The organism is [Flexibacter] sp. ATCC 35208, from assembly GCF_001975825.1.
In the GTDB taxonomy this organism is placed as follows: Bacteria; Bacteroidota; Bacteroidia; order Chitinophagales; family Chitinophagaceae; genus Chitinophaga.
Window position 1 is genome coordinate 1 of record NZ_MTKN01000060.1, and the last position, 51,164, is coordinate 51,164.

The following is a 51,164-nucleotide window of genomic DNA, read 5'->3' on the forward strand; positions in this document are numbered from 1 at the left end:
GACTTTTGGGTCAGCCCCTTTTAGGTGGGATGATGACTAGCAAATTCAATACAAAAAAGCCTTCTGAAGGCTTACTGATCAATGAAAGTTTTTTAGCGGGCCGAACATGGGATCGCATTGAGATACTGCTTTTTATAGCACCAGCCTGATACATACCCCAATAATAAATAGTTGTTAATCAAACAATAAGACTAACTTACATAAGCTGCAGGTTATTCTACCAGCAGATAAATCAAACATTATGTCAAATGTTGTGGAAGTAATTGTGGTGGATAGAAATTTGACCACTATGTCAAAAAGCATACAAGCGGCGGGATTAGATGAAAAGTTGTCTCAAAAAGGACCTTTTACAATTTTTGCGCCTACTAATATTGCGTTTGGCAAACTACAAGCAATTAAGATGAATGACTTGTTAAAGACAGAAAACAAAGAAAGTTTAATTACCTTTTTGAATCACCATGTGATAGATGGGATCACCAACTATAAGGATCTGAAAGATAATCAGAAACTAGTCACTACAAATGGCAGGGAATTAACAGTGAAGTTTGTTTCCGGAAAGGTTACAATTAATAATGCTGTCTTGCAGGGTAGGGATAGTATTGGATCTAACGGCATAGTTCATTCATTGGATACAGTTATTCAATTTGACTAGAGAGCATATTGTGACAAAAGCCATTGGTAAAATACCAGTGGCTTTTTCCATTTAAGGATGACCATAGTAGATAAATGAATGAAGAATGTTTAGTTGAGCAATTGGCACCTGTCATAATGATGAGCCAAAACCGCCAGGAAGAAAAGGACCGGATGAGAAATGAAAATGATTACCTGATCAATATGAAATCTGAAATCGTAATTCGAAGCCTGGATCAGAAGATGGACTTATTATTGAGGGAACAAATTAAAACCCTTTACGACATGCAGGTAGAACAAATTGCGCTGCTTCAGAAATTAACTGCAAATGTAGAAAAGGAATGATACTGCGCTGAGTACTTCATCAACGCAGAAATAGCAAAGGGGGCATCTCAAAACTTCGAGACGCCCCCTTTTTATTCGGGTACCATATGGAGAGAATTCCCGTACCTGCAATTCTCATGACCTTCCTGTTACTTAGGATACTTCGCCTTTATGTTTTACTAAACGTTAACTTAATTAGCAGACCATGAGGGACAATTTTCGCACCTTCCGCAATTTACCAAATCCTGATCCGCTTATTCTCCTCCAGGTACATCTGCTGTCCTGGTTGCACATTAAACGCTGAGTAAAAAGCCGGAATATTCATCAGTGGGCCATTTACACGCCAAATGGGTGGAGAATGGGGATCGTTATTGACCCAGTAACGCAGGTATTCGTCTTTCATTTTCACCCGCCAGATCCTGGCTATTGAAAAGAAAAATCGCTGATCTGGTGTAAAGCCGCCGATCCTTGTTGTATCCTGGCCTTGTTTGGTCATTTTAAACGCATCATATGCTACGGCAATCCCACTTAGGTCTGCTGTATTTTCGCCTACTGTAAGCGCACCTTTTACATGAATGCTGTCTAATACGGTGAATTGGCTGTACAGGTCAATCACCTGTTGTGTCCTGGCTTTAAACTTCTCATAGTCCTGAGGTGTCCACCAGCTTTTTACATTACCGTCTTTATCAAACTGGGCACCCTGGTCGTCGAACGTATGCGTCATTTCATGGCCGATCACCATGCCAATACCACCATAGTTAAGTGCGTCATCCGCGTTGTTATCAAAGTAAGGCGGTTGCAGAATGCCGGCGGGGAACACAATTTCGTTGGCGTAAGGATTGTTATAAGCAGTAACAGTGGAAGGTGTAGTGAACCACTCGGTCTTGTCAACTGGCTTACCCAGTTTGGCCAGGTTATATTGGAAGTTGTTCGCGGCTGCCGATACCACATTTTCAAAATATTTATTCCTCACCACGGTTACATTTTTATATTCGCGCCACTTATCGGGGTATCCGATCTTTTTGGTGATGGCAAATAATTTCTCCTTGGCTTTTTGTTTGGTGCTGTCACTCATCCAGTCCAGCGAGTCTACCCTATTGGAGAATGCTTTCTGCAGGTTATTCACAAGCTCCAGCATCCGTGTTTTGGCAGACTCCGGGAAATATAGCTTCGTATATAATTGTCCCAATGCCTGGCCCAGGTAGGCGTCTACAACGCTGGACATGGTCTCGCCGCGTGTTTTTTGCATAGCCTGCCCCGTAAGGGCTTTATTATATTCAAAGGATGAATTTACAAAGGGTTTGCTGAGGTAGTCAGCATAATTACTAATATAATTCGCTCTCAGGTATATTTTCCAATCCTCGAGCGGGATCGATTTGAGGAGGGTGTTCAACTTATCATAATAACCTGGCTGGGCTACATCCAGCGAATCCATGGAAGCACCCAGATGTTGGAAGTAACTCTTCCATCCTATATTAGGTTGTTGCTTATTTAAATCAGCCAGCGCTACCTTATGGAAATTGTCTTTTATATTCCGCAGTTCAATATTGGTTTTATGTGATGTTGCCAGTTGCTTTTGGATATTGTAAACAAGTACTGCATTTTTTTGCGCTAACGCAGTATCGCTTCCCGTCAAATTAAAAAGATCTGAGAGATATTTTTTATATGCTTGTTGTATAGCAACGGTGGCAGTGTCAGTCTTGAAGTAATAATCCCTGTCAGGCATGCCGATACCAGTTTGATAAATATGCCCCATATTCATGCTACTGTTTTCCTGATCGGGTGAAACCTGAAAATCAATAAGAGATGGGTTTGACAATTTGGTTTCTTCCACTATGAATGAAAGCATATCAGCAATACTGGTGATGGCATTGATCCGGGATAACCCGGTTTTGAGAGGTTCAAAGCCACGCTGATCGACGGTATTGGTATCCATTCCGGCTGCAAAGAAATCACCGAGCTTTTGTTCAAGGCTGCCAGCGGGGGCATTACTTTTTGATACGCTATCAAGGATACCCTGTAACCTGAGACGTTGCTGATAGTTCATAAACCGGTATGCTCCCACGCCCGACTGGCTGGGTGGTATTTGTGCGGTATCATACCATTTTAGGTTTACATAATTATAAAAATTATCGCCAGGCCGGATGGTTGAGTCGATGCCTTCAATAGCAATAAAGGGTTTTTCGTTAGTTCGTGGTTGACAGGCAACAAAAGAAACTAAGAAAACGGATAGAAAGAACCAGTTTTGCATATGGATTAGATTGGTTGCGAAATGATGATGGATCTTTTATAAAGATATCGTTTCTATCTTATACATCATACATTCAGATGCCGGGGCTAGATAAAATTGGGGATGATTCCGGCAATTAAATGTCGTTGGATTTTGTATTTCAGAATCAACAGCTACAACTTTAGAACAGTTGCCCACGATAAAAACAATCATAGACCAAATTAAACGCTGGGCTGCTTAAGCACCTCACCCACCATTTACTACATAAAAAAGAACACCCGTGTAAGAATACACAGGTGTTTACTTAAACCTACAACTGTAATTCAGATCATTTCGGACCTAAAAAAGATTTTATTACGATAATACCTGGTGTGAAGCTAATAAACCTTCACTTTTAAAAGTTTTAGTCTTACGTTTTTGCAATTTATCTTTTATCATATCCACAACATAATAAGCCATTGGAACTACAAACACTGTCAGTACAAGACTGGAACTCAACCCACCTATCAATACCCAGCCAAGACCATTTTTCCATTCAGAACCTGCACCATGTGCTATAGCAATAGGAAACATACCGGCTACCATGGCTACAGTTGTCATCAGGATCGGGCGGAGCCTTGTTTTCCCGGCATCGATCAGTGCATCAAATGTCGACTCCCCTTCCTGTTTCCTGTGATTGGCAAAATCTACAATCAGAATAGCATTCTTTGCTACCAAGCCGAATAACATGATGATTCCAAGCATGGTAAACATACTCATAGATGATTTTGCCAGGTTCAGCGCTAAAAAGGCACCAATAAATGACACGGGTATGGAAAACAACACCACAAATGGATATACAAAGCTATCATACAATGCTACCATTACCAGGTACATCAATACCAGCGCAGCCATCATGGCTATCCCTAACGCACCCATTGATTCCTCTTGCCTTTCTGCATCCCCGCTCCATTTCAGATCAACACCCGGAGGCAGCGGATGCTCCATTAAGGATTGCTTTATTATATCGGTCACAATACCAGATGTCACTCCTAATACATTACTTTTCACAGTCACTGCCGTTCTGCGATCTTTCCTTTCCAATACACTCGGCCCACTTCCCTGCACTACATCTGCAAACTGAGACAACCGGATCTGCTGATTGGCTGTGTTTACAAATACAAGGTTTTTCACATCAGATACATTCTGTCTGTCAAAATCATCAAACTTGATATTGATATCATACTCATTTGTACCTACCCGGAACTTCGCATCTGTATTTCCGGCATATGCATTCTTCAAGGTACTTCCTACTGTATTTATATCCAATCCCAGCTGGGACATTTTATCCCTGTCAATATTTACTTCTACCTGAGGATTACCGTCTTCCACGCTTAACGAAATATCGTTGGTCCCAGGCATTTCTTCTATCCTGCGTTTCAGCTCACCTGCCGTCTTCATCAACAGATCATAGTTTTCCGAACTCAATACGATCTGGATAGGATCTCCCATATTTACCATCCCCACCACGCTGGAGCGAATTTTAACACCCGGAAATTTCCTTTCAATTTCATGGCTTTTCTGAATCATATATTGCTCAGTCGTCAACGAGCGAACAGCTTTATCCACCAGTTTAACTGTCAATTCAGACTTATATTCACTGCCTACTGCTGCCACAGATTGAAGCCCTGAAGTACTGGGCCCTGCTACATTTGAAAAAACGGATACTACTTCAGGTAATGATAACAGATAATTCTCTATACGCTTTGTAGTCAGATTATTTTGAATGACCGTTGTATTTTTATCATATTCAAGTTTTAGCTGAATTTTCCCCTGGTCCCCACTCGCAACTAACTCACTTCCCAGTATACCCATATTCATAACAACAGCAGTGGCTACAAACAAAAAAATTACTATAGCTGTCATTATCAACTTATGATGCAACACCCATTTTAAAGCATTGGTATACCAGTTTGTCAATTGGTGAATAAGCTCCTCAAACCCGATCAGGATCTTATGCAACCAGTTTTTTTCATTCAGTGTAGTTATTTTTCCAAACCTGGATGCCAACCAGGGAGTGAGCGTATAACAAACGAAGAGGCTGAATAATGTGGCAATAACAATGGTAAGGGAATACTGCCTTAGCATAGGTGCGATTGTTGTATTGACTAAAGCGATAGGACCAAATACAACCACATCTACCATTGTAATAGCTAAGGCAGAAAATCCAATTTCCATCCTTCCATCCAGTGCAGCCTGCCTTTTAGGCTTCCCCATATGCAGGTGACGGTGTATATTCTCCAGCACAACGATGGAATCATCTACCAGTATACCTATTACCAATGAAAGGGCCAGTAATGTCATCAGGTTCAGCGAATATCCCAACAGATACATCAATGTGAATGTTGAAATAAGAGATGAAGGAATAGCCACCAATACAATTAGTGAATCGCGCAGACTATGCAGGAAAAGAAGCATAATTGTGGCCACCAGTATAATTGCAATCAAAAGGTCATGTTCTACCGCTTCAGCAGACTCCATAGTAAAATCTGCAGTATCATCAGCAATGGTAAATTTTACATTTTGTGAAGCATATTTTTTCTGTAACAGGTTTAATTTGGCTTTCACCTGCTTACTAATTTCAACGGCATTGGCTCCATTCTGCTTTTTGATCAATATACCAATCCCATTGACACCATTATAACGACTCACAGCCACAGCGTCCTTTACTACATCGCTGACAGTAGCAATATCCTTCAGTTTGATTACACTGCCTGTCACAGGCTGTGCAACCACTAATTCTGAAATTTCAGCAACAGATGTAAACTTGCCGGTTACCCGAACCGTCATTTGTTGCTGCCGTGTCTTGACTTTTCCCGTAGGAAATTCTGCATTGCCACGATTCACAGCATCTACTACCTGCGCAATAGATAATCCATAATAGTCCAGTTTTTCCTTATTAACATTAATCTGAATTTCCCGCTCCTGTCCACCTAAAAGTGTAATTTCTCCGACCCCGCCGATCTGTTGAAACTGTGGTTTTATTTCATTTTTTACAATGTCGTAAAATCGGGCATTATCCATCGCAGAGGTGGCCGTTAGCTGCATGATCGGTTGATCACTGGGAGTGATCTTAGAGATGGAAGGGGTTTTTACATCATCGGGCAGGTCAGACATAATATTATTGATTTTACGCTGCAATTCCTGTTGCTTATTATCAATATCAGTGCCCATCGTAAATTCAGCCTGGATAACCGAATTACCCTCCATAGATTGAGATGTCATATTTTTCAATCTGTCTACCCCACTTAATACATCTTCGATTTTCTTCGTTACTGTCTGCTCTACGTTTGTTGGTGTCGCGCCCGGATATGACGTAGATACTACCAGTGTAGGCTGGGATATATCCGGCATTAGCTCGTAATTCAACATGGTATAACAAAACAATCCACTTCCTATCAGAATGGTAAAGATCACAATGATCATGGAAGGTCTGTCTATCGCTATTTTTGTTAATGACATAATTACTTGTTTAATGATTATTAGGGATCGTCACTTTTGCCCCTTCAAAAAGGTTTACCAGTCCGCCTGTCGCAATGATCTCTCCTTCTTTCAGTCCACTTTTTGCCTGTACTTCCGTCTCATTGCCCGCCCCATTTTCAATAACCCGAATATGGGCCACACCGTTTTCAATTACAAATACTTCCGGTTCTTTAGATGATCCGATGAGTGCAGATCGCGGAACAGCAATAACAGGAGCATGCCCCGTTTCAGAAAGTTGAATACGACCATACATACCTGCTTTCAGTAAATGATCACTATTATTAACAAGGATCTTTAAAGTATAATTATGAGATGCATCCGCCTTTGCACCTACCATATCAACAACACCAATAAACTTTTTATCAGGATACACATCTGTACCGACAGTAATATCCTGGCCTTTTTTGAAAGAAGTAATGTTACCCTCCGGTACATTTATTTCCAGTTTAAGCTGATCGATATTCGTCAACTCCGCTATCTGGCTACCCGCAGCTACTACAGCTCCCAATTCAAAATTTTTAGCGGTAATGATACCGCTGAATGGGGCTTTGATCGTACACATACTGATTTGTTTTTCCAGTTGTGCTACCTCCGCTTTACTGGTCATGATCTGTGTGCGTGCATTATCCATTTGCAATTTAGTAACCCCACTGGCAGCACCTTCATACCGTTGTAGTGTAGATACCGCGTTATCATAACTTGCTTTTGCAGAGGCCAGCTGGGCTTTTAAAAGATCAGTATCTAACTGTGCCAATAAATACCCGGCCGAAACAGCATCGCCTTCTTTAATATTGATAGTAACAACTTTCCCGGCAGTTTCAGAGGAAATACTTACCTCCCTTACAGGTGTAAATGCTCCCAGAAAAGTAGTATTCTGAACCATCGATGCCATTCTGATGGTGTCTGCCTGGATGGCGACTCTTTGTTCCGGATCTTTCCTGTATATTTTTTCTTTGACTTCTTCCTGATTACCTTTCAATTTGACGATGACAATGACTACAAGGGTTACTATGATCCCCCCGGTAATAGCATATCGGATAATAGCTTTCATGTTTTAATAGTATTTATTGATTCAGTAAGGTGCCTTGTGCTTTTTTAAGCTCCAGTTCTGCCTGTTTGATGTTGATGATGGCTTTTATATAATTGTTTTGCGCGGTATATAATTCACTTTGGGAATTGATGACATCAGTAATTTTTGCAATCCCATTCTGATATTGCAGTTTAATATCATCCAGTACTTTTTGTGCAAGGTTCAGGTTTCTTTTCTTGGCCTGTAAAGTGAGGATATTCGTTTTTAAATCAGCATTCGCGTTAGCCACATTTTTCAGGCTTTGCTGTTTAATTTGTTCGGCTTGTATATCATATTGTTTAATGGCGATAGACTTATTCTTTATCTGGTACTTTTTACTAAAACCATCAAAGATGGGTATACTCAAGGCAACCTTGAAAGAAGAAGATGAGTACCATTTATCATTCAGGTTGTTAAAAGGATTGGCATTTGAGTAAAAGGCGGATATGCCATAGTTTCCACTTAGCGTGAGAGATGGCAGGTATCCTGCTTTAATATTCTTACGTTGAATTTCAGCCAGATGTCTATTTTCAAGCACCTGCAGATAGTCTGTTTTTTTCATAATATCCAGTCCGGGCGGCTCCGGTGAAATAAGAGGCTGATTGTCCTCATACTCACTCACGGTTAACTTTGTATCCAGCGGAACATTCATGAATAGTTTCAGCACGTTGTATTCCTTATCAAGGTTATTGGAAGCAGTTTCAAGGTCAGCCTTTGTATTGTCTCTTGATACAAACAGGCGGTCGACATCAGTTTCAGTCGCCAATCCTGATTTATATTGATCGCTGGTCGATTGTAAGAGTTCTTCAGTATTAGAGAGGTTTTTGGTTGTCAGTTCAATTTGCTTCAGGATGGTTTGGATATTATAATAAGTAGCTGAAACGTTATATACCAGGTCTTCTTTGGAGCTTTGAATTTGTAGTTGGTTGATGTTCAGGGAAACTTTTGCAGCCTTAAGGGCGATCAGGGAGGAAGCGTTAAAAATAGTCTGGCTAATATCCAGGGACCCTGATTTTGTTTGCGGTACGCTAAACTGTGCTGCCTGGTAGGTACCTGGGGTGCCACCGAAAAGATCGGCAGGAATCATTTGCACCGGTACTTTAAACTGGTATTGATAATATCCACTGGCACTTATGTTTGGCAACAGGCTGCTATAGGCTTGTCCTACATCAGCTTTTGTTTTTTCCAGTCCATATTGGTCGGATTGTATTTGCAAGCTATTTTTTAATGCAGTATCCAGGCATTGGTTCAATGTAAAAATTTGCTGCGCAGGGGATACTGAAGATACTATTAGACCGGCCGACAATAACAACAACCGAAGCGTTCTCCTGTTTTTATTTATCATTTTTGCTAAATTAAATACCTAAAAAAAGCGTCTATGTAGACGCATCGATACGACGTTTTTATTTAGCATTTTTGCTAAATAAAAGATAAAAAAATAAGTGCCCGGGCACCTATCTTTAACTAATTTCTAAAAAGCACCTTTAGCACCAGCTGCTTTCGTTCTTTAATGAAGATTTGATATTTATGTTCGTCCATTATCATCATTTCCTTAAGCAACGGCTTAGAAATGATTGGATATGCGCATAGTGAAATAACATTGGCCATGAACTGCTGAGCTGACATATCCGGTATATTTCCCATTTTTATTTCTTCTTTCAGCTCCTTTTCAATATTTACTAATAAGAATTTAACTTCTTCTGATGCGGGCTTTAGTACATTATGTGCGCCACTATTCACCTCTGTAATGAGAAACATTTCGAGATAAGGATACTTTAAGTTGTTGTCTATAAAGAATTCAACAAACTGCCCTATCTTCTCTCTAAATGACATATTGCTTCTAAAAAACAGCTCCCGCATGCGCATATCTATAACAGACAGTGCTTCTTTGAAGACCACCTGAAGTAATTGCTCCCTTTTTTTAAAATAATAATAAAGAAGGCCCCTATTTACGCCAGCAGCATCAGCAATAGTCTGTGTTTTAGCATGAATATTGCCCTCCACGAAAAAAATCCGCATAGCGGTTTCTATAATCAGTCTCTCTGTTTGTGCATCTTTTACCGGCATCAATATTTTTTAATACATGACAAAGATAAGATAGATTTTTAATGCTCCAACTTTTTTTTAGCAAAAATGATAAATATAATCTATCAGGACACTTACTGTCAAATCGTTCTTGATAAGACCACTTGAAGGATTTCAAGTTTTCTGCAGGCTCCCCGGGACAAGTTTCCAGCCAGCGCTCGGAAACAAGGAAGGTCCATCATTCCTGATGAACCTTCCTTACAATTAGTACTTCACAACCTTTTTACTCAAAACTTTGTCACCAATCGTAACATTGACAATATAAAGCCCGGCAGGCAATGCAGACAGATTAAACTGCTGACCGCTGTAAATCTTCCGGGCCGGACTCACCAATGTTCCGGATGCATTGTAAATACGCATATAAAGCTTTTCTTCTTTTGTAGCAGCCAATTTTATCGTTATCATGCTTGTAGCAGGGTTTGGATCTACAGAAAGTGAGGACGTAGTTTCTGCGGCAACAGCAGCCGCACCGGCGGTGAATGCCCACTGACCATTTATCTGTCCGATATTTGACCATTGATGTACCAGTCCTCCGCCTGAAACACCATTTACCTGCAACACCTTTCCGCTGTGTTTAGCAATAATCTTATAGTAACCGTCTCCGGTAGCAACGATGATAAAATTCTGATGACTTTCAACCGGATCATGATATGGGTGCTGAATTACATTGGCACCATTTAAAAGAGAAGCGGCATTTACATCCAGCGATTTGCTGCTGTGTTTAGCGAGGATCTTATAATTACCATCGCCCAGATGTGTAAAGATAAACTGCTGGTTGGCGTTACCATTATACTCAGAGTGAATGACACTGGCACCATCGGCAGTAGATGCTCCGTTTACATCCATCTGTAAACCACTGGCCCTGTTCTGTATAAAATACGTACCTGAGAGATTGGTAACGCCATTCGTCAACACACGTATAGAGGTCGTTTTATCATGGAGTGCAGACCAGGTAATACAGTTATTATTTGCAGTCAGCGTTTCTGTCTGACCAGTAAAGTTATCATCTGCATACAGAATTACTTTATATCCTTCGGCTACTACCAATGATGAAATCGCATCATCAGGTATACCTTTTGCATTCATCTGCGCCAGGGTATAGTTGCCTACAGGGAGACTGACAGCAGTTCCGCTGTAATTACAATCTACATAAGTGATCACCGGATCTGTACTACTAAATGGCAAAGCGGTGAACTCCCAGCTTCCCGGACTCACTTTAAACTGTACAGATACATCATTCTGCTGAAAGAACGTAACACCACTCACGCCACCTAAGAAAGTACCATTTTTCCATACGGTTACACCTCCTACCTTAATCTCAGAAATAAGGGTGGACAATACATCTTTTGGAACACTTACAATGGCAGTGGTGCCTGAAGGAGATGTGAGGCTTTGTGTAAAACCAGTGCTGCCAAGAGAGAAGCTGGCGATGATATTTCCTTTCACACTGGGTACTACGCCAGCAAATTGCGTAACGCCTCCCGGCTGTGGAGCAAATGTAAACTCAACATAAGCAGGCTGTGTAGGACGGATACCCAGGAGGTAAGCACTCATCACATACAAGGGACCGGCAGACCATGCATGGTTATTACTGGAATATCCAGCATTACTGTTACTTTCTGTAAAATCTTCCCACAGGGTAGATGACCAGCTGTTGATCATCGGTGTAAAACGATTCTTCATGCGTGTAATAGCAGCAGTTGGGTCCAGCTTAAACAGGTTTTCTTCAACGTACATTTCCTGGTATGGACCTGCATCATTTCTGTTTTTCAAAACACTCAGCGCACCGGCTTTCTGCTGATCATTGGCCAGTCCGGTAGATAAAGCCCAGGCATTACTTCTGTCATCAACCAAACGGGATGACACATTGCTGGACATATAGGCACGTGATGCGTTGTTCCAGAAATAATTATTGAAGTTGTTCTTCACCTTTGTCTGCAGTCCCTGGTAATAAGTCGCATCGGCAGTCTGGCCTAAAAGGTTTGCCGTATTAATAGCGGTTTCCAGAACAGAGATATAAAGTGCGTTGAACACCGTATTGGCACTGCCTACAGGTACGGGATCAATGTTAGTACCCCAGTCAATCCAGTTCCATGCATCATTTTGCAACAGGAGCATACCGTCAGCATTAGAGCTGGCTACACAAAACTGGATGTATTTTTTTAATTGCGGATAGATTTCCTGTAACAAAGCTCTGTCTCCGCTATACATGTAGTACTTCCAGATCATGGCAACTGCGGCCAGGTTCTGATCAGGCAGATGAAAGGAGGTACCTGGTGCTGTTGTATAGAGGGAACCATTTCCTTTCTGTGTATTCATCAATTCGCGGAAAGCTTTGCGTGTCAGTTTATTTACACTGGTATCGTATAAATAGAATGAGTAGAGGATTTGTTCAGATACATCTCCCCACCATTGGCCACGTTCACGGTCAGGACAATCATAGTACTGATCACGCATACATACTTTGGACGTGTTTTTAGCCTTTGTCCACAAAGTATTTAACGATGCATCAGAAGAATTAAACTGGCCGGTGATATCTACATTATAACTGGACTCTCTGTATTTCAGACCCAATATCTGTACTGTCCCTGTTACGTTTGAGAACTCGTAGGTAACGGTATGATTACTTGAGTTCTGCCATGCAAAACATTCAAATTCCTGATCACCGGCTTTGGTAATATATTCCTGCCAGTAATGCCTGTTTACAGTAATTTTTATTTTCACGCCTGCAGGGGCATTTACGTGCAAATAGGGACGCAACTGTATATTGGTACCAACAGTTCCGGTAATGGTCGTATTAGCTGTAACAGAGGCTGGTATTGAATTCTGATAATTGCTTAATTCAGCCTCTCTCCAGAATGGGATACCGCGGGGTACGAGTGAATTCCAGGGTGCAACTGGGGGGAGACCTTTCTTTACGGCTGTGGCCCATGAGGCATCGTTAAAACCTGCACTTGTCCAGCCGGCGGGTTCATTTGCGGCATCATAGGAAACAGGGAATGCAATCCATTTGTAATCCTGTCCGTTCAGAATTAATTGAGTGGTAGCTCCAAAAGAAGGATGCACGCTGTACTTCCAGGTATCATCTGACACAACTACGGAACCGGCATCAAATAATAAACCGCCATTGCCGACAGCCCGTTCTGAATAACCATTCTGTCCTCCTTTATACCATACCAATACGGCAATGGTATTCTCACCAGCCTGCAGATAGGGTGCAATATCTACTTCATCATAATAGGTATTCACCAGATCAGGACGAATAGAGAGCCCACCATCTTTTACCACCAGCTGATTATTTACATACAGCCAGTACTTATTTTCTGCGGCAATTTTAGTGAGTGCGGAAGCGGGTTTGGATGCAAGGCTTAGCTTTTTCCTGAAAGCGATCCAGGTGTTTGCCGGACCAGCATTGGGGGACCAGATCCAGTTGGCCGTTCCCTGTGAAGGGGGAATCATGCTGACAATAAAAGAGGTTACCTGGTCATTCCATTCAGTACCAATCCATGTAGAAGATGCAGTGGAACTAAAGGATTTTCCGGTAAAATTATCATCCGCAAAAAAGGTAATCTGATACCCTGAAGGGATGGAAAAAGAGGAGAGGCCATCATCCGGGAAACCGGCCGCATTCATATCTGCAAGCCTGTAATTTCCAACGGGGAATGAGATAGCGGTGCCTCCATAATTAATATCACTGTATAGTACCACTTGGGCATGGGTGGCTAACGTACAGACCAGCAATAACAGCATTATTGTTTTTTGCTTCATAGGTTATTGATTTTGAGGGTTTATTGGTGAAAACGTGAACTACAGATTATAGGATTTCATAAGGGAAATTGACTTAAGCCTTGAAAAGTAAAAATAAAATTCCGATTAACTGTCCTTAGCTGTCTATGATCTTATATGGTATATGATCGATTCAATGATAGCTGATGCTATCCTTGCATTAATTTAAAAGCCTGAAAAGTGAGGTAACAAATGAAATTCAATGAGTTAAGGGAGTATCCCCCTGACCTGAGATTGTCAATATTATGTAAGCCATGAAAAAAACATTTGGTTTCAAACGCAAAAAAGCCTCGGGATTTATCATCTGAAGGCCTTCAATATCACCGGCTGTACCTTTTGCTATTCCCTTTTCGCTTCCAGTACAAATAAAAACCTGTAAGCGAAAGGATCCCGGGGGTCAAACCTATAATCACATACATCCACCGTAAAAGAAGACTGTCAAATTCGCCAACATGCAACCTTTTAAGCATCCAGTAAAAACGGTCAGAAAATGGCTTTTCTTCAATCCGATTAATCAGCTTGAGCTGGTTTGTATTAGCATCAAAATAAAGGTCACTCCCTTTTCCTTTATAAAGGGGATTTACGGTGGATGAAAAAGCTCCACTTACAATAACATCTTTTTCTTTGTCAGCCGAAACCATCATCGCAACAGGCGTAAACCCAACCACTTTCCCGGTATTCTCCAAAATGCTGTCAAGGTTTCCTTTGATCATGACGGTTTTATTTTGATAAGGAACGATTGCCCATTCAGCTGGCAGGAAAAGCGACTTATTCATCCAGAAACCAGTAAAGAACAGGATAAAATTAAACACCAGGCTCCATACACCCACTATCCTATGTAGCGATGAAAAAGTCGATGTGCTTTTCCCAAACTTAAACTTCACCTGGAATGTGACCACCTTAATTATTTGTTTCCTGTAAATGATGAAACCTGTTATGATGCTAATGATAAATAAAATGGAAATAATTGCTGTCATCAACCGTCCGGGTTTATCAATCTGGAAACAATAATGAGCGGAGTATAGCCACCTGAAAAAAGAAGTCTGAAATGAACGGAAATTTCCCTCCCTGATAATTTCACCAGTATAAGGATTGACAAATACACTATACAAATAGTTATCAGTAGTTTTCTGCTGATATAGATACAGCATAAATTCATAGCAGTCTGATGCCCTTTCAGGAAATTGTCTGACCATCATTCTGCGTATATGGGGGTGTTGTAGCAGTACCTTTCTATATAATGAATCTAAAGAAATTCGTTTGCCAGCTGCAGGTACACTAATCTGATGCAGATCCTTGCACCACGATTGCTCAATTTCTTTCTGGAAAACCAACATACTGCCGGACAATCCAAAAAAAAGGTAAAGCAGTCCCAGCATAAGACCGAGCCAGCTATGCACTTTAAATGATAGTTTGGTGAACTGCTTTACCTTCATATTAAATTTTGAACTGATTAAAAATGCATTTTTACAGATAGTATACACTGACGTAAAGCTCCGGGGCTGATAAAGCCACGCCCGCCATAATAATACTTTTTGTTGAATAAGTTATCTGCCGTAAATGCCCAGGTAAAACGGCTATGCTCATAGCTGATCATACTGTTGCATACGGTATACTCATTCGTATAAAATTGTCCGGCAGACTTGCTATCAATAATCAGATCTCGACCTACATAGTAGCCTCCAAATCCAACGGACAAACCACTGACAGGTCCATTTGAAAATCGATAATTTGCAAACCAGTTAGCTGACCATTCCGGACCGGAATTAACAGGTCTTAAGCCCTGCGTATTTGCATCTGCCAGGGTAAGTTTACTATCGTTATTTGCGGAACCGGCATGAAGGTACAATCCGCTGAGAGGTTGCACAGTAAGATCGGCTTCCAGCCCCCTACTATATTGTTTACCATCCTGTATGTAAAGGGTATTGTCATTGGGATTAGTACGGACAACATTCGTCACATTGATATCATAATAACTGAAGGTTGCATTTATTTTTCTGTTCCTGGTAGAAATTTTTATGCCCCCTTCCAGCTGATTACCATATTGTGGCTTAAAATTCATAACAGTACCATTTGTTTGTGATGTTGGTGCTACGTTTTGAAAGCCATTCATGTAATTAATGAATACAGTAAAGGTTTGTGGAATCAACTGATAAGTAATCCCCAATTTAGGCGAAAATGCTGTCTGGTCATATTTCCCGGACACAGTGCCTGCATTCTGATCTAATGTACCTGGATTGTTTAGATGATCAACTCTTGCACTTAGTGTAATGGATAGTGCTTCTATTGGGTTTATAACATCCGATAAATAAGCGGAATAAATATTTTGTTCTGATTTAGTCCGGTAAGGGGTAGAACCACTTAGTAAGTTTAATAAATATGGTTCAGACAACTTCGCAGCACTGCTACCGGGGTTAGTGATGGCCACAGTATCAAAATTCTTTCCCAGACTACTATAATCAGAAAGATAGATATAGTGGTAATAGTCCAACCCTGCAACTAAACGGTTCCGCCAGTTGGCTATCCTAAAATCCCCAATAAAATTCTGCTGGATTTGCTGGCTAATTATATTTTCCGGATTATAGTATAGCATTTTCCGAGCTACGGCTGTATTGTTTTGAACTAACGTATTGGTCTGGTAGGTGCCATCAGAGGAACCATATACACTTACAAAATTTGTTTCAGACCTCCATTGATTTGAGATGGTGTAAATTGCCTTGCCATAGAGATTCAACCCTGTAGTTCTCCAAAGCAGGCTATTATCCGTATATGATCTTTTGTAGTCCAGGTGCAAAGCTCCGGAACTTTGAGCGTTCGTCAATACACCATTCACTAAAGGATTAGAAGGAGTAAGCAATGTACTATTGGTAGATGTTCGTCTCTCAAATTCAGCCTCCAGCTCAAGTTGTAATCTCGGGGTTACTTTATAAGATAAGCTGGGGGTCAGAAAGATATTCCTGTATAATCCGGCATCCTGAAAGCTTTCTTTATAGGTATAGGCACCCATCATACGAAATAGTACATCATGGCTGGAATCCAAGGGTGTGTTTATATCCATTGTCACTCTCTGGAAATTGTTATTACCGCCTGCAATTTCAATATTGGTAAAGGTAGCATCTTCCGGTTTATAGGTAATGCTGTTAACAATCCCACCAAATACAACATTCGCACTACCAAACAAAGTACCAGCTGGTCCTTTTATAACATCTAACTGTTTTATATTGATCGTTTCACTGTTATAGGCCAAAAATGCATTTAACCCATTCCTGAAATTGGACCTTGTTCTAAAGCCTCTGATAGTGATATTAGGAGCGATACCAGCCCAGCTTGGCGTTACGCCAGCCACATTATTAAGTAGCGCGGATTGCGTATAATTATTCCGGTTTGAGATCAATTTTCCGTTTACTGAATTGACCACCTGTGGGTTTTCACAGTCCTTTATAGGAAGTCTTGCAGCCTGAAAGCTCGAAGAATCAATGGCTTTGATGTTTTTCGTACTGATCGTAATTGTGTCTAAATCTTTTTTACCATATTCCTGAGCGATTACGCTGGTAGGAAACAAGGCAATAGAAATCAATATAATTAGCGTAATTTCTTTCTTCATGTTGTTCAATTAATCATTGTTTTCATGTCCACGTAATAATGCACTTATGCACTATTAGAAATTATCAAAAGATATGATCTAATAAAGCATTCCTTAAATAGATGAATGATAATAATATTATGCGCAATAAATCTATACTATATGCGCTGCGTGTTATGATTATTACATTGTAGCATATTTCATCCAATACTGCTCTCCTTAATATCTTCCAACGTATGAAGCAGGATCTTGCATAAACCCATCTTTACATCCCTTACTACAAAATCCATATATCTTGCCATTATAATGTACCGTATCCGTAACTCCCATATTTAATGGCATTCCACAGAATAAGTCTTTCGCATTATCAAATTTGATGTCTTTGTAGGAAGTTACCGGATGCAATACTTTTTCCATTCCCATATCATACATGGAGCGCATTGCATTTACAATAGAAGTATCAGTGTTATAATCACTACCACCTTTAAATATCGGTTGTGGATCATATTCCAGATCAAGCATAATCGCTTTGGTATAATTCTCACCTCTGATCTCATTGATCAACGCAAGACCCATATCCATTCCGGCAGTAATACCTGCACTTGTCCAGTATTTACCGCTTCTGACATATCTTTTTTGTTGCACTTTAGCCCCAAATTCATCAGCCAAAATCTTCTTTCCCCACCAATGTGTTGTAGCATCTTTACCATTTAACAGACCTGTTGCACCCAGAATCCAGGCGCCTGTACATACACTTGTAGTAAATACAGAGGATGAGTCTATCGACTTTATCCAGTTGAGCAATGTTGTGTCTTTGGTTAATTCATAAGTCTCTTTAAAGCCACCTGGAATTACAAGGATATCTAAGTGCTTTACGTCAGCAATCGTAGTATCTATTTGTACCTTCATACCTCTTGCATCTGCTATCAAACCTCTATGCAAACCAACAAAAAAGACATTTGTTCCCATCAGCTCTCCCAATACATTATAAGGTCCCATCGCATCTAAAGTAGAATAGCCATCATATAATAAGATACCTACTGTCCTGACATCTATTTTGGGTTTTGGAAACATTTCCGCCAATTGCTCGTCGTGACTTTTTGTGGACCGGGCAGTTTCTTCTATTTTGTTTTTGCAGGATGCAATAGTCATCACTATTGCAAAAGCTATCATATTTTTTTTCATTGACTATTTTTAAAATGAATGACTGGTTTAAAACCGTGCACTTAATGTAACACCATATGTACTGGGAGATGACATAATAACATTTCTACCAAAACTACTATCAGCGCTACCGTATAAGAGATACCTTTCACTGGTTAAGTTCTGGCCCCAAAAGAACAACCCATAACTATTATAATTTAATCCGATTCTGGTATTTACCAGGGTATAAGTAGGTTGTTTGATAGAATTTTGCATATCAGCATAATATTTACCTATATTTCTGATATCTCCATGAACCACCGCTTTTAATTTTTTCGTTATTCCAAACTCGTATTGTGCACCCAGATAGATGGTATGGCCTGGCGTGTTAGACAAACTATTGCCGGCTACCTGTGTTTTTGTTTCTACCCCAGTGGTATAATCTACTCTGGTCAATTCAAAGTCTTCATATTTAGTTTTATTCAAACCAACACTACCATCTACCTGCAAACCTTTTACAGGTATAGCAGAAACTTCTAATTCCAGACCCATGGACTGTGAATTACCAACATTCTCCAACGCATAAGTAAATGGGGAAACGATGTTACTCATCTGCATATCTTTCCATTTAATGAGGAATGCTGATGCAGCTATACTGACCTTATTTTGTGCAAGGCTAGTCTTATACCCTATTTCAAAATTATCAGAGTATTCAGGATCGAATGTTTGCTTTGCGTTAGTACTTGTTGTAAATCGCTGTGCATTGATGCCTCCTGCACGGAAACCGCGATTATAAGTAGCATATACATTCGCATGATCATTTACGGCATAGCTAAGAGCAAGTTTGGGCGAAAAAGCAGAATAAGTACCTTTGGCTGTGGTATCAGCAACATAGTTTGTTACTTCTCCATTTACCAGTACAGCATCACCAAAACCGTTGAATGTTGACTGCCTGTTTTCATAGTCATAACGCAAACCAGCAGTGGCTTTAAATTTATCTGCCAATTGATAGCTCAGCTCTCCAAAACCAGCCAGTCCATAGTTTTTAGCATCGTTCCTGGAAATGATGTATGAACCTGTGGCCAAACCATACGCTGCAGCATCAGACTCTGATAATTCATAGACATTATCCCCACCATGGCTTTTCTGTGAAAAACCGTAAATGCCTGCTGTATATTGGAACCTTTTATCATTATTGGAGTTAATGCGTACCTCCTGACTATAAACTACCTGTGGTGGTAATAATTCTCCCGGTTTCTTATCATAAAAGGAACTATAATACCCCGGGAAATAAATGTCCTTATATCCCATACGGATATTCTGGTAGGCAGAAATTGAAGTGAGCGTAAAGTTGTTACATGAATATTTAGCCACCAGGGAGTTATTGAATATATTTCTTTGATCTTGTCCAATTCTTCCAAGATTCAATTTATTTGGATCAGCAAATCCGACGGAGTCATTAAATTGCGATACCATATAAGTAGAATTATTACTCCAGTCCCTTTGCCCTTTAATGTTCAGTGTAAGCATCAGGCGACTTGAGGGCAACCATTTTAAAAATAAATTACCATACAGATTTTTCGTACCACCCAATTTTTTCCCGTTTATACTACCATCTGTTGCGCCGGTCCCGGTAGTATCATTTATATAAAATCCATCCTTTGTTTGAAACAATCCGGTAAATCCAAAAAATAATTTGTCTTTCACAATTGGCGTCTTAAAGCCAGCACTATAGCGTTGCAGACCCTGATTTCCTACTCCTGCTTCGACAAAGCCCGATGTTTTATTGGTAGGTTTTTTAGTGATGATATTCACCACGCCTCCCATTGCATTCCGTCCAAATAAGGTTCCCTGAGGGCCTCTCAATACTTCAATTCGTTCTATATCTGTTAAAGCTCAACCATTGGCCAGAATATCAAGGTTATTGACATCATCTATATAGGTAGAAACAGCAGGGTTTTCACTGAAAGCCTGGATACCTCTGATCGATTGAATTTGTTCGTAGGCAACACCCAATTCCTGATAAGCATAATTAGGTACTAAAGCGGCCAGATCACCCAGGCCCCATATACGGTTATCTTCTATCTTTTTTGCAGAAAGGGAAGTAATTGAAGTGGCGACCTTCATAATATCTTCTTCTCTTTTGTTAGCCGTTACGACAGCCTCACTTAATTGACGGTTTTGCTCAGTTAATGTGATATTCAGTTCTATTGCTTTGTTAGCAACCACCTTTGTCCCGATAAGTTTTGTTGCAAAACCCATAGCGCTAATACTTAATTGATATGTTCCAGGTAAGATGTTGGCAATTTTAAAATCCCCTTGCTTATCGGTAATAGTTGATTTGTTTGTATTTAAAATGGTAATAGTGGCTCCTTCAATGATATTACTATTGGCGGATTTCACTGTACCACTGATGGATTGTCCCTGTAGATCCGTGAATAGAAACAATCCAAGTAATATGCATACGATTTCTTTCATTTTTATTTATTGAATGCACAGTTTTTTAGTGTTGATATATTACTATCAACACTATTTATTTTATAGTGCATAGAAAAAATAATTCCCGTATTACAAGTAAAACATATTTACCGGAATAAGCGAATTGATTCAGTAAGTTTTAATAGCGGAGTGTCTAAATAAAAATGGGAGGTTTCAGTAATCTTTTATCGATTAAAGGCTGATATAGGGAAGTCTTATTGGGAACAAAGGGATCTGCTAAAAATTTGTTTTCGTGAGAAATTTCTACAGGTATCATTGGAAAACCAGGCTGAAAAACAAATAGCTCATTCTTGCCAAAAGCATCAGCAAGTGCCTGCTCCTGTTGCTGTTCATTTTGTATCTGCTTCTTTAAATAACAATGCCCATTGCAATGCATCATTGGCTTGTCTTTGTTGATACAAAATTGCGCTGTAATTGCCTTTTGATTAATATAGAAGTTTAAAAGGATAATACTTTTGCTAAAGGTTGTAATAAAAATCGCAACCATTGTTAGAAAAAGGACTATATGTTTAAAGCAATGGTTCATGAACAGTTTTGCTGGCAATTGACGAGCAAAAGTAAACATATTTTATATACTCTGCCGCAAAAAGGTGAAATAGAAAATATTTACAACAAATAAAAAATATCCATGATAAAGGTTATTTTTGCCCCAAAATCAGGAATTGGCAATTTTTAAGCAAATATCAGTATTCTTATTAATGACTGCCCTTATGGCCCAGTCATTAAACAAGGTTCTTATTGTGTTTGATTATTACGCCAACACAGCCACATTTGCCGAAAAATGTGAAAATAAGGCCCGCCCTTCTATGCATTGTAATGGTAAGTGCCAGATGATGAAAAAGCTAAAACAGGAAGAAAACCGGGAAAATAAAGCCCCGGAAAAAAGAAGTGAGAACCGTGATGAGCTTGTTGTCTCGAATTACCCCCTGTTTACGCTGAATATCAATTTACCCGTAATTGTTGCACAGGAATACATTATCAATAATGATAGTACAATTGTTAAAATGCCCCGTTCCTGTTTCCATCCTCCTTCCTGCTAATTGATTTATGCTTCGCTGTTATGCCATGTAAGTAATTTACATGTGCTATGTATTTCCGATCACCCAAAAAATATGTATGAAACATTTGTTAAGTTCTGTATACAACAGGATCAGGGCTAGCTATTTCTACCCGGAAATGAAACAACTGTTCCGGTTGGCTATGGCAGTCGCATTTTTATTCTGCATCTACAATTACGGAAAAATATTGTTTACTGAACAAGGCAGTGTGTGGTCAGCCGTGTTTATGCTGGCCGTAGTGCTCGCATTGGTGATCAGAATTTACTTCCGGATTATGATCATAAAGTATCATGAAAAAGATATTCATATCAGGCTGTTTGAAAACATACAGGACCGTGTCTAACCTTTAATAACTTCTATGCCAGTTATCAATTACCAGTGGGATTAGGAATAGGCGCCGGAGGAAATTATGCCTCCCGTAATCTGATCATTAATAATACAACGAACGGCCAGTTTTACCTGGATAGTTATACGCTTATCAATGCATCGCTATTCTACAATCATGCACGATACAGGTTTGCTATTACAGCTGATAATATTGGTAACAAGGCTTATTATACAGGTGGTTCCGGCACCTTTACTCCCGGAATGCTACGTAGATTTGCAGGTAGCATAGCAGTGCGATTCTAATGGATGAAAGGTATGCTGCTCCTGGTAGCAGCATACCTTTAAATTAATTCTTATGAAGACAGGAGTACCAATAGTATTATTTATCGTTATTATCAACGGGTTGATTTCCTGCCACCTTCAACCAAAGCGATTACCTATCCTTGGCGATGCTGATTATAGGCAGCATCCAATCACTGGTAAAACAGATACCATCTATCCGGTTATTGCAGACTTTAGACTTACGGATCAGGATAGTAATCTGATCACAAACAGTACGTTTGACGACCGGATATATGTTGCCGATTTTATTTTCCTCTCCTGTCCAACCATTTGCCCTAAAATGACAAAGGAAATGCTGAAGGTATACCATGCCTTTGATGATAATAAACATGTGAACTTTATCTCACACACAATAGACCCGGAATATGATACAATTCCACGCCTGAGATCTTATAGCACATCCCTCGGCGTACAGACCGAAAGATGGCATTTTGTTACAGCCCCTGCAGATACTATTTACAAGCTGGCAGCTTCCTATTATGCAACCGTATATCCTGATAGCACTGTGCCTGGAGGCTTTACACACAGTGGAGGCTTTTTATTGATAGACAAGCAAAGGCATATCAGGGGAGTTTATGATGGCACCGATACCACCGAAACCGGAAGATTGATCAGGGACATTCATGTACTGTTAAAAGAACGTATATAAGTATACATATTGAAGAAGCTCGCAGCCATATTACTTATCTTTTCACTATTCATTCAGACAACTGCCAATGTCTGGCTGGTAGGGCTGTTTTATTTGAAACGGGACTATATTGCGACCAACTATTGTATAAACCGGTTTGACAAAATTCCTGTATGTAAAGGTTCCTGCTTTCTTGAAAAGCAATTGGAGAAAGAACAGGAAAGAGAGAAAAGAAATCTGGAACTTAAACAAACCCCAGTTACTCTTTGGGTGCATGTCATTCAGACAACAGGACAGACATGCCCTATTGCTATTATTAAAAATAATTTCCCCGATATCAGCATCGATCTATTAACCGGTATTAAATATCCTATCCTGCGCCCCCCTATCGCCTGATCCTTTCTACATATTTTTTTTGATCACCAATTAGTACCCATGATAGTTATGAGGGAGTCAATCCCGGTTTACTCATTAGGTACTTTTGGCCCGGACTCAAATGATTTCCGTATAGACAGACTTTCTTTTCTGTTACAGCAATATCCTTTCCTGGAGCATCTGTACAGGCCATCTTATTATATGCTAATATGTATATGGGAGGCCGTGGGATGGGTGACTATTGATAATGAAAAAATCAATGCGGAAGGGCCAAAAGTAATATTTGTAAAACCAAACAACATCTGTTGCCTGGATTTAAGTAACCTGGCAACTGGCTTTATTGTGTGCTTTACAGATAATTTTTTTTCATTGAGGTATAATAATAATGTGCTGCACAGATTTGCGTTCATGACACAGCATGCGTCAATAACAACAAGAATCAGTCATGAACAGACAAATAAATGGGATAACCTTTTACAGCAGATTCTGGATGAGTTTGAAAATATGCTCGAAGGAAAAAACGACCTGCTAAGATCTTATCTCAATATCCTGTTACACGAACTCGACCGCACTATATTTAAATTACCTGTTAAGGAAGAAAAGAATATAAAGCATGCAAAAATCATCCGGTTTGAGCAACTGGTAGAAGATAACTATGCACATCACCGGCATCCTTCTTTTTATGCAGATCAGCTACATATTACAACCAATTACCTGAATAAGCTCTGCCATGAGTTTTATCATATCACCAGTGGCAGCCTGATAAGGGCACGGATTGTGAAAGAAGCCAGCAGACTGCTGCACCATACCTCTCAGTCTGTAGCTGAGATTGCATATGAACTGGGATTCGAGAGTGCATCTTACTTCAATACATTTTATAAAAAGGAAACCGGCATGACACCGGAAAATTTTAGAAAATCAAAAACATTCAAATCATGAACAACAATAACCAAAAAACTATAGGATATATCTATTTCATCAATCGCGTAGCACTATTACTTTTTATATGTGTGTTAGTATTCTTTTTTATCAGAGTAATGATTGTAAAAAAGGACAGTCACGAATTTGAAAACGTCAGGATTGAAAATGAAAATATCGAGTCTTCATTATCTATACATTCTTCCCTTTAATCGGAGCTGGACCAGCGATGTTATCACGAACTTTGTAAGATAAATGTAAGCTTAGTATGGACTTTCCATTATTTCACCTCGATTGGCTGAACGATAGGTTTTTGATAGCTATGATTGCTATCATTCATGTGCTCATTAATCATGGACTCGCTGTAGGGTTTATCCCATTGGTTACCTGGCTGGAACAAAAAGGGGTAAAAAATAGTAGTAGCGCAGAAATCACAGATTTTACCTGGGATAATATGGTGTATAAGATGATGAAAGTCGGTTTCATCATTACCACTACACTGGGCGCTATGACAGGAGTTGGTATCTGGTTTTCTGTAGCCCTCGTAAGCCCTGCATCTATAGGTAGTCTTATAAGAGTCTTCTATTGGGCATGGTTTACGGAATGGCTCGTGTTTGTAACTGAAGTTGTATTGATTGTTATTTACTTCCTGACTTGGAAGAATGCGAACAAATCATTGACTTCCAAACTCAGGCACATCAGGTTTGGCTGGTTTCTATCTATTTTTTCCTGGATTACAATGGCCATTATTGTATCCATTCTTAGCTTCATGATGGACCCGGGCAACTGGAAAACACATCATAGCCTGCTGAATGGCTTTACAAATCCGATTTACCTGCCACAGTTAATGTTCCGTACCCCTACTGCAATGCTGGTTGGTGGCGTATTTGGCCTTATGTTGATTACGCTCTTTACAGATACAGGTACTGCCATGCGGCAAAAGGCTGTGCGGGCAGCTTCTGCCTGGATACTTTGCTGGGCTCCATTTTCACTGGCAGGAGCAATCAATTATTACAGGGTGATGCCCGCTGCCATGAAAGCAAACATGAGTACGGCTATAGGCACTATTGATTTTTCACAATTTTACACCCTGTTGCAGTATGTCATAATGGTTGCAATAACCATCGTTTTACTACTGGCAATACTAGGCCTTTTAAAATCCGGGTGGATGAGGTTCCCTTTAGCACTGGTGGCCTGCATCATGGCTTTTGGTTTCCTTGGAATTTTTGAGCGTGTCAGGGAGTTTATCAGAAAGCCTTATGTAATTGGTGGTTACATGTATAGCAACCTGTTGAGAGAAGAAGATTATCCACTTTATAAAAAAGACGGTATTCTCAAATATGCGACCTATACAAGTACGCCGGAAGTAACTCCGGATAATAAAATTGAAGCAGGTCGTAATGTATTCATGCTGGCATGCAGCCGTTGCCATACCACACAGGGAGTCAATTCTATCACTTATGTATTTGAACGTATGTATGGATTTGGCAAACCACTGGATGAAAACTCAATGGCCGCCTATATACCTACAATGCACAATGCACGAACTTATATGCCGCCATTTCCTGGTAATAAACAGGAGCTAAAAGCACTGGTAGCTTATATCAAATATGTTCAGGAAACAAAAGAAGTGATCGAAGGTGCACAGACAGAGGGCGTAACAGTCAATAAACTAAATGATATGGAAGCTGCCAAAGTCGTCATGGAAAAACAACAGGAAGAAAAAACGCGCTGACCAACAGTAAAACAATTTAATTCATTTAAACAGAACTTAGACATGCTTTATTTTTTGCAGGCAACCACACCTGTACCAAGAGATATACCATTGGATTTACCATTGCCGGAATGGTTATTAGTAGTACTCCTCGTCATTTCATTTCTGGCTCATATCGTATTTGTAAATCTCATGCTGGGAGGCTCAATTATCACATTATGGGCTGAAATAAAGGGGTTAAAGGATAAGGATTATGATACCCTGGCAAATGAAATTGCGAAAACAATAACGGTCAATAAGAGTCTCGCAGTAGTGCTGGGAGTAGCACCGTTGTTAAGTATTAATACGCTTTACAGCATTTATTTTTATTCTGCCAATGCACTGACTGGCCTAATGTGGATATCCATCATTCCACTTGTTACCATTGCCTTTTTGCTGACTTACATGCATAAATATACCTGGAAAATTCTGGCACAGAACAAAGCATTACATCTTTCAATTATTGCGGCGGCCGTTGCTGTTTTCCTATTTATCCCATTAATATTCCTGGTAAATATCAACCTGATGTTGTTTCCTGAAAAGTGGGGTACAATCAAAGGTTTTATGAGTGCACTGGTATTGCCCAATGTATTTCCACGCTATCTGCATTTCATTTGTGCATCATTGGGTATCACCGGGCTATTCCTGTTCTGGTATACCGGGAGGAAAAATTATCCTTTCGAGAGTTTTTACTCCCATCTGAACAGATACGAAATAAAGAAAAAGGCTTATTCACTTACACTGGCTGCTTCTGCTGCCCAGTTTCTGATAGGCCCATTGGTATTGATGACATTACCCTCAAAAGGTATCGGCTGGAATCTTATTGGAGTGATCCTGACAGGTGCCGCTATTGCTATTCCTGCAATGATCTGGATATGGAAAGCAATTACCGGACCAGCAGAAAAAATAGACCGGCATTTTGGCAAAGTTGTATTGGCGTTAGGAACCACTGTTTTATTCATGGGTAGTGGCAGACATATATATCGTGCCAATGCGCTTGCACCTCACCGACAACTGATGGCTGCCAAAACTGCGGAGTTCGAAAAATTATCTGCTGAAGCAAGAGCTAATCCACAGGAAGAAGAAGAGGAAATGGAAATAGATCCATCACTGGGTGATGTTGCCAAAGGGGCCGCTCTTTTTAAAGCAAATTGTAGTGCCTGCCATCAGAAAGATACTAAACTGGTAGGGCCACCCATGCTGGAAATGGTAAGCATTTACCATGATCAGCCGGACAAGCTGAAAGCATGGATCAAAAAACCTGGTAAAAAACGGCCTGATTTTCCACAGATGCCAGCATTCGGCGACAAATTTTCCGGAGACGATCTGAGCGAATTAGCTAAATATATTTTATCAATAAAATAATTATTTATGAGTACCCCAGTTTTTGTGATTGCTACGTTGCTGCTCATAGGAGCAATTGTACGGCAGCTGATCATCATGTATACAAACCTACTTTCTTTACAAAAGGATGCAGAAATATCAAGAGTGAAAGTGAAAGAAGAAAAAGAGTATCTTTTTATAAAAGGATTGTATTGATCAATTATTTTTACTTGACTCTAAGGTTAGAATATGTCGAATCAAAGATGTCATCTGGACTTGGATACTACTGGCTGAAGGTTAATAATCAATCTTATCGTATAAGAATTTTAATCAATAAGGATAATATTACAGGTTGATTAAATGCAGGCAAAGATCATAAGGTCTTTGCCTGTTTCTTTTAATTGAGAATTACAGTAATCCTCCTGCAACAATAATTCGTTCACCGGTCACCAAACCATAAGTTCGGGGTTAGTACGAACCTAATGATTCTATAGTGTATGCGGGGGGCCTTTTAAGATTCATAAATACGTTGTCTTATTGTATATCCCAAATACCAGCTGAACGTTCCAGATTTACCAATGCCTCGGCATAACTGAATAATGACTGATAATAGTTTTGCTGCACGTCGTTGTAAGTACGTTGTGCATTTAATACTTCCAATAAAGAAGTTTCGCCACGTTTGTAACTATATATTTTGCCTGTTAATACTTTTTGTGCTTCAGTGAGCAAACCGCTTTTAAATTGTGACACCTGTTTTTCTGCTGCTTTATAATTAAAGTAGGATTGTATTACTTCTGCCTGGATTTGCAATAATATCTGATCGTATTGGACTGCAGCCTGCATGATGGAATATTGTGCGGCTTTCATATCACCTTTATATCTGTTAGAGAACTTTAATGGAATGGAAATGCCTGCATTGATACTTCTGTAAGCCGGTGTGGGGGCTATGGTATTTGTTGATTCACCGTTATATTGCATACCAGCTGAAATGCCCAGATCAATTTTCCTGTTGGCCCTGATCAACTGTAAGTTTTTATCGGCAACAGTTTTACTATTAATTGCTGCTAGAATATCAGCCCTGTTATCCTGTGCGTTAGTGATTAAAGTACCCAATGCGAAATCCCTTTCCAGGTTATCTGAATTCGATATCGGAGTAAGTAATGTATCGGACTGCGCTTTGCCTGTATTAATACTTAATTGTACTAAAGCAGTTTTCCAATCGGCTTCATTTTGATAAAGACTGTTAAGTAAGCTACCTGCTTCTAATTTCGACTGTCTTGCATCCACTTCTGTTATAGCACCTAATTTAAAACGGATAGCATCTGCATCAGCCAGTTGCTCCATGGTAACATAGGAGCTTTGTTGAACCTGTAACAGATTATATTGTTGCAAGGCATTGAAATATGCAATTGTGGCATCTGCCTGAAGATTGCGAAAGTAATCCTGTAACATGGCTTTGCTTAATTGCAACTGGCTTTGTGCGAGGTCAATTCTTGACTTTCGTTTACCTCCCAATTCTAACGTGCTACCAATACCAGCATTATAACCCTGTCCTAAATGTTTACTGGCTTGCTGATTATCATAAAAACCAATAGATAATTGAGGATCAGGGAAAACTTTGGCAGATTCGACACCCGCTTCAGCAATACTGACATTGTATTGCTGTGCTACATAACTGAAGTTTTGCTTACCTACCAAACTCAAATATTGGGTAAGTGATACCCTTGTTTTCGCAAAACCAGTATCTAGTTGTGCATGTACTCTGGTACAGATGCACAGGATTATCCATGTTAATAAAATATATTTCTTATAGAATTGCATGCACTTTTTTATTCGTTGGATGATGAAAACTGTTTATAATCTTTCTTTCCCCATTTACTTTCCATCATATAGTATAAGGGAGGTAAAACAAATAGCGTGATGGCGGTTGCTACGAAAAGACCATATACAATTACGGTTGCCAGTGGCCTTTGTACATCAGAACCTATACCTGTTGCCAGAGATGCGGGTAATAAACCCAATGCCGCAACTGTGGCAGTCATTAATACAGGACGGAAACGGTCTTCAGCACCTTCCACAACGGCGGTAAGTAAATCATAGCCTTTCTTTCGCAGGTCATTTATGTGTGAAATCAAAATCACCCCATTCTGTATGGCTACACCAAACAATGCAATGAAACCCACTGCTGAAGAAACATTCAATGTCATACCTCTGATGTTCAACGCCAGCATACCCCCGAATAATGCCAGCGGCACAATGGATAAGATCAGTCCCGCCTGCCGGAACTTGCCGAATGCACCATAGAGTAATAAAAACATGATGGCCAATGCCAGTGGAACAATTATCATCAACTTGGCATAAGCCCTGTTTTGGTTTTCAAATTGTCCACCCCATATAATATTGTATTTTTCATGATCGTACTTTACCGTTCGTTCAATATTGCTTTGCGCTTCCTTTAAAAAAGCTGTCAGATCATTGCCCCGCAAATTGAGTTTTACAGTCAAATGTCTCTTATTTAATTCTCTTGTAATAGTGCTTTCTCCGGTGGCGGTTTTTACAGTTGCTATTTGCGACAAAGGAATTTTTGCCCCCGTCTGAGAAGTGAGCATCAGGTTCGATATTTTCTCAGGCGTATTTCGGCTTTCTTCATTATAGCGGCAGATAACATCATACACTTTATTGCCAACAAACACCTGGGATATAGCTTTTCCGCCAATAGCGACTTCAATCAGCTCTCCTACGTCAGTTACATTCAAGCCATAACGTGCCATAGCATCCCTGTCAACAGAGATCTGTAATTGCGGCAATGGGGGCTCCTGGTCAATGGCTACATCGACAGCACCTTTAATGCTTTTAATGGAGGTCATAACGTTTTCTGCGATATGGCGAGTTTCTTTAAAATCATCCCCATATATTTTTACCACCAGTTCGCTGTGTGCCCCTGCAATCTTATCCATTACACCATCGATCATGGGTTGACTGAACCCGACAGTATAACCCGGCATGGTGGCATATTCTCTTGCCAGATCATCAATCAGGTCGGCTTTGGTCCTGCCGTTCTTCCATTCACAATATGGTTTAATACCAATGCTGCATTCAAAGTGAGAGGCGGTCCATGGGTCGGTACCATCATCGTTACGTCCTGCCTGCACCATCATATAGGTTACTTCATCATACTTCATGGTATGCTGCCGTAAGGTATCACTCATTTCTTTCGATTTCTGTAACGATACACCCGGAGGTAGCTGCACCTGTAACCAGATAGAACCTTCATCCAAAGGAGGTAAGAAATCTTTACCTACGGTGATGGAAAGAATAACTGCACTGATTAAAACAAGTACCAGGGGAATAAATACCCGTTGAGGAGTTTTCATCATTTTTTACCACCTTCAAAATAGGCATTGGTCAATTTTTCCAGCCATTTATTGTGGAATAATTTTCGTGGCTTCCGATAGACTGCATAAGCCAGTCCCGGTATCAGCAACAGTGCAACTGCCAATGCACCTAACAATGCAAAACCAACGGTAAAAGCCATGGGTGTAAACAGTTTCTTTTCAACCCTTTCAAAAGAGAACAGGGGCAGGTAAGCTGTAATGATGATAACGGTGGAGAACAAAATAGGTTTGGCAACAGCCAATGCCCTTTCCCCTATGGTAGATTCCTGCAGCTCTTCGTTGGGGCTATCTTCTCTCTTTTTCAAAATGGTTTCCATCATTACAATGGCCCCATCCACAATAATCCCAAAGTCAATGGCGCCAAGTGAAAGCAGGTTTGCCGGAATATTTGTAAAGTGCATCAGGATAAATGCAATCAATAACGCCAGTGGAATGGTGATGGCTACAATTAATGCCCCACGCCAGTTGCCGAGAAAAACAATCAGCACAATAATTACCAGACTCATACCTTCCAATAAGGTATGCGATACAGTGTGCAGGGTTGTTTCTACCAGGTTAGTTCTGTCTATATACGGCCGGATACGTACCCCTTCGGGCAATATATTTTTATTAAGGTCCTCCACAGCAGCATGGATACCTTCCAGTACTTTGGATGGGTTCTGGCCTTTTAATAACAATACGATGCCTTCATCGCCTTCGCTATAATTTACTTTCCTGTCGGTATACCCTAAGATGCCCTTGCGTTCCAGGTTCCCGTATTTTAATGTTCCTACATCATTTAGAAATACGGGAACTCCATTTACTGATTTCACCACTACCTTGCCCAGGCCTTCCAACGTTTTTACAAGGCCTATACCCCGCACCACATAACCCAGATCACCTCTATTTAATACACTGCCTCCTGAATTGGCATTGTTGTTATTGATAGCAGTCTGTATATCAGTCAGGGACAATTGATATTGTTCTAATTTTCTGGGGTCCAGTTCTATCTGGTATTGCGTTGTGATACCACCAAAATTGGTAACATCGGCAACACCTGGTACCTGCTTAATACGGGGGATAATCTTCCAGTTCTGCAGGTCGGTGATTTCTCTGAGATCGTGGCCTTTGCTCTCTATAATATAACGGTAAATTTCACCTATGGGAGATGTAAGCGGGTCTAATCCGGGCTTCGCGTTATAAGGCAGGTCCACATCGTTCAGCCTTTCTGAGATACGTTGCCTTGCCCAATAATCCTCAATACCGTCTTCAAACACGATAGTAATAATGGACAATCCAAATGTGCTTTTACTACGCATTACGTGCATACCGGGCATGCCATTTAAAGCCCTTTCTACAGGAATGGTTATTTGTTGTTCTACCTCTTCAGCAGCAAGTCCCGGAACCTGTGTTACAACTTGTGAAGTAACATCTGCGATGTCGGGATAGGCTTCAACAGATAGTTGTGTCCATGAATAATAACCAAAACAGACCAGGAGTATAAATAATGCAACAAAAAGCCAGCGTTTTTCTATTGCTGTGAATATTAATTTCTTCATGAAGATTTGCGTTATTGTGGTTGTTATTTTGCATCCAGGAGATAAAAACCACCTTCTGAAACAATCTTATCTCCATTGTTTAATCCAGATTGAATGACTATTCTTTCTCCTTGTGTACCCGCAGTTTCCACTTTACGTTTTATATATTTCCCTGCGGCAGTTTCTATGAAAACAAAACTGGCATCATTCATCTGCAATAAGGCTTTTGATGGAATAAGAATGGCATTAACGGGTGCAACAATGAAATTTACGGTTACATACATACCCGGTTTCAGTGTATGATCGGCATTATTAGCTTCTATAAGCACTTCTACGCTGCGTGTATCTTCATTGACAATCTCTTTTACATGATATACCTTGCCCCGGATATGTTTTTCCGGAAGAGCTGCAATTTCAATATTACAATCATCTAACTCATGGATAAAGCGAATATCTTTTTCTTTTACCTGCCCAACAATCCAGATCTTAGATAATTCTGCCACTGTGGCTACACTTGCTGCATCGTCTTTTATGAACTGTCCGAGTATTACTTTATTTTCAATTACTTCTCCGGCGATAGGAGAATGAACTACTAATGCTTGCCCTAATGAAAGATTATCAGGGTTTGCTTTGAAAATTTTAATACCTATTACTGCATTTTCATACTCCTTTTTTTCTACTTCGTAAGCTGTTTGGGCTTCTTCCAGATCCTTTTGTGTTCCTACACCATTGGCAATTAAATCCTGTTGGCGTTTCAACGTTTTTTCAGCCTGTTGCATCTGTGATTTTTCCTGGAAGAAAATTTTTTGTGCCGCAATAAAATCAGGGGAGCTTATTTCGAACAGTGGTGTTTCAGGTGTGGTCTTTAAACCCAACCGTAAATATGATTTTGTTACTCGTCCCTGAAAGGGTGGAGCTATTTCTGCATATTGAGTTGGGATGGCTTTTACCGTACCGGTGGTCAGCATTTGCAAACGATAAGGCTCACTTTGAGCAGTTGTTGTTGCAAGTTTGTTTTGCAAGTTTGAATTTTCCGGAATAATGATGGTGTCGCCCAGCAGGGTATAATTAATGTTTTCTGTTTCAGCCTGGGGGCTATGGCAGGAGTAGTTAATCAGGAACATTCCATTGAATAACAGTATTGATAATATTTTTCTTTTCATTTTCTAATTGAGCAGCTGTTTAATGAGATTTTGCTCCGCGAAACTAAAACAGCCCCTTCGAAGGGGCTGTTAGAATTGCTTTAGAATGTTATTAGAAAATCATTAGAGATATTAATATCAGATATGAGGCAATGTGATGGTGAAGGTTGTACCTTCGTTTTCTTTGGATAGAACTGAAAGGTTGCCATTATGCAATGCAATGATTTTTTGGGTGAGAAATAATCCAATACCATTACCATCTGCAATTTTTTTATTTTTCCCCCTGTAAAAAGGAGTGAAAACATGTTGCAATTCTTCATTACTGATTCCAATACCGTTATCTGAAAAGCTCAGGAAAATTTGTTTTTCATTGTAAGAAATAGAAGTTATGCTCTGCTTATTGTTTGAAAATTTGCAGCCGTTTTCTATTAAGTTTGCAAAGGCCACCTTTAACAGATATTCATTGCCATTTACTGAAATAAAATCATCATTGTCAGTTTCTTTTTCAAAAACGATATTCACCTTATAGTCTGGTTGATTGTGAAGTACGTCATTTCGTGCATCTAATAAGATTTCATCCAACCTGACTTCTTTAAAGGAAATTTCTGTTTGATCGTAACTGGCTTTTGCTAAGTCCAGCAGACTATTGGAAAGACGCATTAATTTCTGAATATCAGAAATAATATGTTCTATTGACTGTTGGTATTCTTTATTGCTTCTTTCTTTTTGCATTGTAAGCTGCATTTCTGCCAGCATTGCAGTAAGCGGCGTTCTTAATTCATGAGAAATATTTGAAACAAAATGTTTTTGTGCATCAAAAGAATTTTCAAGCCTGTTAAGCATTTCGTTAAAAGTGATGGCAAGAGCTGCAATTTCGTCTTTCCGGTTCCCTTCCTCCACTCTTAGATCAAGGTTGGTAACGGTGATCTTTTTTACCTTTTGTACCAGCGATGAAACGGGTTGCAATGCCTTTTTAGACAGGAATTGTCCGACATAGAATATAATAATTATAGAGAAAAGAAAGGCTATAATAATTGTATTGCGAAGATTGGCAAGTTTGGTAAGTCCGTATTCATCTTTTGCGGCAGCTGTTATTACATAATGTTGCCCGTTATGTTCATATAAGAAACCTACTACCTGTACATCTTCAAGGTAAAATTGAATTTCTTTTTGAACAATAATGCGGTCTATCATGTTCTGTGTTTCTTTCACCTTGTCTATTTCAACTGCATCATGGTATAATAGATGAAAAGCAGTATCGTAAATGGCTACTTCTTCCTGGAATAAAGCATTAGGTGCATTTTTATAGATGAGTTGTAAAACTACAGGGGCAACCTTTGTATCAAATAAAAGGTTAGCTTTAGTAGCTGCCTGTTGTTTCAATCTTTTAAAATACTCATCTTCCCTGGTTGCAGAGGAAGTGAAATAAACAGTTAATGCAAATGCCAATAATAATGCGGCGACCAACGAAGTAAACAATAGAGTAAGCCTTGTTTTAATTTGCATTGTTAGTCCTGTTTAAAGATGAAGCCAAGGCCTGGCTTGGTATGAATGAGTTTAACATCAAAATCCTTATCTATTTTCTTACGCAGGTAATTAATGTAAACATCAATAAAGTTGGTTCCTGTGTCGAATGTTGTTTCCCAAACCTTTTCTGCAATTTCTGTTCTTGACAAAACCCTTTCCGGGTTTTGCATCATATATTCTAAAAGTTTTAGTTCTTTTGGGGTTAAGGAAATTTCTTTGTTGCTACGTTTTACAATTTTGGTATGCATGTTTAATTCAAGGTCTGCATATTTTAAAATAAAACCCTGTGAATTACTTTTGCCGTTATTACGCTTCAATAAAGCACGGATCCGTACATGTAACTCTCTTAAGTCAAATGGTTTTAATAAATAATCATCTGCACCTGCATCAAAACCCTCTACTTTATCATCGGTGGTTCCTAATGCGGTAAGCATAATAATGGGGGTATCCGGTAGTACGGTTCTGATCTCTTTGCAGAGATCGAGTCCATTCACTTTGGGCAGTATAATGTCAGTTATAATCAGGTCAAAGCTGTTTTTTAATGCCAGTTTTTTACCTAATTCACCATCGTAAGCAACAGTTACCTCATAAAGGTGCTCTTCCAATCCCCGTTTGATGAGTTGTGCTACGCGTTCTTCGTCCTCGATAACGAGTATTTTCATAAAGTTATATTATTTTACCAGTAGAAATGGAAGCTAATAAATATATTATTGATAATCAAAAAGTAAAATTCTAGGTATATATTTGAGTACTTTAAACAAGGGAAATAATGGAGCTGTCGGTACAAAACACACAGGAATTTCACAAGCAGATCAAAGCAGCAGGTATGCTAATTGCCATTGGAATAGTCTTTGGCGATATAGGCACTTCTCCACTATATACCTATACAGCATTATTCAAGCCTGATGAAATTATCAATCCTGCTAAGGCATTAGGTGTATTAAGTTGTGTAATATGGACACTTACTTTACAAACCACGTTCAAGTATATTTTCATCACTTTGCAGGCTGATAATAAGGGTGAAGGTGGTATCTTCTCCCTGTTTGCACTTATAAAAAGATACTACAGGAGGTGGCTGATTGTTGTTGCCATTATAGGTGGGTCTTTTTTAGTGGCTGATGGTATTATTACTCCTCCCATTTCTGTAGCGTCTGCTATTGAAGGAATGAAAGCCATCTATCCGAATATTGATACAGTGCCTATTGTAATTGCTATTATTATTCTGCTTTTTGTAATTCAGCAATTCGGTACGCAACAAATAGGAAAGTTCTTTGGGCCGGTGATGATGACATGGTTCACATTTATCGGAGCGATTGGAGTGATGGCATTGAGCCACAATTTTAGTGTACTGAAAGCATTGAACCCTGTTTATGCTTATGAACTATTGACATATTATCCAAAAGGTTTTTGGTTATTAGGCGGAATATTCCTTTGTACTACAGGTGCAGAAGCTATGTATAGTGATATGGGCCATGTAGGAAGGAATAATATCCGGGTTAGCTGGATCTACATAAAAATAACATTGATTCTTTGTTATGCTGGCCAGACTGCCTGGCTGCTAGAGGCGGGGAAAGCCAATACGCTCAGTCCTTTTTATAATATTGTTCCCCAGGCGATCTATGTTCCCTCAGTAATTCTTTCTACGCTCGCCACTATTATTGCCAGCCAGGCATTAATCAGTGGTTGCTTTACCCTGGCCAATGAAGCTATTCACCTGGGTTTCTGGCCACGCCACAAAATCGTCTTTCCCAGCAACATAAGAGGACAGTTATATATTCCTTTCTTTAACTGGGCATTAATGATAGCCTGTATTGGAATGGTACTCCACTTCAGGGAGTCTGGTAAAATGGAAGCTGCTTTTGGGCTTTCTGTAACACTGACAATGCTTACTACCACAATATTAATCGCACTTTGGTTACGAGCCCGTAGGAAGCCATTAATAGTAGTAGGCATTATCACAGCATTATTCCTTACAGTGGAAATCTCTTTTTTGATTGCAAATCTTCAAAAGGTCAAAGAGGGCGGTTGGATCATGCTGTTTGTTGGGGCTTTCCTTACTTTCATAATGTTGGTTTGGCGCACTGGTCGTTTACAACAGAAAAAACTTATTACTTTTAGTAAATTACAGCCTGAAAACCTGCAACGGTTGATAGAACTAAGTCACCATAATGAGATAAGCAATTTTGCTACGAATCTTATATACCTCACCACATCAGCAGATCCCAACGAGATTGAAAACAAAACGCTCCGGTCAATTTTCAGTAATCCTATTAAAAAAGCAGATGTTTATTGGTTTTTCCATGTGGAAATTGATGATGAACCTTATACATTACAATATTCAGTTACAACATTATCCGTAAATGATGTTTATCACGTAACGCTCAGATTAGGATTCCGTGTTCAACCCCGTGTAGATCTCTTCTTCCGGCATATAGCAAATGAACTTGTCAGTAACGGAGAACTTAAACTTGAACGCAGCCCTATGATGGAATTTGCGATGAATGATATCGGCGATTATAAATTTATCATCATCAATTCTTATCTCTCTTTTGATAATGATCTGCCTTTCTGGAGATCCATCCTCATTAAATGCTATTATAATCTTAAAGGAATAGGGGTAACAGAAGACGTAAATTATGGACTGGATACAAGCAACGTGATAATTGAAAAATATCCGTTGGTATATACCAATAAACAAAACCTGAAAATACAAAGGATAGATAATTGTTCCTAATGCTTTATTAATTCATTAGTGAATGGTTTGGGGTGCGTAAAAGATAATACAAACACCTATCAGGGCAACGAGTGCACATATTAAATCATAGAAGTATGGTTTAAAGTTGTCAGCTAACCATGCCCATAATAAAACAACACTATGCCCCCTCCATAAGTTGCATATACCGTCCAAAGCCGGCAACCTGCAATGTGGCATTAACTCCGTATGAAAGGAGAACGATTCCGCCTAATATTCTCATCCAGATATGGTACCCTTCTTTGAGCTATTGCCATATCAGATACCCGCATCCGATTTCACAGATACCAGCTAATACAAAAGGCACAACGATTTAATTACTTCCATAAAGAGCCTTTTATGCGCCCTTTATGATTCTATAAATAATGCCTGATATAATTATCAGGGAGTAAAATCCCAATAATATATTCCAGGGAGTAACGTGCTTTTTTAAGTTCACTTTAAAGGTTCGCATATAATTAGTTTGCTACCTTAAAATCAATTGACGTTCCTAAAAGACATAAAAGCGTAAAAACAGCTACTATAGCTATTTTATTCTTCCAGATGGGGTGTTGTGGGAAAATAAACTCTTTCACTTTGAGAGCATTTTATCATTTTGAGAGGATGTAATTACATTAGAAAAGCTTTAAAGCTTGCAGAGAAAGAAGGATTCGCCCCCCGGACCTGTTACAGTCAAAATCATTCGCGACATGAGCGCCAATTTCGATCTCAAACCTCCTAAATACAAAAAGGCCTTCAGATTTCTCATCCGAAGGCCTTCAATAGTGGGATAGCCATTGAAGAAGTGGCTAAACTTAATCTTTCCAATAATAGCTATTATCACGGGCTAATGGGCTATCTGTATAGCGGCATCAATCACGAACAAGCACTATTCCATTATGGGCAGGCATTACAGTTTACAAAGTCTGCTGTTGAAAAGAAAGTGCTGACAGGCAAAATAGACCAACTTAAAAAATAAACAAAAACCAATAAAAATTATTGCTTAGACTGTAGCTGCTGTTTTTATGATGATTTGGTTTATTCCTATGCTGAATCACAATCACTAAATAACATTTTTGGTAGAACTATTATTTGAATAGCCTTATTATAGGATCGATTAAGTAATTGAGAGGTTAGGTGTATCAAAAGTTACCGCCTCTAAATATCTGAAAGGATTGGCAGAGACAGGTAAATTAGTTACCCCCTTACTGCTTTAATAATTTTCGAGACTGTAAAATTCGCCCCGCCGAGTATTTGACAGCCAAAACCATCCAAGGCATGACCATGCACTAATTCTGCGGAAAAAGAGGAATTCTACACTAACATTACTTGAACAAAGACAGGTTTATTCCTTCGCCTATTAAACGGTAACCCATTTCGTTAGGATGGAGAAAATCATTCGCTCCGGCTTGTAGCTCATATTGTAAAACATCCTTGTCATTGGGATCTCTCATCAACTGATCAAAGTCGATGACTGCATCGAAATGGTTCGAGCTCCGGATCCATTCGTTGACCTTGTTGCGAGCGGAATTTTTGTAGCTCTCATAATAGAAGCTTTTTTTGAAAGGCATGATGGTGGCACCGTAAACCTTTATTCCTTTGGCGTGCGCCAGATCTATGAATTGTTGATAAGCGGCAATGAGATTTTGTGCTATGCCATCAGCGGCCAAACTGTCCCGTGCACCGCCAAGGTCGTTAATTCCTTCTGCCAGAATAAGCCATCTGCCCCCTTTCTGATCAAGGACATCATGTTCGAAACGTAGCAATCCGGTAGGTCCTAATCCCCCTTTAAGAATGGCATTACCACCGATCCCCATATTGATTACACCTACCTTGCTGGTAGCTGGATTTTTTAACAAATTCTCTGATAATATATCGGGCCAGCGATTCTGTTTATTGGTCCCTGAACCACGTCCATCAGCGATTGAATCACCGAAAACGACAACCGATCCCGAATTATTTTTGGCTTCTACTTCAATTCCTGCAATAACGTACCAATGATCAATCCTGATCATATCCTTATATTTCTCACCGGGTTTGGCAGCGTTGCTGGCAAACAGATAAGAGGTAGTTCGGGAGCCTGCATGCCCTGTGAGAATTGAAGGGACTTCGCCAAAAGAAATAGTGATAGCGATTCTGGCCCTCGGCTTTAGCTCAAACGATTTGGGGTCGGAATAAATTTCTGTACCTGGTTGCAAAATAACTTCCTGTTTCCCATTGAAGGTTAACAATGCAATGGTTGACATATCAATCGCGCTGCTGTCTTTCGCAGCCGCAATCTGTACCGATCTGATCACGAGCGGACTATTCCCAAATTTATTGGAGAACTTCAGCCTTAGTTTATCAGCACCGATTGAGACGCAGACGATCTGTCTTAAGACATGGTTAGCAATTCCTGGTTTGGGAGGCATGTCCTTAGGATCTGTTGCCAAAAGTGCTGTTCCCCAGGTACCTACCCATTTCGTTTTGTCTTCTGTGTGATATTGGCTAACAGGAGGATTAGCTGATACAGAAATACAATACAGCAACAATAGTGTCGGCCATCCAATTTGCAGAATTCCGAGGGTATGATATCGTTTTTTCATGATAAATAATTAATATTTGATCGTTAACGTGGTCAGGAGGCAGAATTGTTTTGATTAATATGTATTCGCCAATTTTGATTTGAAAGATAGAAAGTGGTTAATTTAATCAACAAACAAGGGTTAATGCTACCAGCAGCCGGTCATTGCTTGTGCGATAGTTAACTTTTACGTACGAAATAAGTTTCGTTTTGATGAAATTAATAAAATTAACTATACCCTCACTCCTCTTACAACTAAATCCAAAATCATTCGCGACATGACCGGCAATCCGGTCTCAAACCTCCCAAATACAAAAAAGGCATTCAGATTTTTCATCCGAAAGCCTTCGATATTTACTAAACCCGGTCAGTTTATTTAGCGGAAGAGTTGGATGCAATTGTCGACCCTTTTTGCCAAAGATTTGGGGAAGATTACTGATTTCATTGAAAGGTATTGCCGAAATTGGCCGGAATGGAAATGTTAAGGCTTATCAGGGACTTGGGATAACACTTCTCCGTAATATACAAGCAACCTTCCGTTTGATCAGACGTCTTTAAAGGCCGGCTCGAATTTTTTTAGCTTATTCCATTTTTGCGTGATCCTGTCCAACAGGGGTTTCAGGTTATCCAGGCATTCCATCATGGCGCTTTCGGGCATATCGCCGTATAACTCGTAATAAACGGTGTCCAGCGCCTCATGCCCATCCTTAACGACCTTTCTACCTTTAGCTGTGATCGTAACCATTTTTGATCTTTTATCATGATCGTCCGTCTTTTCATCAAGTAACCCCTTTTTGATCAAACGATCAATTACTAAGATACCCGACGATATTTCGATAAAATGCATATAGATGAGATCTTTTTTTCGGATTGGCTCTGACCGCTGTAAGGTGAGCAGGAAAATGAACTCGTCGAAACTTGTCAGGCCCAACGGTTTCATCTCGGTCATGGTAAAGAACATCCATAGCCTGGACAGGCGATTGATCACCTTAGTAAGTGCATACCGGCAGGAAAGGTCCGGCGCATGGTCGGGCATATCTCGCTCATTTTCCTGTACCAGCTGTCTTTTTAAATAATCCCTGCAAAAATCCTCTATTGATCCGGCCGGATTCTGCTCCTCGAACCCTGCCCATTCCTGTACTATTGCCAACGTCTTGTTCATATTATCAATTAATGGTTTAAAATTAAATAAATAAAACATAAATGCTTCATTTAAGACATAAATGTTTTATATTTGCTTTTATAGTACATTAATGATTTAAAAAATGGTAGCTAATAAACCGTATTCGGATGAAGCTTTAATAAGGTCATCGGACCGGAAGATATAAGTAATGATTAATTGATCGAAGTGTTCAACTCAAATAAAAACCTTTATGACTTCAGAAAACAATAATATACCCCTGACCGGGAAACTCATCCTTTCATTTATGGGATTATTCACATCGGTTTCGCCGTACCTGGCAGATTGGAATATTACCCATATCTATAACCCGACCTGGCCCCCTCATGCTAAATTCCACAATGCACAAACTATGGTACTCGGGGCCCTGCTCGGCTTACTTACGCTGTATGTCCTTTGGATCAGAAAAGAGGTGAATGCTTTACAGCGGCTGCATGAGGCTGTGATAATCGTATCACTCTATTGGGTCGCACAGTTACCAGCTATTCTTTTCCCGGGAACCAAACTGGTAGATCCAGGCATCAACCATGTTCAAATGCCGGTCATACTTGGTGTTCAGTTCAACCAATTAATAATGGACATCGTTATTGTTCTTCCATTGATCTTTTTAGGCTGGTATATCAGCTACAGAAAATTAAAATAAACAACATAACTATGAAGAATTTCATTTTAGTCGCAGGCGCTACGGGTGACCTGGGCGCAAGAATTATTAAATCACTGATCGGAAAAGGGGCAGAAGTGCATGCCCTGGTTCGTTCAGGCAGTGATGAAAAAAAAATCGATAAGATCGCCGCATTGGGTGCTCAAATTATTGAGGCTGACCTTACCGACGCGACAGCGCTTACTAATGCCTGTATGGGCGCAACCTGCGTTGTTTCTGCACTGGCGGGCTTAAGGGATGTGATTGTTGATACCCAGGTTTTATTACTTAAAGCTGCGGTGAAAGCCGGCGTGCCGCGATTCATCCCTTCGGACTTTTCTTCTGACTTTACTAAATTGCAAGAAGGCGAAAACCGCAATTTCGACCTGAGACGCGAGTTTCACACTCACCTCGACAAGGCGGACATCAAAGGAACATCCATACTGATCGGCGCTTTCGCTGATATCCTCAGTTACAATACGCCCTTTTATAATCTAAAAGAACAATCGGTAGCTTATTGGGGTGAGGACCCGAACTGGAAGGTGGATTTTACGACCAAAGACAATGCCGCAGAATTTACCGCATCTGCCGCCCTCGACCCAGATACCCCACGGATACTACGGATACACAGTTTCAGTGTAAGCCCCGTGGAACTCACCGCTTTTGCCAAAGCATTCAATAAAGGAGAATTCCGGTTAATGCCGATGGGCAGCCTTGCCGACTTCGCCGCTTATAACAAACGGGAAAGGGCAGCACATCCTGAAGGAGAGCACGAACTGTATGCCAAATGGCAACAAAGCCAGTACATGCACAGCATGTTCAGCGTGCAGAACACACCACTTGATAACGACCGCTACCCAAATATCACCTGGACAACAGCCACTGAGGTCGTTTCTCAGATCTAAGTCCGGGAAAATTAATTTTAACATCATACACCATTACCATGAAAGCAAAAATCTGGAAATCAATCTTTACTGCAATGCTTATCGTGCTCAATTTTGCGCTTGCAGAAGGGCAAAACAAGACAGTACATACGCCTATACCGGCAGCCTATACAGACGAAGCATTGATCAAAAAACTTCCAGGTTTCATTAACCGGACTGAAACTGTTAACGGGATCAGCCTGCATTATGTAGAGGGTGGCAAAGGAAAACCTCTGTTCTTAATGCCGGGCTGGCCCGAAACCTGGTATGCCTATCATTTAGTAGCACCCGCACTTGCGGCGCATTACCATGTTTACATTGTTGATATCCGGGGCATGGGTTCTTCTGCCAAGCCGCAAACCGGCTATGATAAAAAAACCATGGCGGGTGATCTTTATGCATTGATCAAAAAGCTCGGTGTCGCCAAAGCCTACATTTGTGGTCATGACATCGGTGCCATGGTCGCTTACAGCTTTGCGGCCAATTATCCGAGCGCGACCGAAAAATTGATCATCATGGAAGGTTCACATCCTAATCCGATGATCGAGAAAATGCCGATGCTACCCGCAAAAGGCACCTTTACCTCCAAGATGAGCGGACAAGCCCCCTATGCCTGGTGGTTCGCTTTCAACCAAACAAAAGGGCTACCGGAAAAAATGACATGATGCTTAAATAAAGAAGTGGATATAATTAAGCAAGTTTCTGCTCAAATATATCCACTTTTACTTAGTTGCAGGGTGTGAGGGACAATGTTCGAACTTTTTTTCATTGCAGAAATAATGGGTAGGCCTTCAGGAATTGACCCGCTCCGGCAGCAGGTAGCACTGGCAGCGGTTCAAAACCTATACCACCAATATCATCCGGGATTGGACTTTGCCTACACATATGTGGACGACAGCTACAACAGGCTCTATGCCTCGGAGCAGCGGGTAGAGGTACTGACCCGTTATTTCGCGGGTATGGCGATCCTGATTTCCTGCCTGGGATTATTTGGGCTGGCTGCTTTCACCGCGCAAAAACGGCAGAAGGAGATCGGCATCCGCAAAGTGATCGGCGCATCATCCGCCCAGTTGGTCGCCATGCTATCCAAAGATTTTCTTAGGTTAGTATGCCTGGCGCTGGTGATTGCCATGCCTCTTGGTTGGTGGACATGTCATCATTGGCTGCAAAGTTTTGCCTATCGTATTGAGCTGAGTCCGATGATCTTCGTATTGACAGCGCTGCTGGTAGTGATAATCACCCTGCTGACCATCAGTTATCAGTCGCTTAAGGCGGCGATGGTTAACCCGATAAAAAGCCTGAGAACAGAGTAATGCAGAAAGAAGAAAAATTTGTCGTCGTCGATCAGTAAGGCCAGCCATCGATTTCGAACATATATACAGTCGATAACAAATGCCTTAGGAAAGCATCAAAATATATTAAAAAGCAAGACCTGCTCTATGAGCGGGTCTTGCTTTTCTGTGGGCTACGGCGACAACAATCGAACCTATTTCAAGATGATTTGTTTATCATCATGGAGTATATTGAAATGAAACAAATGAAATTCTTAAAATAGTGAAGTTCTTATCTACATTTGAGGCAATTCCAAGTAACCGTTAATTTCGAACTCTATTTTGTATAATAAATTGCATACAGGAATAGCAATGCCCCATTGCCAATGGTCCTGCAATGAATGTCCGGAGAGTAAAAAAGTACCCACATCAGTCCAATATGAAAACGTTCATACATGTAGGTTTCTTTAACCCTTCTACGGATCGTCGATTTGTCATACAGGATTCGATAGTTGGGATAACGGCATCGGATTTTACGATTGATAAGACCTTCCTATGCATCCCAATAAAAGTGAACAATACTACCCGCAGCAATATCTAATAAAAAACAAAACAAACGAAAATGAACCTACGTTTCAGCAACTGGTAGCATGCACAATTTAACAAGCATATTCTTAGTTTCATGCCAAGGGAATTCGAACGTATTGTAGTTTGATAATCAATAAAGTATAGAATTAGTAAAAACTAAAAGCGCTTCAAGTCATTGACCTTGAAGCGCTTTTATATTCTGCGGAGAAAGAGGGATTCGCCCCCCGGACCTGTTACAGTCAAAATCATTCGCGGCATGGCCGCCAATTTCGATCTCAAACCTCCTAAATACAAAAAATGCCTTGAGATCGTTCATCCGGATCAGATCTGGCTGCACCTTCGCCTTCCTCCATCAGGTAAATAAAATACCTTTGATAATACTGATACCTTTCGGAACGCGACTATCCACATATACTTTTGTACGAGTGGTTCCTGGTGCGAGATAAGGCATTCATTGATGATTCTAAAAGGGCCGGTCATCAGACCAGCCCTTTCTTAATTATACTGTCCCATTCGGGCATTTATCATCTATCCATTGAATAAGTGCAGTGATTACATCATTCTGTTGGGGAGGAGTTTTATTAGAATTATAAGGCGGGCTGGGTGGTGGCATTTGTTGCCCGATATTTCCGCCTGGCGCAAATGGTCCTTTGCCTTGCAGGGCCAATACAATATTTGATGAAGCGCCATTGCCTACTTCCAGTATTAACAAGCCATCCGGTGGGTAAGAGTTCGGATCAAAGCCTGGCACATAGCCGGTCGTAAATTCTTTGTAGGTCATGGGATTATTATTGGCATCGAAATGCCAGAATATACCGTGGGGGGCAGGGCCAGGAGTGACACCGCTGGATTGTACAAAACTGTCTAACAAATTTTGTACATCCTTGAAGCTTGTAAGTTTAGTTACAGACATTTGAATGAAGGGTTTTGAGGGTGAAAAATTATTTGTGTCTTTTACCAGGTATGGCATGTGGATCGGAAAATGCCTGCAGCGCCGGGGACAGATGTGGTAAAGGGAATCCGGTAGGATTTTGTTTGAATACAGGTGCATTGACCGGATAAGGATGTGGAATGTCTGGCTCGAAGAAGTTGCCGGTAGCCGCAATAACACTGAAGTCACCTCCCTGAAATTGGCCTTGCGATCCGTGACAACCCAGGCAACCACCTGCGGTAAAAGGCGTGTATTTTTTAGTGGTTTTGTCCAGGACGAAGACGTGTGCAGCATCGGGATTAGGTACATTGGAGTATACGCCAGCTAGTCCGCCCTGGAAAAACTGGAGCGAATTGTTTGTTTCAGTTGCAAAATTTGACAGGAAGAATTGTTGGGGTGGAACGACTTTCGTAGGATCGTTCGTAACGACCGCCTGTACACCTATTAGCTGATAATTGGCCCATACATTTGAGCTTCCGAATTGCTTACGTATCTGTGCCTGTGCTGCACTGTTGTACGTGTTCAGGTAGGCAGGGATCGGGAATTGTCTTTGTGCTTCGATGACACCAGAGTCGGGCAGGGGGCGGGGTACCCCCTTTGATGAATCCGTGCGGGGATTGGTATTAATAAATCTGAAACCTGTTTTTTCAAGGGTGACGTGTTCAAAAGTGGCAAAAGTAAAGGTAGGTACATTGGGCGTTTTTTGAATAATATGCAATGACATGAGCAGGAAGGTATCATTGTTGGCCACCAGGCTTCCATTCTTGTCCTTTGTGTAATAGATGCCCTCCGTCCAGTGAAAATCTTTCAGGTTGTCTGCAGTATGGTCGAAATGCCGCCAGGTCGCTTTTATTTCAGTGGAGGCATTAGGTAGGCTAAAAATGGTGCTATCGGGAGGGGTAGAGAGATTTTTAATGAGTGAAATAGCACTGTCAAGCGCGGGTTGACGTGTATTGGAATTGTTGTAACCTGTTTTTTTGAGATAGTCATAAATTACGTTATTCCCCTTTGCTTCGTATAATATGCCTGCATTGGCAGCATTGTCTTTTGCTATCAATGGGGTATAGTACATATAGGCGAGGGAGATTTCGCTGGTCTCATCGAGGTTGTTGAACAGGTGTTGATTTACAGTTTTGCTGGCAGGGGTGACGACTGCGTGATAGATATAAACTGGTAATGTGTCAGGATTGGGCAGCGTGTGAGTACCGTAGTAGCCGGGATACAATTCTGTTCTGTGGTAAAATGTTTCCCATACGACAGTGCCTCCGGAGCCGGTACCTCCATTGATGGTGGTGTTATCTGGCTGGCCACGGTAGAAGCCCGACATATTAGGAGTGGGATTGGGTTTCGCAGGCCATGTGAGGGCTACGAATTCTTTCCAGGCGAATGCGGCGGCTTCGATTGAATCGGATAGGTCCTGGATGTCTTTGGGCATGATGGAGGTAAACGAATCGATCGAAGCATTTAAGGCCGATAATTGGTTATCCTGTGTGGTGTTGTGAGGGGCTGTATTGCAGTAGGTGAAATAGGTAGCAATAGCAGCGGACAATAGAAGGGCCACTCCCTTTGGGGTTTTAATCATAATAGGTATTTTAAGGTTTATATTTTGCTGTTTTTAAAGGGATGAGGGGGGGGTATTTTTGGTATTTATTGGACTTTATGAATTTAGAAAATATAATGAATAGAAAAAAGTATTTGAGGGGATTTTATTTATTGTTTGAGAGATGTGATTTTTGGGCGTGAGTGTTATAATGAGGTATGCATGTACAAGTCAAAATGGTAGCTTACTTGTTATTATAATCATTCTGCTGCGTCATTACTGCATTGAATAATTATAATGATTTAAATAATATTTCTAGTTCCTCAGTTGTGAATGGAATGTAGTCATCCTCTTCTGAATTAAATATATGTGTGGGTGAAGAGGTTTTTGTTCGAACATAAGGGCTGTTTCGAGCAAAGATTTATTAAAAATTATAAATCCACTGGATGATCTAAACCTGACTTGAGTCGTATTTGAGTTACCTTTTCATACCCCATTTTTGCTAAGAAGCTAAAAAACGCTTGCAAAAAATTGTTTTTTGGCTTAAGATAGCATATAATAGAGGTATGATATGCCATCAAAATCATCAACATGGTAGACAAGGAACGTAGAAAAAAACTCGCACTTCATTTGCGCCACTTATCCGTTGGGCTGATTTCAAACGACGACTTTGAGGAAGCCGTTATGGAAAATGTATCTGCTGGATGGCTCCCAGAGCAATATCACCGTTCAAAATTAGCAAGGAGTGACGGTGACGATCCTATTATTAAACCAATGCTTGAATTGTGTTGGGGGTTATATGACGACACAAGAAATCATAAACTAGTGAAATCTGATGCATTAACAAAGGATGCATTGAAAATCATTGCACGGTGTATTTTATTTCTATATTCCGACAAAAAATATGAGTGGCCTTATTTTAACACGAACAATACACTTTTTCGATTTTCATTAAAGGAAATAATCTTATCAGTCATAACACTCGGACACCATTATAGGAATAAAAGAGAAGAGCATATTATTTCATTTTACGAGTGGCAAAAGTTAGGCGACTATGATGTATGGCCATTCTTTAGGAAAACTGACTACCATGATCAATTGACGAAACGGCCATTTTTAAGTGGACAACAAACGTAAACAACTAAGCTTGGCTGGTTACACAGTACCAACGATGAAGCCTGGTTGTTTGCTGTAATGTTTGACAGATCCTATCATTCAATAATGACTTTACCCAAATTGACACTTTTCTTTACATGCTTGTTTGTTCTAACAAGTTGCAAGACACAAATCAAATTGCCCCAAAATTTAGATGAAGCAGTTTTGTATTTTCAACAGCAATGGACACCGGCAGAACTTGACAATTTTAAAAACAAGCCTGAAAGGGATGCTTTAGTAGAGTTACACCAAAGCACTGGAATGTGGATACGAAACAATTGGGTCTACGGTGGCAGAGACACTGCACTGAGAAACTACTTTAAAGCATTAGGCATTCATGCCCCTGACGATATCTCGTCAATCATTTTGACCTCTCTGCATCGGACGTTAAATAAAAAGGAAATTGAACTTGACAAACAAGTTGAAACTTACAAAGCATATTGGCAGCTTATAATAGACTGCAATGAGAAACAGAAAACTCAAGCGGTCTCTAATTCTACTTTGACAACTTAGGATGAGTCTTTATTAAGCTTCTCTAATCCTCTCTGCTCGTGCCTTTTCTTGATTTGGTCAAGCACTTCATCAGGAGAAAAACTTTTCTTAGAATAGACTCTTATTATTATATCTCGTATATCATATGCACTCAATAATGGATATTCATTATTATACAAGATTTTTTCACTTAGTATAAAATGTAGTGCCATCATTACCAATACCATATGATGATGCCACGCCATCCATCCTCTAACCTGATATTCACTCATACCTGCCTCCTGCTTTGCATCTTGGAAGGACCTCTCGATAAAATAGCGCTGAGATTGCATTCTGACCAGGTCAGCAAGTTCAAATTCATCTTCATATGCATTGCTAAGGGCATATTTATATTCAATATCTCCTGAAGGAGTTTTTGTCGCTCTTATAATTAATAAATGTTCTCTATAATCTTCACTCTCCCCGTCCCATGTATAAACTGTCTGCACATACCCTTTACATACAAGATCGCCCTTACCTGTTTTTCGAAGTCGTATGGTCTGCCATTTTTTTGATGATTTACCTGGGCATAGATTACTTACTTCTATGGCTTTACTATCTGTTTTGTACCGGCTGGGATTACGACCCGGATTACCCTGCTTTTCAGGAAGATAAAGATCCGGAACTTGTTCATATACATGCTGATCAATGTGAATATCTACCACATATAATAGCTCCATATCATCCAGTGTCTGTCTGAATTTGTAACTATTACCATATAAACCATCTGCACCAACAAAATCGAATTCTGTTCCAAGACTTACCTGTCGCTTTACAATATCAAGAGCCAAATCAACCTTACTTTGGTTAACATATCTTTCCTTGGGTACACCAGCTGCTTTGCAACGTTTCTTATAACTTGTCCAGCTCTCCGGTAAATACAATTCTGTGTCTATAAGACCATAATATTTTTCAGCACTTAATGCTCCATATACTGCGACCTGGCAATTATCTACCTTGCCTATAGTACCACACCATTGACGGCTTACTCCTACTGAGTGTTCTCCTTTTTTAACATGAGCACTTTCATCCAATAACAACCCTACCCAATCACAATCAATACTGTTAAATATGGTGCTTGTATCACGTGACAACTGATCGAATCCGGCACGATGGTCCCACGGCGATTCACTAATAAAGTGATGAATACGATTATATTCAACGTCTGATGTCTGCTCTGCTAAGCGTTCTATGTTTCTTTTCCGACTTTGAAACAAACCCCGGATGTATTCAAATCCCAAATCCATCTTGTTATGTGTCTTTGTTTTAAAAACAGAACCACAATGCTGGACATATTTTTTGAGCCGATGGATGTCGGCTGGCGATGTCTTCCTTTGACCATGTCCTATATTTATTGCATTGATTTACACAGCACTAAGATCTGGATTTTTCTCCATTTTAACTTGGCAAAGTAGAACTAACTACAACAAGTTTAAAGTAGGCGACAATATAACGATATACATGCCCGTTGACACATCAGAAAGAAATCGTAACGCAGTTCTTTATGACTGTCAAACAACTGAATGGGCATTTAACGCAGGGAAAGACTTGATCATCAAAGGAACAGTTACAAAAAAGTATTTCATCAATGACACAGCCAATGTGTTTTTTACTGTCCGGGTAACTTATTTGAACCGCAATGACACGCCCATTTTGATGGATCGGGTTAAGACGGGTAACGAGAGAAATTTCTCTTTGATAGGACTTAAAATTGAATAACACTTACCCTCAATAGTTGTTAGCTTCAATCAAAATGTACAAATGAACCGCCTAAAACGTCAAAGATATAAGCATTAGAAGTGTTTAGTCACTACGTTTAATTTTCATCTATCTTTCATACACTTCGAATCTGCTAATTATTTGATAATCAAATATTAATCAGAAGAGGGGTTAACATTTGTGGAATTAATTCAAATAGTTCTACTTTGCCAAGTT

44 protein-coding genes are annotated in these 51,164 nt (G+C 40.1%); 20 read left to right on the top strand and 24 right to left on the bottom strand.

The features are described 5' to 3' along the window. Window positions 1-241: 241 nt before the first annotated feature. A complete protein-coding gene (locus tag BW716_RS27690; RefSeq protein ID WP_083729124.1) occupies window positions 242-652 on the top strand; it encodes a fasciclin domain-containing protein in 411 nt (136 codons plus the stop codon). Window positions 653-726: 74 nt separating this feature from the next. After that, the gene (locus tag BW716_RS27695) at window positions 727-975 is read left to right on the top strand and encodes a DUF1003 domain-containing protein (protein WP_083729126.1); all 249 of its coding nucleotides are present in this window, start codon (window positions 727-729) and stop codon (window positions 973-975) included. Between the two features lie 214 nt (window positions 976-1,189). Here the strand turns inward: BW716_RS27695 and BW716_RS27700 are convergent, their stop codons facing one another. The 12 genes from BW716_RS27700 to BW716_RS27755 all read right to left on the bottom strand — a co-directional run bounded on the left by BW716_RS27700 (window position 1,190) and on the right by BW716_RS27755 (window position 21,436). Beyond that, complete coding sequence (locus BW716_RS27700; RefSeq protein ID WP_083729128.1) at window positions 1,190-3,205, bottom strand: M13 family metallopeptidase; 2,016 nt, start codon at window positions 3,203-3,205, stop codon at window positions 1,190-1,192. A 333-nt stretch (window positions 3,206-3,538) separates the two neighbouring features. Then, window positions 3,539-6,685 carry an efflux RND transporter permease subunit gene (locus BW716_RS27705; protein ID WP_083729130.1) on the bottom strand — a complete coding sequence of 1,049 codons (3,147 nt, stop codon included), beginning with the start codon at window positions 6,683-6,685 and terminating at the stop codon, window positions 3,539-3,541. Between the two features lie 10 nt (window positions 6,686-6,695). Further along, window positions 6,696-7,757: an efflux RND transporter periplasmic adaptor subunit gene (locus tag BW716_RS27710; protein ID WP_083729132.1), complete on the bottom strand. Its 1,062-nt coding sequence runs from the start codon at window positions 7,755-7,757 to the stop codon at window positions 6,696-6,698. Between the two features lie 13 nt (window positions 7,758-7,770). Then, window positions 7,771-9,120: a TolC family protein gene (locus tag BW716_RS27715; RefSeq protein ID WP_083729134.1), complete on the bottom strand. Its 1,350-nt coding sequence runs from the start codon at window positions 9,118-9,120 to the stop codon at window positions 7,771-7,773. A 119-nt stretch (window positions 9,121-9,239) separates the two neighbouring features. Continuing rightward, window positions 9,240-9,842: a TetR/AcrR family transcriptional regulator gene (locus tag BW716_RS27720; RefSeq protein WP_083729136.1), complete on the bottom strand. Its 603-nt coding sequence runs from the start codon at window positions 9,840-9,842 to the stop codon at window positions 9,240-9,242. A gap of 222 nt (window positions 9,843-10,064) precedes the next feature. Next, on the bottom strand, window positions 10,065-13,628 hold the full coding sequence (locus BW716_RS27725; protein ID WP_083729138.1) for an RICIN domain-containing protein: 3,564 nt from the start codon (window positions 13,626-13,628) through the stop codon (window positions 10,065-10,067). 338 nt (window positions 13,629-13,966) lie between these two features. Next, complete coding sequence (locus BW716_RS27730) at window positions 13,967-15,082, bottom strand: PepSY domain-containing protein (RefSeq protein WP_143709070.1); 1,116 nt, start codon at window positions 15,080-15,082, stop codon at window positions 13,967-13,969. 17 nt (window positions 15,083-15,099) lie between these two features. After that, a complete protein-coding gene (locus BW716_RS27735) occupies window positions 15,100-17,250 on the bottom strand; it encodes a TonB-dependent siderophore receptor (protein WP_083729142.1) in 2,151 nt (716 codons plus the stop codon). A gap of 198 nt (window positions 17,251-17,448) precedes the next feature. Next, window positions 17,449-18,414 (bottom strand): DJ-1/PfpI family protein, encoded by a 966-nt coding sequence (locus BW716_RS27740; RefSeq protein ID WP_083729144.1) that lies wholly within the window; start codon window positions 18,412-18,414, stop codon window positions 17,449-17,451. 27 nt (window positions 18,415-18,441) lie between these two features. After that, entirely contained in the window at window positions 18,442-20,256 is a 1,815-nt protein-coding gene (locus BW716_RS38140) for a TonB-dependent receptor (RefSeq protein WP_368678004.1), read from the bottom strand. A gap of 12 nt (window positions 20,257-20,268) precedes the next feature. Continuing rightward, a complete protein-coding gene (locus BW716_RS27750; protein ID WP_083729148.1) occupies window positions 20,269-20,850 on the bottom strand; it encodes a carboxypeptidase-like regulatory domain-containing protein in 582 nt (193 codons plus the stop codon). A gap of 154 nt (window positions 20,851-21,004) precedes the next feature. Further along, on the bottom strand, window positions 21,005-21,436 hold the full coding sequence (locus BW716_RS27755; RefSeq protein ID WP_083729150.1) for a hypothetical protein: 432 nt from the start codon (window positions 21,434-21,436) through the stop codon (window positions 21,005-21,007). Window positions 21,437-21,581: 145 nt separating this feature from the next. On the opposite strand from BW716_RS27755, the gene BW716_RS27760 reads away from it, so the two are divergent. The 9 genes from BW716_RS27760 (at window position 21,582) to BW716_RS36980 (ending at window position 27,811) form a co-directional block, all read left to right on the top strand. Next, window positions 21,582-21,911 (top strand): hypothetical protein, encoded by a 330-nt coding sequence (locus tag BW716_RS27760; RefSeq protein WP_143709072.1) that lies wholly within the window; start codon window positions 21,582-21,584, stop codon window positions 21,909-21,911. Between the two features lie 76 nt (window positions 21,912-21,987). After that, on the top strand, window positions 21,988-22,272 hold the full coding sequence (locus BW716_RS27765; RefSeq protein WP_143709073.1) for a hypothetical protein: 285 nt from the start codon (window positions 21,988-21,990) through the stop codon (window positions 22,270-22,272). A 35-nt stretch (window positions 22,273-22,307) separates the two neighbouring features. Next, window positions 22,308-22,559, top strand: coding sequence for a TonB-dependent receptor (locus BW716_RS27770; RefSeq protein WP_083729156.1), 252 nt, complete (start codon window positions 22,308-22,310; stop codon window positions 22,557-22,559). A 52-nt stretch (window positions 22,560-22,611) separates the two neighbouring features. Then, on the top strand, window positions 22,612-23,247 hold the full coding sequence (locus tag BW716_RS27775) for an SCO family protein (protein ID WP_083729158.1): 636 nt from the start codon (window positions 22,612-22,614) through the stop codon (window positions 23,245-23,247). Between the two features lie 9 nt (window positions 23,248-23,256). Continuing rightward, complete coding sequence (locus tag BW716_RS27780; RefSeq protein ID WP_083729161.1) at window positions 23,257-23,622, top strand: hypothetical protein; 366 nt, start codon at window positions 23,257-23,259, stop codon at window positions 23,620-23,622. 48 nt (window positions 23,623-23,670) lie between these two features. Next, window positions 23,671-24,540, top strand: coding sequence for a helix-turn-helix domain-containing protein (locus BW716_RS27785; protein WP_179091295.1), 870 nt, complete (start codon window positions 23,671-23,673; stop codon window positions 24,538-24,540). A gap of 247 nt (window positions 24,541-24,787) precedes the next feature. Next, complete coding sequence (locus BW716_RS27795) at window positions 24,788-26,254, top strand: cytochrome c (RefSeq protein WP_083729167.1); 1,467 nt, start codon at window positions 24,788-24,790, stop codon at window positions 26,252-26,254. A gap of 42 nt (window positions 26,255-26,296) precedes the next feature. Further along, window positions 26,297-27,637 (top strand): cytochrome c, encoded by a 1,341-nt coding sequence (locus BW716_RS27800; protein ID WP_083729169.1) that lies wholly within the window; start codon window positions 26,297-26,299, stop codon window positions 27,635-27,637. A gap of 6 nt (window positions 27,638-27,643) precedes the next feature. Next, window positions 27,644-27,811: a hypothetical protein gene (locus tag BW716_RS36980; RefSeq protein ID WP_179091296.1), complete on the top strand. Its 168-nt coding sequence runs from the start codon at window positions 27,644-27,646 to the stop codon at window positions 27,809-27,811. Window positions 27,812-28,129: 318 nt separating this feature from the next. On the opposite strand, the gene BW716_RS27805 is transcribed toward BW716_RS36980, so the two are convergent. The 6 genes from BW716_RS27805 to BW716_RS27825 form a co-directional block, all read right to left on the bottom strand. After that, window positions 28,130-29,293 carry a TolC family protein gene (locus BW716_RS27805; RefSeq protein WP_220388848.1) on the bottom strand — a complete coding sequence of 388 codons (1,164 nt, stop codon included), beginning with the start codon at window positions 29,291-29,293 and terminating at the stop codon, window positions 28,130-28,132. 131 nt (window positions 29,294-29,424) lie between these two features. Beyond that, a complete protein-coding gene (locus tag BW716_RS38530) occupies window positions 29,425-30,972 on the bottom strand; it encodes an efflux RND transporter permease subunit (RefSeq protein WP_220388849.1) in 1,548 nt (515 codons plus the stop codon). Then, the gene (locus BW716_RS38535) at window positions 30,969-32,528 is read right to left on the bottom strand and encodes an efflux RND transporter permease subunit (protein ID WP_220388850.1); all 1,560 of its coding nucleotides are present in this window, start codon (window positions 32,526-32,528) and stop codon (window positions 30,969-30,971) included. The genes BW716_RS38530 and BW716_RS38535 overlap by 4 nt, the downstream gene beginning before the upstream one ends. Before the next feature lie 23 nt (window positions 32,529-32,551). Next, window positions 32,552-33,670, bottom strand: a complete 1,119-nt coding sequence (locus BW716_RS27815) for an efflux RND transporter periplasmic adaptor subunit (RefSeq protein WP_083729173.1) — start codon at window positions 33,668-33,670, stop codon at window positions 32,552-32,554. Between the two features lie 117 nt (window positions 33,671-33,787). Further along, window positions 33,788-35,155 (bottom strand): HAMP domain-containing sensor histidine kinase, encoded by a 1,368-nt coding sequence (locus tag BW716_RS27820; RefSeq protein WP_083729175.1) that lies wholly within the window; start codon window positions 35,153-35,155, stop codon window positions 33,788-33,790. A gap of 2 nt (window positions 35,156-35,157) precedes the next feature. Next, window positions 35,158-35,838, bottom strand: a complete 681-nt coding sequence (locus BW716_RS27825; RefSeq protein WP_083729177.1) for a response regulator transcription factor — start codon at window positions 35,836-35,838, stop codon at window positions 35,158-35,160. 107 nt (window positions 35,839-35,945) lie between these two features. Between BW716_RS27825 and BW716_RS27830 the strand changes: the two genes are divergently transcribed. Continuing rightward, complete coding sequence (locus BW716_RS27830) at window positions 35,946-37,910, top strand: KUP/HAK/KT family potassium transporter (RefSeq protein WP_083729179.1); 1,965 nt, start codon at window positions 35,946-35,948, stop codon at window positions 37,908-37,910. A gap of 15 nt (window positions 37,911-37,925) precedes the next feature. On the opposite strand, the gene BW716_RS39100 is transcribed toward BW716_RS27830, so the two are convergent. The 3 genes from BW716_RS39100 to BW716_RS27845 all read right to left on the bottom strand — a co-directional run bounded on the left by BW716_RS39100 (window position 37,926) and on the right by BW716_RS27845 (window position 41,632). Continuing rightward, complete coding sequence (locus tag BW716_RS39100; protein ID WP_220388851.1) at window positions 37,926-38,108, bottom strand: hypothetical protein; 183 nt, start codon at window positions 38,106-38,108, stop codon at window positions 37,926-37,928. A 1,124-nt stretch (window positions 38,109-39,232) separates the two neighbouring features. Continuing rightward, window positions 39,233-40,492, bottom strand: coding sequence for an SGNH/GDSL hydrolase family protein (locus BW716_RS27840; protein WP_083729181.1), 1,260 nt, complete (start codon window positions 40,490-40,492; stop codon window positions 39,233-39,235). Window positions 40,493-41,014: 522 nt separating this feature from the next. After that, window positions 41,015-41,632 carry a MarR family winged helix-turn-helix transcriptional regulator gene (locus tag BW716_RS27845; RefSeq protein WP_179091297.1) on the bottom strand — a complete coding sequence of 206 codons (618 nt, stop codon included), beginning with the start codon at window positions 41,630-41,632 and terminating at the stop codon, window positions 41,015-41,017. 211 nt (window positions 41,633-41,843) lie between these two features. On the opposite strand from BW716_RS27845, the gene BW716_RS27850 reads away from it, so the two are divergent. From BW716_RS27850 to BW716_RS36985, 5 genes are all read left to right on the top strand, one after another. Next, the gene (locus tag BW716_RS27850; protein WP_083729185.1) at window positions 41,844-42,293 is read left to right on the top strand and encodes a DUF6640 family protein; all 450 of its coding nucleotides are present in this window, start codon (window positions 41,844-41,846) and stop codon (window positions 42,291-42,293) included. 11 nt (window positions 42,294-42,304) lie between these two features. Further along, window positions 42,305-43,195 carry an NmrA family NAD(P)-binding protein gene (locus BW716_RS27855; protein WP_083729187.1) on the top strand — a complete coding sequence of 297 codons (891 nt, stop codon included), beginning with the start codon at window positions 42,305-42,307 and terminating at the stop codon, window positions 43,193-43,195. Window positions 43,196-43,233: 38 nt separating this feature from the next. Continuing rightward, window positions 43,234-43,878: an alpha/beta fold hydrolase gene (locus BW716_RS27860; RefSeq protein WP_083729189.1), complete on the top strand. Its 645-nt coding sequence runs from the start codon at window positions 43,234-43,236 to the stop codon at window positions 43,876-43,878. Window positions 43,879-43,992: 114 nt separating this feature from the next. Continuing rightward, window positions 43,993-44,526: an ABC transporter permease gene (locus BW716_RS27865; RefSeq protein ID WP_179091298.1), complete on the top strand. Its 534-nt coding sequence runs from the start codon at window positions 43,993-43,995 to the stop codon at window positions 44,524-44,526. A gap of 397 nt (window positions 44,527-44,923) precedes the next feature. Continuing rightward, a complete protein-coding gene (locus BW716_RS36985; RefSeq protein ID WP_179091299.1) occupies window positions 44,924-45,085 on the top strand; it encodes a hypothetical protein in 162 nt (53 codons plus the stop codon). A gap of 486 nt (window positions 45,086-45,571) precedes the next feature. Here the strand turns inward: BW716_RS36985 and BW716_RS27870 are convergent, their stop codons facing one another. Together BW716_RS27870 and BW716_RS27875 are read right to left on the bottom strand one after the other, a co-directional pair. Beyond that, the gene (locus tag BW716_RS27870; protein WP_083729193.1) at window positions 45,572-45,985 is read right to left on the bottom strand and encodes a hypothetical protein; all 414 of its coding nucleotides are present in this window, start codon (window positions 45,983-45,985) and stop codon (window positions 45,572-45,574) included. Window positions 45,986-46,013: 28 nt separating this feature from the next. Continuing rightward, window positions 46,014-47,585 (bottom strand): hypothetical protein, encoded by a 1,572-nt coding sequence (locus BW716_RS27875; RefSeq protein WP_083729195.1) that lies wholly within the window; start codon window positions 47,583-47,585, stop codon window positions 46,014-46,016. A gap of 549 nt (window positions 47,586-48,134) precedes the next feature. On the opposite strand from BW716_RS27875, the gene BW716_RS27880 reads away from it, so the two are divergent. Together BW716_RS27880 and BW716_RS27885 are read left to right on the top strand one after the other, a co-directional pair. Then, a complete protein-coding gene (locus BW716_RS27880) occupies window positions 48,135-48,680 on the top strand; it encodes a hypothetical protein (RefSeq protein ID WP_083729197.1) in 546 nt (181 codons plus the stop codon). A gap of 84 nt (window positions 48,681-48,764) precedes the next feature. Beyond that, complete coding sequence (locus BW716_RS27885) at window positions 48,765-49,211, top strand: DUF6794 domain-containing protein (protein WP_083729199.1); 447 nt, start codon at window positions 48,765-48,767, stop codon at window positions 49,209-49,211. Here BW716_RS27885 and BW716_RS27890 read toward each other — a convergent pair. Then, complete coding sequence (locus BW716_RS27890; RefSeq protein WP_179091300.1) at window positions 49,208-50,476, bottom strand: IS701 family transposase; 1,269 nt, start codon at window positions 50,474-50,476, stop codon at window positions 49,208-49,210. The two genes, BW716_RS27885 and BW716_RS27890, sit on opposite strands and share 4 nt — an antisense overlap. Window positions 50,477-50,690: 214 nt before the next feature. Between BW716_RS27890 and BW716_RS27895 the strand changes: the two genes are divergently transcribed. Continuing rightward, the gene (locus BW716_RS27895) at window positions 50,691-50,948 is read left to right on the top strand and encodes a hypothetical protein (protein WP_143709074.1); all 258 of its coding nucleotides are present in this window, start codon (window positions 50,691-50,693) and stop codon (window positions 50,946-50,948) included. Window positions 50,949-51,164 lie beyond the last annotated feature (216 nt).

Excerpts from the sequence above, each read along its gene's own strand:
- BW716_RS27765 (WP_143709073.1), top strand. The coding sequence starts at position 21,988 with ATGAAACATTTGTTAAGTTCTGTATACAACAGGATCAGGGCTAGCTAT.
- BW716_RS27815 (WP_083729173.1), bottom strand. The coding sequence starts at position 33,670 with ATGAAAAGAAAAATATTATCAATACTGTTATTCAATGGAATGTTCCTG.
- BW716_RS27725 (WP_083729138.1), bottom strand. The coding sequence starts at position 13,628 with ATGAAGCAAAAAACAATAATGCTGTTATTGCTGGTCTGTACGTTAGCC.
- BW716_RS27820 (WP_083729175.1), bottom strand. The coding sequence starts at position 35,155 with ATGCAAATTAAAACAAGGCTTACTCTATTGTTTACTTCGTTGGTCGCC.
- BW716_RS27735 (WP_083729142.1), bottom strand. The coding sequence starts at position 17,250 with ATGAAGAAAGAAATTACGCTAATTATATTGATTTCTATTGCCTTGTTT.
- BW716_RS27715 (WP_083729134.1), bottom strand. The coding sequence starts at position 9,120 with ATGATAAATAAAAACAGGAGAACGCTTCGGTTGTTGTTATTGTCGGCC.
- BW716_RS36980 (WP_179091296.1), top strand. The coding sequence starts at position 27,644 with ATGAGTACCCCAGTTTTTGTGATTGCTACGTTGCTGCTCATAGGAGCA.
- BW716_RS27885 (WP_083729199.1), top strand. The coding sequence starts at position 48,765 with ATGACTTTACCCAAATTGACACTTTTCTTTACATGCTTGTTTGTTCTA.
- BW716_RS27855 (WP_083729187.1), top strand. The coding sequence starts at position 42,305 with ATGAAGAATTTCATTTTAGTCGCAGGCGCTACGGGTGACCTGGGCGCA.
- BW716_RS39100 (WP_220388851.1), bottom strand. The coding sequence starts at position 38,108 with ATGCCACATTGCAGGTTGCCGGCTTTGGACGGTATATGCAACTTATGG.
- BW716_RS27695 (WP_083729126.1), top strand. The coding sequence starts at position 727 with ATGAATGAAGAATGTTTAGTTGAGCAATTGGCACCTGTCATAATGATG.
- BW716_RS27775 (WP_083729158.1), top strand. The coding sequence starts at position 22,612 with ATGAAGACAGGAGTACCAATAGTATTATTTATCGTTATTATCAACGGG.
- BW716_RS27845 (WP_179091297.1), bottom strand. The coding sequence starts at position 41,632 with ATGAACAAGACGTTGGCAATAGTACAGGAATGGGCAGGGTTCGAGGAG.
- BW716_RS27800 (WP_083729169.1), top strand. The coding sequence starts at position 26,297 with ATGCTTTATTTTTTGCAGGCAACCACACCTGTACCAAGAGATATACCA.
- BW716_RS27750 (WP_083729148.1), bottom strand. The coding sequence starts at position 20,850 with ATGAAAGAAATCGTATGCATATTACTTGGATTGTTTCTATTCACGGAT.
- BW716_RS27875 (WP_083729195.1), bottom strand. The coding sequence starts at position 47,585 with ATGATTAAAACCCCAAAGGGAGTGGCCCTTCTATTGTCCGCTGCTATT.
- BW716_RS27730 (WP_143709070.1), bottom strand. The coding sequence starts at position 15,082 with ATGAAGGTAAAGCAGTTCACCAAACTATCATTTAAAGTGCATAGCTGG.
- BW716_RS27720 (WP_083729136.1), bottom strand. The coding sequence starts at position 9,842 with ATGCCGGTAAAAGATGCACAAACAGAGAGACTGATTATAGAAACCGCT.
- BW716_RS27700 (WP_083729128.1), bottom strand. The coding sequence starts at position 3,205 with ATGCAAAACTGGTTCTTTCTATCCGTTTTCTTAGTTTCTTTTGTTGCC.
- BW716_RS27760 (WP_143709072.1), top strand. The coding sequence starts at position 21,582 with ATGGCCCAGTCATTAAACAAGGTTCTTATTGTGTTTGATTATTACGCC.
- BW716_RS27840 (WP_083729181.1), bottom strand. The coding sequence starts at position 40,492 with ATGAAAAAACGATATCATACCCTCGGAATTCTGCAAATTGGATGGCCG.
- BW716_RS27710 (WP_083729132.1), bottom strand. The coding sequence starts at position 7,757 with ATGAAAGCTATTATCCGATATGCTATTACCGGGGGGATCATAGTAACC.
- BW716_RS27880 (WP_083729197.1), top strand. The coding sequence starts at position 48,135 with ATGGTAGACAAGGAACGTAGAAAAAAACTCGCACTTCATTTGCGCCAC.
- BW716_RS38535 (WP_220388850.1), bottom strand. The coding sequence starts at position 32,528 with ATGAAGAAATTAATATTCACAGCAATAGAAAAACGCTGGCTTTTTGTT.
- BW716_RS27740 (WP_083729144.1), bottom strand. The coding sequence starts at position 18,414 with ATGAAAAAAAATATGATAGCTTTTGCAATAGTGATGACTATTGCATCC.
- BW716_RS27850 (WP_083729185.1), top strand. The coding sequence starts at position 41,844 with ATGACTTCAGAAAACAATAATATACCCCTGACCGGGAAACTCATCCTT.
- BW716_RS27785 (WP_179091295.1), top strand. The coding sequence starts at position 23,671 with ATGAGGGAGTCAATCCCGGTTTACTCATTAGGTACTTTTGGCCCGGAC.
- BW716_RS27825 (WP_083729177.1), bottom strand. The coding sequence starts at position 35,838 with ATGAAAATACTCGTTATCGAGGACGAAGAACGCGTAGCACAACTCATC.
- BW716_RS27865 (WP_179091298.1), top strand. The coding sequence starts at position 43,993 with ATGGGTAGGCCTTCAGGAATTGACCCGCTCCGGCAGCAGGTAGCACTG.
- BW716_RS27890 (WP_179091300.1), bottom strand. The coding sequence starts at position 50,476 with ATGGATTTGGGATTTGAATACATCCGGGGTTTGTTTCAAAGTCGGAAA.
- BW716_RS27895 (WP_143709074.1), top strand. The coding sequence starts at position 50,691 with ATGCCCGTTGACACATCAGAAAGAAATCGTAACGCAGTTCTTTATGAC.
- BW716_RS27830 (WP_083729179.1), top strand. The coding sequence starts at position 35,946 with ATGGAGCTGTCGGTACAAAACACACAGGAATTTCACAAGCAGATCAAA.
- BW716_RS27755 (WP_083729150.1), bottom strand. The coding sequence starts at position 21,436 with ATGTTTACTTTTGCTCGTCAATTGCCAGCAAAACTGTTCATGAACCAT.
- BW716_RS27690 (WP_083729124.1), top strand. The coding sequence starts at position 242 with ATGTCAAATGTTGTGGAAGTAATTGTGGTGGATAGAAATTTGACCACT.
- BW716_RS27795 (WP_083729167.1), top strand. The coding sequence starts at position 24,788 with ATGGACTTTCCATTATTTCACCTCGATTGGCTGAACGATAGGTTTTTG.
- BW716_RS27870 (WP_083729193.1), bottom strand. The coding sequence starts at position 45,985 with ATGTCTGTAACTAAACTTACAAGCTTCAAGGATGTACAAAATTTGTTA.
- BW716_RS36985 (WP_179091299.1), top strand. The coding sequence starts at position 44,924 with ATGAAAACGTTCATACATGTAGGTTTCTTTAACCCTTCTACGGATCGT.
- BW716_RS27705 (WP_083729130.1), bottom strand. The coding sequence starts at position 6,685 with ATGTCATTAACAAAAATAGCGATAGACAGACCTTCCATGATCATTGTG.
- BW716_RS38530 (WP_220388849.1), bottom strand. The coding sequence starts at position 30,972 with ATGATGAAAACTCCTCAACGGGTATTTATTCCCCTGGTACTTGTTTTA.
- BW716_RS27860 (WP_083729189.1), top strand. The coding sequence starts at position 43,234 with ATGAAAGCAAAAATCTGGAAATCAATCTTTACTGCAATGCTTATCGTG.